Source organism: Homoserinimonas flava (genome assembly GCF_054969005.1).
In genome coordinates, this window is sequence record NZ_JBUEQS010000001.1 from 1 (window position 1) to 56,186 (window position 56,186).

Annotated in this window: 56 protein-coding genes and 1 tRNA gene (1 of these 57 running past the window's edge); 40 read left to right on the top strand and 17 right to left on the bottom strand. The window is 66.2% G+C overall.

Features of this window, described 5'->3' with window-relative positions:
• Positions 1–215: 215 nt before the first annotated feature.
• Complete coding sequence (locus ACY48M_RS00005) at positions 216–2,126, bottom strand: acyltransferase family protein (RefSeq protein WP_462818198.1); 1,911 nt, start codon at positions 2,124–2,126, stop codon at positions 216–218.
• A gap of 10 nt (positions 2,127–2,136) precedes the next feature.
• Between ACY48M_RS00005 and ACY48M_RS00010 the strand changes: the two genes are divergently transcribed.
• The 4 genes from ACY48M_RS00010 to glmM all read left to right on the top strand — a co-directional run bounded on the left by ACY48M_RS00010 (position 2,137) and on the right by glmM (position 5,629).
• The gene (locus ACY48M_RS00010) at positions 2,137–3,078 is read left to right on the top strand and encodes a tRNA pseudouridine synthase A (protein ID WP_462819218.1); all 942 of its coding nucleotides are present in this window, start codon (positions 2,137–2,139) and stop codon (positions 3,076–3,078) included.
• Between the two features lie 193 nt (positions 3,079–3,271).
• On the top strand, positions 3,272–3,718 hold the full coding sequence (gene rplM, locus ACY48M_RS00015; protein WP_462818199.1) for a 50S ribosomal protein L13: 447 nt from the start codon (positions 3,272–3,274) through the stop codon (positions 3,716–3,718).
• A 32-nt stretch (positions 3,719–3,750) separates the two neighbouring features.
• A complete protein-coding gene (gene rpsI, locus ACY48M_RS00020) occupies positions 3,751–4,236 on the top strand; it encodes a 30S ribosomal protein S9 (RefSeq protein WP_462818200.1) in 486 nt (161 codons plus the stop codon).
• Positions 4,237–4,261: 25 nt separating this feature from the next.
• On the top strand, positions 4,262–5,629 hold the full coding sequence (glmM, locus tag ACY48M_RS00025; RefSeq protein WP_462818201.1) for a phosphoglucosamine mutase: 1,368 nt from the start codon (positions 4,262–4,264) through the stop codon (positions 5,627–5,629).
• A gap of 52 nt (positions 5,630–5,681) precedes the next feature.
• Here the strand turns inward: glmM and coaA are convergent, their stop codons facing one another.
• Positions 5,682–6,629: a type I pantothenate kinase gene (gene coaA, locus ACY48M_RS00030; RefSeq protein WP_462818202.1), complete on the bottom strand. Its 948-nt coding sequence runs from the start codon at positions 6,627–6,629 to the stop codon at positions 5,682–5,684.
• Between the two features lie 66 nt (positions 6,630–6,695).
• Between coaA and glmS the strand changes: the two genes are divergently transcribed.
• From glmS to ACY48M_RS00075, 9 genes are all read left to right on the top strand, one after another.
• Positions 6,696–8,552, top strand: coding sequence for a glutamine--fructose-6-phosphate transaminase (isomerizing) (gene glmS / locus ACY48M_RS00035; protein ID WP_462818203.1), 1,857 nt, complete (start codon positions 6,696–6,698; stop codon positions 8,550–8,552).
• Between the two features lie 3 nt (positions 8,553–8,555).
• Positions 8,556–8,930 (top strand): holo-ACP synthase, encoded by a 375-nt coding sequence (locus tag ACY48M_RS00040; protein ID WP_462818204.1) that lies wholly within the window; start codon positions 8,556–8,558, stop codon positions 8,928–8,930.
• Positions 8,927–10,030, top strand: a complete 1,104-nt coding sequence (alr, locus tag ACY48M_RS00045) for an alanine racemase (RefSeq protein ID WP_462818205.1) — start codon at positions 8,927–8,929, stop codon at positions 10,028–10,030. The genes ACY48M_RS00040 and alr overlap by 4 nt, the downstream gene beginning before the upstream one ends.
• Positions 10,027–10,497 (top strand): tRNA (adenosine(37)-N6)-threonylcarbamoyltransferase complex ATPase subunit type 1 TsaE, encoded by a 471-nt coding sequence (gene tsaE / locus ACY48M_RS00050; protein WP_462819219.1) that lies wholly within the window; start codon positions 10,027–10,029, stop codon positions 10,495–10,497. Before alr ends, tsaE begins: the two co-directional genes overlap by 4 nt.
• Positions 10,497–11,132, top strand: a complete 636-nt coding sequence (tsaB, locus tag ACY48M_RS00055) for a tRNA (adenosine(37)-N6)-threonylcarbamoyltransferase complex dimerization subunit type 1 TsaB (protein WP_462818206.1) — start codon at positions 10,497–10,499, stop codon at positions 11,130–11,132. The genes tsaE and tsaB overlap by 1 nt, the downstream gene beginning before the upstream one ends.
• Positions 11,129–11,635, top strand: a complete 507-nt coding sequence (gene rimI / locus ACY48M_RS00060; protein ID WP_462818207.1) for a ribosomal protein S18-alanine N-acetyltransferase — start codon at positions 11,129–11,131, stop codon at positions 11,633–11,635. Before tsaB ends, rimI begins: the two co-directional genes overlap by 4 nt.
• Complete coding sequence (tsaD, locus tag ACY48M_RS00065; protein WP_462818208.1) at positions 11,625–12,680, top strand: tRNA (adenosine(37)-N6)-threonylcarbamoyltransferase complex transferase subunit TsaD; 1,056 nt, start codon at positions 11,625–11,627, stop codon at positions 12,678–12,680. The genes rimI and tsaD overlap by 11 nt, the downstream gene beginning before the upstream one ends.
• Positions 12,681–12,781: 101 nt before the next feature.
• The gene (locus ACY48M_RS00070; protein WP_462818209.1) at positions 12,782–13,147 is read left to right on the top strand and encodes a DUF4190 domain-containing protein; all 366 of its coding nucleotides are present in this window, start codon (positions 12,782–12,784) and stop codon (positions 13,145–13,147) included.
• Between the two features lie 78 nt (positions 13,148–13,225).
• Positions 13,226–13,747, top strand: a complete 522-nt coding sequence (locus tag ACY48M_RS00075) for a DUF4190 domain-containing protein (protein WP_462818210.1) — start codon at positions 13,226–13,228, stop codon at positions 13,745–13,747.
• A gap of 25 nt (positions 13,748–13,772) precedes the next feature.
• Here the strand turns inward: ACY48M_RS00075 and ACY48M_RS00080 are convergent, their stop codons facing one another.
• Positions 13,773–14,960, bottom strand: a complete 1,188-nt coding sequence (locus ACY48M_RS00080; protein ID WP_462818211.1) for a THUMP-like domain-containing protein — start codon at positions 14,958–14,960, stop codon at positions 13,773–13,775.
• A 170-nt stretch (positions 14,961–15,130) separates the two neighbouring features.
• On the opposite strand from ACY48M_RS00080, the gene groES reads away from it, so the two are divergent.
• The 4 genes from groES (at position 15,131) to ACY48M_RS00100 (ending at position 19,212) form a co-directional block, all read left to right on the top strand.
• Positions 15,131–15,427, top strand: coding sequence for a co-chaperone GroES (groES, locus tag ACY48M_RS00085; protein ID WP_108517758.1), 297 nt, complete (start codon positions 15,131–15,133; stop codon positions 15,425–15,427).
• 78 nt (positions 15,428–15,505) lie between these two features.
• On the top strand, positions 15,506–16,444 hold the full coding sequence (rarD, locus tag ACY48M_RS00090; RefSeq protein WP_462818212.1) for an EamA family transporter RarD: 939 nt from the start codon (positions 15,506–15,508) through the stop codon (positions 16,442–16,444).
• 77 nt (positions 16,445–16,521) lie between these two features.
• Positions 16,522–17,766, top strand: a complete 1,245-nt coding sequence (locus tag ACY48M_RS00095) for an ABC transporter substrate-binding protein (protein WP_462818213.1) — start codon at positions 16,522–16,524, stop codon at positions 17,764–17,766.
• Positions 17,767–17,934: 168 nt separating this feature from the next.
• Entirely contained in the window at positions 17,935–19,212 is a 1,278-nt protein-coding gene (locus ACY48M_RS00100) for an ABC transporter substrate-binding protein (protein WP_462818214.1), read from the top strand.
• A 60-nt stretch (positions 19,213–19,272) separates the two neighbouring features.
• On the opposite strand, the gene ACY48M_RS00105 is transcribed toward ACY48M_RS00100, so the two are convergent.
• From ACY48M_RS00105 to ACY48M_RS00120, 4 genes are read right to left on the bottom strand one after another with little or no spacing between them, the layout of a single operon-like run.
• A complete protein-coding gene (locus tag ACY48M_RS00105) occupies positions 19,273–20,043 on the bottom strand; it encodes an ABC transporter ATP-binding protein (protein WP_462818215.1) in 771 nt (256 codons plus the stop codon).
• The gene (locus tag ACY48M_RS00110) at positions 20,040–21,047 is read right to left on the bottom strand and encodes an ABC transporter ATP-binding protein (RefSeq protein ID WP_462818216.1); all 1,008 of its coding nucleotides are present in this window, start codon (positions 21,045–21,047) and stop codon (positions 20,040–20,042) included. The genes ACY48M_RS00105 and ACY48M_RS00110 overlap by 4 nt, the downstream gene beginning before the upstream one ends.
• Entirely contained in the window at positions 21,037–22,017 is a 981-nt protein-coding gene (locus tag ACY48M_RS00115) for a branched-chain amino acid ABC transporter permease (RefSeq protein WP_462818217.1), read from the bottom strand. The genes ACY48M_RS00110 and ACY48M_RS00115 overlap by 11 nt, the downstream gene beginning before the upstream one ends.
• Positions 22,018–22,027: 10 nt before the next feature.
• Positions 22,028–23,344 (bottom strand): branched-chain amino acid ABC transporter permease, encoded by a 1,317-nt coding sequence (locus ACY48M_RS00120; RefSeq protein ID WP_462818218.1) that lies wholly within the window; start codon positions 23,342–23,344, stop codon positions 22,028–22,030.
• A 250-nt stretch (positions 23,345–23,594) separates the two neighbouring features.
• Here ACY48M_RS00120 and guaB point away from each other — a divergent pair, with 250 nt between their 5' ends.
• Positions 23,595–25,097, top strand: coding sequence for an IMP dehydrogenase (gene guaB / locus ACY48M_RS00125; protein ID WP_462818219.1), 1,503 nt, complete (start codon positions 23,595–23,597; stop codon positions 25,095–25,097).
• Positions 25,098–25,105: 8 nt separating this feature from the next.
• Here the strand turns inward: guaB and ACY48M_RS00130 are convergent, their stop codons facing one another.
• Both ACY48M_RS00130 and ACY48M_RS00135 read right to left on the bottom strand, forming a co-directional pair.
• Complete coding sequence (locus tag ACY48M_RS00130) at positions 25,106–25,426, bottom strand: hypothetical protein (protein WP_462818220.1); 321 nt, start codon at positions 25,424–25,426, stop codon at positions 25,106–25,108.
• Positions 25,426–26,910, bottom strand: coding sequence for a PspC domain-containing protein (locus ACY48M_RS00135; RefSeq protein ID WP_462818221.1), 1,485 nt, complete (start codon positions 26,908–26,910; stop codon positions 25,426–25,428). Before ACY48M_RS00135 ends, ACY48M_RS00130 begins: the two co-directional genes overlap by 1 nt.
• A gap of 114 nt (positions 26,911–27,024) precedes the next feature.
• Here ACY48M_RS00135 and ACY48M_RS00140 point away from each other — a divergent pair, with 114 nt between their 5' ends.
• Together ACY48M_RS00140 and ACY48M_RS00145 are read left to right on the top strand one after the other, a co-directional pair.
• Positions 27,025–28,218 carry an ATP-binding protein gene (locus ACY48M_RS00140; protein WP_462818222.1) on the top strand — a complete coding sequence of 398 codons (1,194 nt, stop codon included), beginning with the start codon at positions 27,025–27,027 and terminating at the stop codon, positions 28,216–28,218.
• A gap of 1 nt (position 28,219) precedes the next feature.
• Positions 28,220–28,867, top strand: a complete 648-nt coding sequence (locus ACY48M_RS00145) for a LuxR C-terminal-related transcriptional regulator (RefSeq protein ID WP_462818223.1) — start codon at positions 28,220–28,222, stop codon at positions 28,865–28,867.
• Between the two features lie 24 nt (positions 28,868–28,891).
• Here ACY48M_RS00145 and ACY48M_RS00150 read toward each other — a convergent pair whose 3' ends face one another.
• Positions 28,892–29,656 carry a LysE/ArgO family amino acid transporter gene (locus ACY48M_RS00150; protein WP_462818224.1) on the bottom strand — a complete coding sequence of 255 codons (765 nt, stop codon included), beginning with the start codon at positions 29,654–29,656 and terminating at the stop codon, positions 28,892–28,894.
• Positions 29,657–29,728: 72 nt separating this feature from the next.
• Between ACY48M_RS00150 and ACY48M_RS00155 the strand changes: the two genes are divergently transcribed.
• Positions 29,729–30,610 carry a LysR family transcriptional regulator ArgP gene (locus tag ACY48M_RS00155; RefSeq protein ID WP_462818225.1) on the top strand — a complete coding sequence of 294 codons (882 nt, stop codon included), beginning with the start codon at positions 29,729–29,731 and terminating at the stop codon, positions 30,608–30,610.
• 66 nt (positions 30,611–30,676) lie between these two features.
• Here the strand turns inward: ACY48M_RS00155 and ACY48M_RS00160 are convergent, their stop codons facing one another.
• A complete protein-coding gene (locus ACY48M_RS00160) occupies positions 30,677–31,879 on the bottom strand; it encodes a pyridoxal phosphate-dependent aminotransferase (protein ID WP_462818226.1) in 1,203 nt (400 codons plus the stop codon).
• Positions 31,880–32,084: 205 nt separating this feature from the next.
• Between ACY48M_RS00160 and ACY48M_RS00165 the strand changes: the two genes are divergently transcribed.
• The 5 genes from ACY48M_RS00165 (at position 32,085) to rplA (ending at position 34,857) form a co-directional block, all read left to right on the top strand.
• Positions 32,085–32,157: transfer RNA gene (locus ACY48M_RS00165), tRNA-Trp, on the top strand.
• Positions 32,158–32,244: 87 nt separating this feature from the next.
• Complete coding sequence (secE, locus tag ACY48M_RS00170) at positions 32,245–32,520, top strand: preprotein translocase subunit SecE (protein ID WP_462818227.1); 276 nt, start codon at positions 32,245–32,247, stop codon at positions 32,518–32,520.
• Between the two features lie 100 nt (positions 32,521–32,620).
• Positions 32,621–33,544, top strand: a complete 924-nt coding sequence (gene nusG / locus ACY48M_RS00175; protein WP_462819220.1) for a transcription termination/antitermination protein NusG — start codon at positions 32,621–32,623, stop codon at positions 33,542–33,544.
• A 102-nt stretch (positions 33,545–33,646) separates the two neighbouring features.
• Positions 33,647–34,078, top strand: coding sequence for a 50S ribosomal protein L11 (gene rplK, locus ACY48M_RS00180; RefSeq protein ID WP_462818228.1), 432 nt, complete (start codon positions 33,647–33,649; stop codon positions 34,076–34,078).
• A gap of 89 nt (positions 34,079–34,167) precedes the next feature.
• Positions 34,168–34,857 (top strand): 50S ribosomal protein L1, encoded by a 690-nt coding sequence (rplA, locus tag ACY48M_RS00185; protein ID WP_462818229.1) that lies wholly within the window; start codon positions 34,168–34,170, stop codon positions 34,855–34,857.
• A gap of 61 nt (positions 34,858–34,918) precedes the next feature.
• On the opposite strand, the gene ACY48M_RS00190 is transcribed toward rplA, so the two are convergent.
• Positions 34,919–35,818: a LysR family transcriptional regulator gene (locus ACY48M_RS00190; RefSeq protein ID WP_462818230.1), complete on the bottom strand. Its 900-nt coding sequence runs from the start codon at positions 35,816–35,818 to the stop codon at positions 34,919–34,921.
• A gap of 39 nt (positions 35,819–35,857) precedes the next feature.
• Between ACY48M_RS00190 and ACY48M_RS00195 the strand changes: the two genes are divergently transcribed.
• Positions 35,858–36,802: an EamA family transporter gene (locus ACY48M_RS00195; protein WP_462818231.1), complete on the top strand. Its 945-nt coding sequence runs from the start codon at positions 35,858–35,860 to the stop codon at positions 36,800–36,802.
• On the opposite strand, the gene ACY48M_RS00200 is transcribed toward ACY48M_RS00195, so the two are convergent.
• On the bottom strand, positions 36,750–37,511 hold the full coding sequence (locus tag ACY48M_RS00200) for an alpha/beta fold hydrolase (protein WP_462818232.1): 762 nt from the start codon (positions 37,509–37,511) through the stop codon (positions 36,750–36,752). The genes ACY48M_RS00195 and ACY48M_RS00200 overlap by 53 nt on opposite strands.
• A 3-nt stretch (positions 37,512–37,514) precedes the next feature.
• Positions 37,515–38,126 carry a YqaJ viral recombinase family protein gene (locus ACY48M_RS00205; RefSeq protein WP_462819221.1) on the bottom strand — a complete coding sequence of 204 codons (612 nt, stop codon included), beginning with the start codon at positions 38,124–38,126 and terminating at the stop codon, positions 37,515–37,517.
• A 161-nt stretch (positions 38,127–38,287) separates the two neighbouring features.
• Between ACY48M_RS00205 and ACY48M_RS00210 the strand changes: the two genes are divergently transcribed.
• From ACY48M_RS00210 to rplL, 5 genes are all read left to right on the top strand, one after another.
• Positions 38,288–39,022: a response regulator transcription factor gene (locus ACY48M_RS00210; RefSeq protein WP_462818233.1), complete on the top strand. Its 735-nt coding sequence runs from the start codon at positions 38,288–38,290 to the stop codon at positions 39,020–39,022.
• The gene (locus ACY48M_RS00215; protein ID WP_462818234.1) at positions 39,019–40,467 is read left to right on the top strand and encodes a sensor histidine kinase; all 1,449 of its coding nucleotides are present in this window, start codon (positions 39,019–39,021) and stop codon (positions 40,465–40,467) included. The genes ACY48M_RS00210 and ACY48M_RS00215 overlap by 4 nt, the downstream gene beginning before the upstream one ends.
• A 93-nt stretch (positions 40,468–40,560) precedes the next feature.
• Positions 40,561–41,313 carry a hypothetical protein gene (locus tag ACY48M_RS00220; RefSeq protein ID WP_462818235.1) on the top strand — a complete coding sequence of 251 codons (753 nt, stop codon included), beginning with the start codon at positions 40,561–40,563 and terminating at the stop codon, positions 41,311–41,313.
• Between the two features lie 322 nt (positions 41,314–41,635).
• Entirely contained in the window at positions 41,636–42,151 is a 516-nt protein-coding gene (gene rplJ, locus ACY48M_RS00225) for a 50S ribosomal protein L10 (protein WP_462818236.1), read from the top strand.
• 57 nt (positions 42,152–42,208) lie between these two features.
• Positions 42,209–42,592, top strand: coding sequence for a 50S ribosomal protein L7/L12 (rplL, locus tag ACY48M_RS00230; RefSeq protein WP_462818237.1), 384 nt, complete (start codon positions 42,209–42,211; stop codon positions 42,590–42,592).
• Between the two features lie 86 nt (positions 42,593–42,678).
• Here rplL and ACY48M_RS00235 read toward each other — a convergent pair whose 3' ends face one another.
• The gene (locus ACY48M_RS00235; protein WP_462818238.1) at positions 42,679–44,022 is read right to left on the bottom strand and encodes a hypothetical protein; all 1,344 of its coding nucleotides are present in this window, start codon (positions 44,020–44,022) and stop codon (positions 42,679–42,681) included.
• Between the two features lie 309 nt (positions 44,023–44,331).
• Between ACY48M_RS00235 and ACY48M_RS00240 the strand changes: the two genes are divergently transcribed.
• From ACY48M_RS00240 to ACY48M_RS00255, 4 genes are all read left to right on the top strand, one after another.
• Positions 44,332–45,663 carry an ABC transporter substrate-binding protein gene (locus ACY48M_RS00240; protein WP_462818239.1) on the top strand — a complete coding sequence of 444 codons (1,332 nt, stop codon included), beginning with the start codon at positions 44,332–44,334 and terminating at the stop codon, positions 45,661–45,663.
• Positions 45,664–45,749: 86 nt separating this feature from the next.
• Complete coding sequence (locus ACY48M_RS00245; RefSeq protein WP_462818240.1) at positions 45,750–46,721, top strand: carbohydrate ABC transporter permease; 972 nt, start codon at positions 45,750–45,752, stop codon at positions 46,719–46,721.
• Complete coding sequence (locus ACY48M_RS00250) at positions 46,718–47,677, top strand: carbohydrate ABC transporter permease (RefSeq protein ID WP_462818241.1); 960 nt, start codon at positions 46,718–46,720, stop codon at positions 47,675–47,677. The genes ACY48M_RS00245 and ACY48M_RS00250 overlap by 4 nt, the downstream gene beginning before the upstream one ends.
• A 47-nt stretch (positions 47,678–47,724) precedes the next feature.
• A complete protein-coding gene (locus ACY48M_RS00255; RefSeq protein ID WP_462818242.1) occupies positions 47,725–49,614 on the top strand; it encodes an ABC transporter ATP-binding protein in 1,890 nt (629 codons plus the stop codon).
• A gap of 7 nt (positions 49,615–49,621) precedes the next feature.
• On the opposite strand, the gene ACY48M_RS00260 is transcribed toward ACY48M_RS00255, so the two are convergent.
• On the bottom strand, positions 49,622–50,323 hold the full coding sequence (locus tag ACY48M_RS00260) for a DUF305 domain-containing protein (RefSeq protein ID WP_462818243.1): 702 nt from the start codon (positions 50,321–50,323) through the stop codon (positions 49,622–49,624).
• A complete protein-coding gene (locus tag ACY48M_RS00265) occupies positions 50,301–51,011 on the bottom strand; it encodes a DUF3105 domain-containing protein (protein ID WP_462818244.1) in 711 nt (236 codons plus the stop codon). The genes ACY48M_RS00260 and ACY48M_RS00265 overlap by 23 nt, the downstream gene beginning before the upstream one ends.
• A 138-nt stretch (positions 51,012–51,149) precedes the next feature.
• Between ACY48M_RS00265 and ACY48M_RS00270 the strand changes: the two genes are divergently transcribed.
• From ACY48M_RS00270 to araB, 4 genes are all read left to right on the top strand, one after another.
• Positions 51,150–52,508: a cystathionine beta-synthase gene (locus tag ACY48M_RS00270; RefSeq protein WP_462818245.1), complete on the top strand. Its 1,359-nt coding sequence runs from the start codon at positions 51,150–51,152 to the stop codon at positions 52,506–52,508.
• 27 nt (positions 52,509–52,535) lie between these two features.
• Positions 52,536–53,681: a cystathionine gamma-synthase gene (locus ACY48M_RS00275; protein ID WP_462818246.1), complete on the top strand. Its 1,146-nt coding sequence runs from the start codon at positions 52,536–52,538 to the stop codon at positions 53,679–53,681.
• A 23-nt stretch (positions 53,682–53,704) separates the two neighbouring features.
• Positions 53,705–54,769: a LacI family DNA-binding transcriptional regulator gene (locus tag ACY48M_RS00280; protein WP_462818247.1), complete on the top strand. Its 1,065-nt coding sequence runs from the start codon at positions 53,705–53,707 to the stop codon at positions 54,767–54,769.
• 195 nt (positions 54,770–54,964) lie between these two features.
• On the top strand, positions 54,965–56,186 hold the 5' portion of the coding sequence (gene araB / locus ACY48M_RS00285; RefSeq protein ID WP_462818248.1) for a ribulokinase. 506 nt of this gene lie beyond the right edge of the window; only the first 1,222 of its 1,728 coding nucleotides appear in the window; the start codon lies at positions 54,965–54,967; its stop codon lies off the right edge, out of view.

A 56,186-nucleotide genomic window follows, 5' to 3' on the forward strand; every position in this document is an offset into this window, starting at 1 on the left:
GCGAACGGGGCATTAGCGTGAGTCACGAAGACCTCCGGTTGAAGATGCGAGTGTGGTAACCCACATCCTGCCCGGAGGTCTTCGCTATCTCACCCGATCACAACGTCCCGAGGAACTACAACTAGTCGCGACTGCACACTCCGAAAGCCCCGCTCATGTGAGCGGGGCTTTCGTCGTTCCAGCAGACGGCGCTTCTGCTGCGACGCCGACGTGGTTCAGGTGGGCTGCGGGGCGAGCCCGTAGTCGCGCGGGCCGACGACGGGCGGCAATTCGGCGAGGCGCTGCAGCGCATCCTGCACCGCGGCAGCATAGACGAGGCCGCCGGCGTCGCCGGGGTGGATTTGGTCTCGCGCGAGGAGCGTCAGCTGCGGGCTGATCGAGTCACGCCAGTTGGCGAGTTCGACATCGCGGTACTGCTGAGCGAATGAGGTGAGGGTGCCGTTGACCCCCTCGGTCCAGTGACGGGGCGCGTAGACGTTCACGAGCACAAGCTGGTGCTCCGTGCCGAGCAGCTCGCGCACTTCGCTCAGTGTGGCCTGATCGACTGGCCCGTTGGTGCCGAGCCCGAGGAGCACGATCGGTCGGAGTGTGCCGGCGTCGATGCGGGCCTCGATAAGCTCGGGCGCACTCGAGAACTGCCGCGACACCGCGGCATCGATGTCGATCCCAGGGAACACACTCTGGAGCGACACTGCCGACGCGAGCATGACTGAGTCGCCGATCGCCGTGATCTGATCGCCCCCTGGGATGACGGGCGCTGGCGGCTCAGCGTCAGCGCCAGCGTTGGGGTCAGCGTCGGCGTCCGGCGCTGCCGAGGGGGGAGCCGCGGCATCCTCGATCGCGTCGCTACCCGACTGGATCTGCTGCTGCACGGTCCCCGTGCCGGGGTCAGCCCCGATGGCACCAGCCGTGCCTGCGACGAGTGCAGCAACCGCGAGAACGGATGCTGCAGCCGCAACGATGCGCCGGGCTCGCTGGCGCCCGCCCGCCAGTCGCACACCGTTCCACGCCGCGCTGAGGGCGCCGCGGAACCCGAGCTGTCTGATGGGCTGCTCGACGAGGGCGTACGAACACTGTGCGGCGATGACGGTGATCACGAGCGCCACGCCGGCAACGACCCAGCGGCCGACAGGGTCATACGCGAACCCGGCGGTCGCGGCCACCGTGAGCACGAACACCGGCCAATGCCAGAGGTAGAGCCCGTACGATCGTTCGCCGATCCAGGCCAGGGGCCGGATGTCGAGCGTGCGGGCGAGGCGCGACCCGGGTTGGATGGCGGCGAGAATCGCGACGGCGGTGAGTATGGCGACGAACGGTAGGCCGCCGAGATAGGTGAAGGCGTCACCATCGTGCATGAGCGCCGAGGCGATGAGCAGCCCTGAGACGGAGATCCATCCGAACGCCTGGAGCAGGCGGGTGAGCGCCGTGCGCTTGCTCATGGTGGTCGCACCGAATGCGAGAGCGGCGCCGAGGGCGAGCCCGAAGCTGTGGGTGTCGGTGCCGAAGTACACCCGTGTGGCGTCGCCGGGGGTCACGATCACTGCCATGGCGATGGCCGAGGCGGCCGCGGCGCCGAGGAGCGTGCCGACGCGCATCCACCGTCGCGGCAGCAGCACAATGGCGAGAAGAAGGAGGGGCCACACGACATAAAACTGTTCTTCGACGGCGAGTGACCAGAGGTTGCGGAAGAGCTCCGGAGTCGCGTCGTCGAAGTAGCTCTGGCTTGCGGCGACCGCGATCCAGTTGCTGCTGAAGGTTGCGGCGCCGAGCACCTGGAGGCCGAGTCCGACGAGGACGTCGCCCCCGATCATCCACGCGGCCGTGCTGCACACGATGACGAGAAGGACGATGGCAGGAAGAAGCCTGCGCGCCCGGCGTACCCAGAACTGCCCGAGGTGGATCGAGCCGGTGCGCTCGCGCTCGCGAAGGAGCAGCGCTGTGATGAGGAACCCGCTGATGACGAAGAAAATGTCGACGCCGATAAAGCCACCGGGAAGGATGCCCGAGCCGAGGTGGTAGACGATGACGACGAGCACCGCAATCGCCCGAAGCCCGTCGAGTCCGCCGAAACGGGTTCCCCCGGGCCCGGCGGTGCTCGTCTCGGTCGTGCTCGGCGTGGCGGTCATGGCTCAAACGATGCTAGCCGGGGCTCGTAGAATCGGGGCTGTGGATTCTGGAGACTCGAGCGAGCTGACGCGCCTCCGCCTCGACATCGCGTACGACGGTTCCGGGTTCAGCGGCTGGGCGCGCCAGACCGCTCTGCGCACAGTGCAGGGCGAGATCGAGTCGGCCATCGGTGTGCTCTTGCGCCGGCATCCGCCGGCACCGCGCCTTGTCGTTGCCGGTCGCACGGATGCCGGGGTGCACGCGACCGGGCAGGTGGCCCACATCGACCTGACTCTGGAGCAGCTCGCATGCCTGTCGCTGCAGCGTCGGCCGGGCACGCGCGGATCGGCCGCCGCGCGGACTGGCGATGCGGATGGCCCCGAGTCGCTCGCTCGCCGGATCAACGGCATCGCCGGCCTCGAGAGTGACTTTGTCATCCACAGGAGCGCTGTCGCGCCCGAAGGTTTCGATGCGCGCTTCTCGCCGATCTGGCGACGCTACGAATACCGGGTGGGGGATGCCGCGGTGCAGCGCAACCCGCTGGTGCGCCACAACACGGTCTGGATCCCGGCGCGGCTCGATGAGCGCCGCATGAACGAGGCCGCCGCTGAGCTGCTCGGCCTCCACGACTTTGCCGCATACTGCCGGCCGAGGGAGGGTGCGACGACGATCCGCACGCTGCAGGAGTTCTCGTGGGAACGCAACGCGGAGGGGGTGCTCGTCGCGAAGGTGCAGGCCGACGCCTTCTGTCACAGCATGGTTCGTTCCATCGTCGGGGCCTGCGTCTCGGCGGGCCAGGGCGCACTCGAACCAGGCCGGGTGGGGGGCATCCTCGCCGAGCGTGAGCGGGGGAGCGAGTTCAAGGTCATGCCGGCGAAAGGTCTCACCCTCGTCGAGGTCGGGTATCCGCCCAACGACGAGCTCGCGGCGAGAGCGCAGCAGACGAGGGCGCGTCGCGAAGCGATCGACTGAGCGGTCGGGCGCACGTCGACCGAATTGACCGGATGCTGCGAGCTCGACTACAGTAGACCCTTGGTGTCTGCGTCTCCGTGCGCGGCACCCGATCATGAGCCCTCCACCGGCCCGTTCACGTGTCATCGATGCGCGAACCGACCACCGGAGTGGGATTCACGAACACCTCACTCGATCAGAAAGCAGCACTCCTGTGACTCGCACATTCTCACCCACGCCCAACGATGTCCAGCGCGAATGGATCATCATTGACGCGACTGACGTCGTGCTTGGCCGTCTCGCCAGCCACGCAGCGACCCTGTTGCGCGGCAAGCACAAGCCGACCTTTGCTCCTCACATGGACATGGGCGACTTCGTCATCATCATCAACGCCGACAAGGTGGCGCTGACCGGTTCGAAGCTTCTGCAGAAGAAGGCCTACCGCCACTCGGGCTACCCGGGCGGCCTCAAGGCCACCAGCTACGCAGAGCTCCTCGAAACGCGCCCAGAGCGCGCCGTCGAGAAGGCGATCCGCGGCATGCTGCCGAAGAACTCGATCGGTCGCGCGCAGCTCACCAAGCTCAAGGTCTACTCGGGCCCAGAGCACCCCCACGCTGCGCAGCAGCCCAAGACCTACACCCTCGGCCAGGTCGCGCAGTAGCGCCGGCCGTCAGAAATAAGGATTTCCAGATAATGGCGAAGATCGCAGACTCCATCGACCAGGCTCCCGAGAGCTTCTCGACCGAGACCCCCGCTTCTGAGGCGCCCAAGGCTCCTCGCGCAATCCTCAACGTGCCCGGCGCCGCCGTCGGTCGTCGCAAGCAGGCCATCGCCCGCGTGCGCATCGTCCCGGGCAGCGGCACCTTCGTGGTCAACGGCCGCGAGCTCGCTGACTACTTCCCCAACAAGCTGCACCAGCAGCTCATCAACGACCCCTTCAAGGTGCTCGACCTGCTCGGCAGCTATGACGTGATCGCCAAGGTCACGGGTGGTGGCCCCTCGGGCCAGGCCGGTGCCGTTCGCCTCGCGATCGCGCGCTCGCTCAACGAGATTGACCGTGAGAACAACCGTCCCGCGCTCAAGAAGGCCGGCTTCCTCACGCGTGACGCTCGCGTCATCGAGCGCAAGAAGGCCGGTCTCAAGAAGGCCCGCAAGGCGTCGCAGTTCTCGAAGCGCTAATCCCGCTCCGGAAACGGGCAACGGAATGGCTCGGCTGTTCGGCACTGACGGCGTTCGAGGACTCGCGAACCGCGACCTAACAGTCGAGCTCGCGCTCGGTATCGCGCAGTCGGCTGCCGTCGTGCTTGGCAAGGGCAGGGTGGCCGACGGTCGCCGCGCCTCCGGTCGTCGACCCGCCGCCGTCATCGCGCGCGACCCCCGTATCTCGGGCGAGTTCATTTCAGCCGCTGTGGCTGCCGGGCTCGCGAGTTCGGGAGTCGACGTGCTTGACGCCGGTGTCCTCCCGACGCCCGCCGCCGCCTTTCTCATCGCCGACATCCGCGCGGACTTCGGCGTCATGATTTCGGCATCACATAACCCTGCGGATGACAACGGCATCAAGATTTTCGCCGTCGGTGGCGTCAAGCTACCGGATGTCGTTGAAGATCGGATCGAAAGCGCATTCACGAAGCAGAAAAAGCTGGCACCGACGGGCGTTGAGGTGGGCCGCATCCGTCGCTTCGCCGACGCTGAGGACCGCTATGTGCTGCATCTGCTCTCCACGCTTCCGGCGCGCCTTGAGGGCATCCATGTCGTGCTCGACTGCGCCCATGGTGCGGCATCCGGTGTCTCGCCCCAAGTGTTCACGGATGCGGGTGCTCGCGTCACCGTGATCGGTGCAGACCCAGACGGCTACAACATCAACGATGGTGTGGGGTCGACGCACCTCGAACGTCTCTCGGAGGCTGTCGTCGCCCACGGTGCTCACCTCGGCATCGCGCACGACGGCGATGCCGACCGCTGTCTCGCGATCGACCACACGGGCGCGACCGTCGATGGCGACCAGATCATGGCGATCCTCGCCCTCGCTCTGAAGGAGCGCGGCCTGCTCAAGAAGGACACGCTCGTGGCGACCGTCATGAGCAACCTCGGTCTGCGCCTCGCGATGGAGGAGCACGGCATCGATATGGTGCTCACGGCGGTCGGAGACCGTTACGTGCTCGAAGCACTCGACGAGCATGGCCTCAACCTCGGCGGCGAACAGTCCGGCCACGTCATCATGAGCGATCATGCGACGACCGGCGACGGCATCCTCACCGGTCTGCAACTCGCGGCCGAGATGGCGAGAACGGGCAAATCGCTCGCCGAGCTTGCCGCCGTCATGACGGTGTATCCGCAGGTGATGATCAACGTGCGCGGTGTCGACCGCGCGAAGCTCGCGGGCAATGCGGGCGTGGCCGCGGCCGTAACGGCGTGGGAGGAGCGCCTCGGCGCGACCGGACGTGTGCTGCTGCGCCCCTCTGGCACCGAACCGATGGTGCGCGTTATGGTCGAGGCGGCCGATCAGGAGACCGCACAGCAGGCGGCCGAAGAGCTGGCTGAGACGGTGCGGCAGGAGCTTGCGGACATCTAGCGTTCCGGGTTTCGATACGGCCCTGGCGGGCCTACTCAACCGGCGGCCTTGTTCAGATCTTGCGGAGCAGGATCTTGTGCACGCGGTGCTGGGCGTCTTTGCGCAGCACGAGGGTGGCACGTGATCGTGTCGGCCGGATGTTCTCGGCGAGGTTCGGCAGGTTGATGCGGTTCCAGATGTCGGACGCGGTCGCCCGTGCCTGCTCCTCATCGAGGCTCGCGTAACGATGGAAGTACGATTCGGGGTCGGTGAAGGCCCCGCGCTGCAGCGTGAGGAAGCGCTCCTCGTACCACCGGGTGATGTCGGTGGTGCGGGCATCCACATAGATGCTGAAGTCGAAGAGATCGCTCACGGCAAGTTTGCCGCCGGACTGCGGTGGCTGCAGCACGTTGAGCCCTTCGACGATGAGGATGTCAGGGCGACGCACAACGACTTCAGCGCCCGGAATGATGTCGTAGGTGAGATGCGAATAGACGGGCGCCCTGACCTCATCGACCCCGCTCTTGACCTGCGTGACGAAGCGGAGGAGACCGCGTCGGTCGTATGACTCGGGAAAGCCTTTGCGTTGCATGAGCCCGCGGCGCTCAAGCTCGGCGTTTGGCAGGAGAAAGCCGTCGGTGGTGAGCAGCGCGACCCGCGGGGTGGTATCCCAGCGGGAGAGCAGCACGCGGAGCAAGCGCGCGATCGTCGACTTGCCGACCGCGACCGAGCCCGCGACGCCGATCACGAACGGGGTGCTGGGGGAGCGTTCGCCAAGAAACGCGCTTGTCGCAGAGTGAAGCTGTTGCGCCCCGACGGCGTAGAGGTTGATGAGTCGACTCACCGGCAGGTAGACGTCGGAGACCTCGTCGACCTCGAGCATGTCACCGAGTCCGCGCAGCCCGACGATCTCCTCGGGGGTGAGGGGGAGGGGGGTCGATGGGGCGAGTTCTGCCCACGCGGCCCGCTCGATCTCGACGAAGGGGGAACTGCTGGGCGCGCCCGAATTGGGATCGGACATCGCCTTGAAGCCTACCGGCAGTGTGGGCGGGCCTTCGCGCAGCCCGGCTGGCATAGAATCGGGCCCATGTGTGGAATCGTGGGCTATGTCGGAACCAACAAGAGCATTGAGGTGCTGATGGGCGGTTTGCGCCGCCTCGAGTACCGGGGCTACGACTCCGCGGGCGTGGCCGTGCTTGGCGTCGATGGCACGCTCGACACCCGCAAGAAGGCGGGCAAGCTGCAGATGCTCGCCGATGAGTTGGAGCAGCATCCGCTTGCCAACGGTGCGACCGGCATCGGCCACACGCGCTGGGCGACCCACGGCGGGCCAACCGACAGCAATGCGCACCCGCACCTCGGCGACGAGGGAAAGCTCGCGCTCATTCACAACGGCATCATCGAAAACTTCGCCGAGCTCAAGCAGGAGCTCATCGACGAGGACGCATCGACCGTGTTCCTGAGCGAGACCGATAGTGAGGTCGCGGCCCTGCTCGTCGGCCGCGCCTATGCGCGGACCGGCAACCTCGCCGAGGCGCTGCGCTCGGTTGTCGCGCGCCTCCACGGTGCCTTTACGTTGCTCGTCATGCACGTCGATGAGCCAAACGTCGTCGTCGGTGCCCGTCGCAATTCCCCGCTCGTCATCGGTCTCGGTGACGGCGAGAACTTCTTGGGTTCGGATGTCGCAGCATTCGTCGAGCACACCCATCGCGCCATGGAGATCGGGCAGGATCAGCTCGCGATCATCACGCCCGACAGCGTCACCGTCACCGATTTCGACGGCAACCCGGTCGAGGCAAAGGCCTTCGAGGTTGCCTGGGATGCTTCTGCCGCCGAGAAGGGCGGCTGGTCGAGCTTCATGGCGAAGGAGATCACCGAGCAGCCGGAGGCGGTCGCCAAGACGTTGCTCGGCCGTGCGGTCGACGGTGCCGTGCATCTCAGCGAACTCGATGAGCTCGGCGACGGGGCGCTCCGCGGGATTGACCGCATCGTTATCGTCGGCGCCGGCACGGCGAACTATTCCGGCATGCTTGCCAAGTACGCGATCGAGAAGTGGGCCAGGGTGCCTGTCGATGTCGAGTTGGCGCACGAGTTCCGCTACCGCGACCCGATCCTCACCCCGACGACCCTCGTTGTGTCGATCAGCCAGTCTGGCGAAACCATGGACACCCTCATGGCGGTGAAGTACTCGGGCGAGAATGGCGCGCGCACCGTCTCGGTGTGCAACACGCAGGGGGCCACCATCCCACGCGAGTCGGATGCCGTCATCTACACGCACGCGGGGCCGGAGGTCGCGGTCGCATCGACGAAGGCGTTCGTCGCCCAGGTCGTCGCGCTCTACCTCCTCGGCCTGCACATCGCGACCGCGCGTGGCTCGCTCTCCGCGAGCGAGATTGCCGATGCTGTTGCCGAACTGCAGGCGCTGCCCGAAAAGATGTCGACCGTGCTTGAGGAGCACGAGACGATCAAGCAGCTCGCCGGCTGGATGGCCGACACGCGCTCGGTGCTCTTTCTCGGTCGCCACGTCGGGTTTCCTGTCGCCCTCGAGGGTGCCCTGAAGCTCAAGGAAATTGCCTACATTCACGCTGAGGGGTTCGCCGCCGGTGAGCTGAAGCACGGCCCCATCGCGCTCATCGAGCCTGGCGTGCCGGTGTTCGTCGTGGTGCCGAGTCCGCGCGCGGCAGACTCACTGCACAAGAAGGTCGTCTCGAACATTCAGGAGATTCGTGCGCGCGGTGCGCGCATCCTCGCGATCGCTGAGCAGGGTGACGCAGCGGTGCTGCCCTACGCCGACGTTGTGATCCCGGTGCCGCTCGCTGACACGCTGTTCGAGCCCTTGCTCGCGGTCATCCCGTTGCAGATCTTTGCGCTCGAGCTCGCTTCGGCGAAGGGGCTGGATGTCGACCAGCCGCGCAACCTCGCCAAGTCCGTCACGGTGGAATAGCCGGTGATCCTCGGGGTGGGGGTCGATCTCGTCGACCTGGCCCGCTTCGAGCGGGCGGCGAGCCGCACCCCACGTTTGCTTGACCGCCTGTTCGCCGAGAGCGAACAGTGGGATCGTGACCGCCGGCGACCTCTGCGCTCGCTCGCGGCGCGCTTCGCCGCAAAAGAGGCACTCATCAAAGCCGTCGGCGACTCGACCGGCATGCGGTGGCACGACATGCGCGTTGTCTCCGATGAACACCGAAACCCATCGTTCGAGCTGCACGGCAACATCGCCGCGATTGCGGGTGCCCGCGGCATCACAACCTTCCACCTCTCGATGAGCCACGACGGAGGACTCGCCATCGCCTACGTCATCGCCGAGGGCGGTGCCCGGTGAGCGGGGTGCTGCGTGAGGCATCCGTGTCGCTCTCGGCGATCAGTGCGAACGTCGAGCGGCTCCGTGCCCTCGCGGGCGGCGTCCCAGCCATGGCGGTCGTGAAGGCCGATGGATACGGGCACGGCGCCGTCGCATCGGCGCGGGCGGCGATCGAGGGCGGAGCCGAGCGACTCGGAGTCGCCGACATCAGCGAGGCTCTCGCACTGCGGGAGGCGGGCATCACCCAGCCGATCATGGCCTGGCTGCACGCGCCCGACGAAGACTTCGCTGCCGCGGCCGAAGCGGGCATCGAGCTGGGGCTCAGCCGCCCAGAGCAACTCGAGCGCGTGGCGGCGACGGATGCCACGCCCACTGTGCACCTCAAAGTCGACACGGGTCTCGGCCGCAATGGCGCCGAGCGGGCCCTGTGGCCCGGGCTCTTCAGTCGTGCCGCCACGCTCGAACGCCAGGGCCGCCTCCGTGTCGCCGGGGTGTTCTCGCACCTGGCGAACGCGGGCCGACACGAAGACCTCACGCAGGTCGCCGCATTCGAAGAGGCGGTGGCCGCTGCGCGCGATGCGGGCCTCGCACCCGAATGGCGCCACCTCGCCGCGACGGCTGGCGCAATCGACGTGCCCGAGGCGAGATTCGACCTCGTGCGGCTTGGCATCGGCATCTATGGACTCTCGCCGTTTGATGATCGCGACGCTGCGACCCTCGGGCTCGTGCCCGCCATGCGGCTGTCAGCACCGGTTGCCGCGGTCAAGCGCGTTCCTGCCGGGTCCGGAGTCTCATACGGCTTTGCCTATCGGACGCGCGCTGAGACGACGCTCGCGCTGGTGCCGCTCGGCTATGCCGACGGCATTCCCCGCCAGGCCTCGAATGCTGGGCCAGTGATGATCAACGGAGCACGCTTCACGGTGTCTGGCCGCATCGCGATGGATCAGTTCGTCGTCGATGTTGGCGCAGCGAGGGTCGAGATCGGTGACCGTGTGGTGCTTTTCGGCGATCCTGCCGAGGGGGTTCCGACGGCGGACGCCTGGGCTGCCGCCGCTGGCACCATCAACTATGAGATTGTGACGCGCATCGGCCCGAGAGTCACCCGCACGTGGCAGTCATGATCGAGCGCACCATCGAGACGCCCGAGGCGATGGGCGAACTCGGTGCCCGCATCGCACGCGAACTCCGCGCCGGTGATGTCATCGCCCTCAACGGTGAGCTTGGCGCCGGCAAGACGACCTTCACGCGGGGTCTCGGTGAGGCGCTCGGCGTGCGGGGGGCAGTGACGAGCCCCACCTTTGTGCTTGCCCGCACCCACCCGAGTCTCGTGGGCGGGCCACCGCTCGTGCACGTCGATGCCTATCGCTTGGGCCACCCGGCCGAGCTTGACGATCTCGACATCGACTTTGCGGCATCCATTGTTGTCGTCGAGTGGGCGGCCGGGATGCTCGACGCGGTGGTCGACGAGTGGCTCGAGATCGGCATCCGGCGCCCCATCGGCGGGGTCGAATCGGAGGAGGGTGTCGAGCCACGGGTGGTGCGCATCGAGGGCCGTGGCGCGCGGTGGCGCGACATTAGGCTGGACTGATGCTCCTCTCCATCGACACCTCTGGCGGCACGACGGTCGCCGTTGTCGACCGCGACCTGGGCGTGATTGCCGAGCACACCGAGCCAGACACACGTCGGCATGCTGAGGTCATCGGCGACCTCATCACCCGCGCCCTCACCGACGCTGCTGTCGCCGTAACCGACCTGTCCGGTGTCGCAGTGGGCATGGGTCCTGGCCCGTTCACTGGTCTCCGCGTCGGCATCGCAGCAGCGCAGACGTTCGCGCTCGGCGCTGACCGGCCGGCCGTGCGGGTGAACAGCCACGACGCCATCGCCTACAGCCACTACGCACGCGGTGGCGACGGCCCGCTGCTGGTCGTGACGGATGCGCGCCGCCGAGAGGTTTATTGGTCGGCATATTCCGGCGCCGACCCCGAGGGCATCCCCGTGCGCGCGGCAGGCCCAGGTCTCACCGCCCCCGATGGGCTGCCTGCGGCGGTCGATGCGTTCGGGAGCTACGAGCGCCTCGACGATGCGCCGGTGTCGGCGGGCGACCTCGGCATGCTTGCAGAGCTGCTCCACGCGCACGGTCGCGAACTCGCGGGCAGGGAGCCGCTGTACTTGCGCTCGCCGGATGTCACGCTCGCGAGTGCACCGAAACGTGTGAGCTCATGACCTGGCTGTTGCGGCGGGCGGGCGCCGACGACCTTGCAGCGATCATGCAGCTCGAGACTTCGACCTTTGCGAGGGATGCCTGGTCGGCGTCCGCGATGGCGGCGGAGCTGTCGAGCCCGCACACCCTCTATTTCGTCGCGCTGCGCGATGACGAGACCGGTGACACCATCGACGGCTATGCCGGACTCTTGGCCCCCGTCTCGGCGCAGCAGGCCGACATCCAGACCATCGCGGTGGCGGAGCATGCCCGACGTTCCGGGCTCGGCCGCACCATGATGCAGCACCTCATGACGGAGGCGCGGCAGCGAGGCGCGAGCGAGGTGTTTCTCGAAGTGCGGGCCGACAACCCGGGGGCGCAGGCGCTCTACGCCCTGCTTGGTTTCGAAATCATCGGGGTGCGACCCCGCTACTACCAACCGGACGGCGTCGACGCGATCGTCATGCGCTGCCAGCTCACCGAGCCCAGCGCCGCCTTCACGACGGGAGCGAGCCATGAGCACTAAAACCGCGGGGCCACTCGTGCTCGGCATTGAGACGAGCTGCGACGAGACCGGTGTCGGCATCGTGCGCGGCACGACTCTCCTTGCCAACGTCATTGCATCGTCGATGGATGAGCACGCGCGCTTCGGCGGCGTCGTTCCGGAGATTGCAGCACGAGCCCACCTCGAGGCGATGACCCCGACCATCACCGCTGCGCTCGCCGAGGCGAACGTCACCCTCGCTGAGCTCGACGCGATCGCCGTCACGAGCGGGCCTGGCCTGTCCGGCGCCCTCATGGTCGGTGTCGGCGCGGCGAAGGCACTCGCGATTTCGCTCGATACCCCGCTCTACGCCGTCAATCATCTCGTCGGTCATGTCGGTGCCGACGTGCTCGCGGGCCACGAGGTCGAGTATCCGACCGTCGCGCTGCTCGTGTCTGGTGGCCACACGTCGTTGCTGCTTGTGCGCGACCTCGTGAGCGACGTCGAGCTTCTCGGCGAAACAATCGACGATGCCGCCGGTGAGGCATTCGACAAGGTGGCACGCCTGCTCGGGTTGCCGTATCCCGGGGGCCCAGAAATTGATCGCGCCGCGGCATTCGGTGACCCGAAGGCGATCAGGTTTCCGCGAGGGCTGAGCCTGCCAAAAGATATGGAGCGGCACCGCTACGACTTTTCGTTTTCCGGGCTGAAGACGGCGGTCGCCCGCTGGGTCGAGCAGCGGCGCGACGCGGGTGAGGAGGTGCCGGTGGCGGATGTCGCGGCCAGCTTCCGCGAGGCGGTCGCCGATGTGTTGCTCACGAAGGCGGTCAATGCCTGTCGCGATCTTGGCGTGCCACGGCTCCTGCTCGGCGGTGGCGTCGTCGCGAACGCCCGCGTGAGGGCGCTCGCCGAGGAGCGTTGTGCGGCTGCGGGGATCGCCCTCCGGATTCCGCCGTTCTCGCTCTGCACCGACAACGGTGCGATGATCGCCGCGCTCGGGGCGCAACTCGTCTCGGCCGGACGGCCCCCCTCGGGGATGGGATTCGGCGCGGATTCGACTCTCCCTGTCACGAGCATCCAGGCGTAACGTCGGGAGACGAAGGGGTGTCGCGATTGACACTCGGATGGGCACGATGCCACGATGGCACCGCACTCAATCAGGACTGCCAAATTATCAAGGAGACTCTCGTGTCTGAATCCACCCCGGCCGCACCCCCGGAGCCCACGCCGTACTCCGCAGCCCCAGCCGGTGGCGCAACCGGTCAGAAGGCTCCCGTCCTCAGCATCATCTCCCTCATCACCGGTATTCTCGGCCTTCTCGGCTCGTGGATTGGCTTCCTGTCGCTCGTCGGCCTAATTGGCATCTTCTTGCCGATCGCCGCGATCGTCACCGGCTTCCTCGGCAAGAAGAAGGAGCCGCAGGCGGCCAAGGGTCTCTGGCTCACCGGCCTCATCACCGGATTCATCGGCCTCGCGCTGACGCTGCTGTTCGTCATCATCAGCACGATCGCGGTCGTCGCGCTCGGCGAGTACAGCACGAGCTACTCGTACTGATTGCTTTAGAGCACAGGGTCCGCGCCGCTTGGTGCGGACCCTTTGTTGTTGTTGGGCTCCATCAGACACAATGGCTTCATGACGACCAACGAGCCTGAGAACGTTCCTCCTGTGCCGAACCCGCCAACGGATGCCGGCCACCCGGCGCCCGAGGCCACTCCGGCTGCACCCGCAACATCGACCCCGCCGGCCGCTCCCGCGGTGCCCGCCTACGGGCCGGGCACGCCGCAGCAGCCCTACGGCGCCTCCGAGCAGCCGGCGCAGCCTGCCTACGGCGCTCAGCAGCCATACGGCGGCCAGCAGCCTTATGCCGCCTCCCCATACCAGTCGGGGCCTGTCCTGCCCAAGGGGCTTTCGCTCACCGCGATGATCACGGGCATCATCGGTGTCGTGCTCGGCACCTTCGGCTGGGGTCTGCTTCCGGCCATCGCCGGTGTCATCTTCGGCCACCTCGGCCAGCGCAAGGAGCCGCACGCGAAGCCGCTCTGGCTGACCGGTATCATCACCGGCTACGTCGGCCTCGGCCTCAACCTGTTGTGGTTGCTGTTCTGGGTCGTCATCTTTGTCCTGGCGTTCTCAGACTCGTCATCGAGTTTCTGAGCTTCCGCGCTCTGACGCTGAGCGCTTAGCGCTGAGTGATCTGACGCTCGGCGAGCAGCGCCACGCGGCGACCGGCCACCCTCGTGAGCACGAGGGTGGCTTCGCCATCTCCCCGCGGTGCTAGGCGGCGCCGGAGGGCGGCCGGGTCGATGTCGACCCCGCGCTTCTTGATTTCCACGCGTCCGATGCCGCGCACCTGAAGCTCACGCTTCAGTCGGCGTTCGTCGAGGGGAAACTGCGCGACGATGCGAAAGCGGGCTGCGAACGGTGTGTCGACCGCGAGATCGCTCGAGATGTAGGCGATATCGTCGCTCACCATGCGGCCGTCAAGTTGCCGGGCGAGATCGCCGATCAGCCGGGCTCGAATGACCGCACCATCCGGCTCATAGAGATATTCGCCGAGTGCGCCAACCTCGACATCGGCACTGTCAGCATCGGCCGTCATTTCGGCGGCACCGTGAGCGGCGACGACGAGCGCGGCGCGCCGCACCTCCGGCCGTGCTGCCGCACCGAACCACACACCGAGCTCGACAACGTCACGATCGACCGAGACCCACTGCGCTTCGGCCTCGGCGGGGATCACCTCGCGGTCGACGCCGGGCCCGAGCTTGACCCCCACCGGCATCCGTTCGGCGAGCCCGAACGCGAAGTCGAGTGACGGTGACCAGTCGGCCGGGTCGTGAAGGCGCCCGCGATCGTTGCGCCTCGCCGGGTCGAGCCACGCGGCATCGACATCGTCGAGCGCGGTCGACTCTGCGTCGGCATGCCGTACGGTCACGGATGACCACGGTGCGAGATTGTAGGCGGCGATCGCGGCCGTCGGCTCGTCTCGCTCCACCGCGAGCACCCCGAGGTCGAGGGCGGCCAGCGCAAGCGAGTCGGCGCCGATGCCGCAGCCAAGGTCGGCGACCCGACGCGCGCCCGCGGCGCGGAAACGCTCGGCGTGCCGCGCGGCGACGCTCAACCGGGTCGCCTGCTCGAGACCGGCCTCGGTGAAGAGCATGCGCTCGGCGAACGGCCCGAACTTTGCCTGCGCGCGGCGCCGCAGCTTCGACTGGGTGAGCACGGCGGCGACGAGTCCGGGGGAGTGGCCAGCCCCGCGCAGCTCGCTCACGAGGCGCACGACATCCGTGGAGTTCTCGTATGCGGGGAGCGAATCGAGCAGCCGGAGACCCTCGGGGGTGAGCAATTCGGCGAGCTCCGCAGCATCCATCTGTTCATTATTCAGGACCGCCTGTCGTGAAGGTGACGGGGTGGTCTTCGGGCGGCGGATTGGCACTCGGATTGCAAGAGTGCCAGTGCGACCGGTACAGTTGTTCTGGCACTCTCCCCGTGAGGGTGCTAACCCCAAGTTTCTTCACGTACTTCAGAAAGAGGTCAACCGTGTCGGTGTCCATCAAGCCGCTCGAAGATCGCATTGTCATCAAGCAGGTCGAAGCCGAGCAGACCACTGCTTCTGGTCTCGTCATTCCTGACACTGCCAAGGAGAAGCCCCAGGAGGGCGAGGTTGTGGCGGTCGGCCCCGGTCGCATCGACGACAACGGCAACCGCATCCCGCTCGATGTCGCAGTCGGCGACAAGGTGATCTACTCCAAGTACGGCGGCACCGAGGTCAAGTACGGCGGCGACGACCTGCTCGTGCTCTCGGCCCGCGACGTGCTCGCGGTGGTCGTGCGCTAAAGCGCATTTCTTGCACGAAGGCCCGCTCGGCTCACGCCGGGCGGGCCTTCGTCGTTGTGCGGCGGTTAGCATTCATGAGTGAGCCCAGCACCCGCCCAAGCCGACCCGCGGATGCAACGGCGCTCCGGTCTGCTCTACGCGGCAGGTGCCTACGGGCTCTGGGGCTTCATGCCAGCGTTCTTTCTTCTCCTGGCCCCGTCGAGCCCGTTCGAGATCGTTGCGGGTCGCATCCTGCTCTCGCTCGGTTTCTGTGCCGTGCTGCTCACCGTGACGCGCTCGTGGCCGAGTGTTGTCGCGGTCGTGACCTCGCCGAGACTGCTGCTCATCATGGGGGTCGCCGGGGCGCTCATCGCGGTCAACTGGCTCGTCTTCGTCTTCGCTGCCCTCGATGGGCAGGTGCTCGCGTCGTCGCTCGGCTACTTCATCAATCCGCTCTTCACGGTGCTGCTCGGGGTGCTGCTACTCCACGAGTCGCTGCGGCCGCTCCAGTGGGTGGCGGTGGGCCTCGGCGTCGTCGCGATTGTCGTCCTCGCAGTCGGCTATGGGGAGATCCCCTGGATCTCGCTCGTGCTCGCGGTGACGTTCGGGCTTTACGGGCTCATCAAGAAGCAGGCGGGTCCCCGCATCGGCGCACTCGCCGGCCTCACGGTCGAGACGCTCTGGCTCGCGATTCCCGCCGGCATCGTCATCGGCGTCATCGCAGCCGGCCCGGGCATCGAAGTGGGGAGTAACGGCACCGGGCATGCGCTGCTCTTCGTGCTCTCCGGAGCCGTCACCGCGGTGCCCCTCTTGCTGTTCGCTTCGGGCGCCCGGCGTCTGCCGCTCGTCACCATGGGGCTCGTGCAATACCTTGCCCCCGTGCTCCAGTTCATCCTCGGCGCCTTCATCCTGGGCGAGTCGATGCCGCCGGAGCGCTGGGCGGGCTTCGGCATTGTGTGGCTCGCGATCACCGTCCTGACGGTGGACATGCTCAAGGAGGGCCGGCTATCGCGCCGCGCCTTGCCGGAGCTCGGCTGATCTCTCGGTAGGGTTCGTGGTGCTTGCGGCGCCCACGAGAGCGTCGGCCAGGGCGTAATTCGAGAAGAGGAAGAGCCATGTCACGCGTGCGTGCTGCGGTCTGCACGGTTGCCGCCATCATGGTGCTCTCGTCGTGTTCTGCTGACCCGATCGTCACCCCGACGGCATCGCCGCGGCCAAGCCCACCGGCGGCATCCGGTGACGGTGTTGTGCGCATCGGCACACTCATGCCGACCTCTGGTGAGCTTGCCTTCCTTTCGCCTGCGCAAGTCGCGGGCGTGGAGCTTGCGGTGCGGGAGATCAATGAGGCCGGCGGGGTGCTCGGCGTGCCGGTCGAGGTGTTCCACCGCAACTCCGGCGACGCCGACACCACCACGATCGAGACGTCCTATGCCGAACTTGTCGCGCACGAGGTCGATGTCATTATCGGCCCGGCCTCGTCGGTGCTTTCGGAACGCATCCTTCCCCTTGCGATGGTTGACGGCATCGCACTGATTTCACCCTCCGCGACAGCGCCCGTGCTCTCCACGCTCGACGACAATGGTCTCCTGCTGCGCACGGTGCCGTCGGCGGCCCTGCAGGGTCGTGCGATTGCATCCGTGCTCGCCGAAGAGGGTGTCGAATCCATCGCATCAGTCTCGTTCGACGATGCGAACTCGTCCGCCGTCGGCGCGGCCCTCATCGATGCAGCGGGCGACATTGTGACCGTCGACGAAACCTTCACCGCCGAGACGGATGTCGCGGCGCTCGTCGATCTCATCGCAGAGTCGGCCCCGCAGGCCGTCGTCGTGTCGAGCCCGTTCTCCGTCTCCGAGACGACCGCCGCGCTGCTCGCCGGCCTGGTGGGAGCGGGCATCACCGCCGACGCGCTCTGGCTCACGAGCTCCAACCTTGCTGATTACTCGCAGCTCCTTGCGGCCGGCACTCTGGAGGGTGCCCGCGGGCTGCTCGATGGTCGCGCTGTCGATGAGGGCTTCGCGGCGCGAGTGCGCTCCATGGACCCAGGGCTCGCCGACGTGCGGTACGCCGCTGAAGCATACGACGCGACCGTGCTCGCGGCACTCGCGAGCGTGACGGCCGACGACGATGGCGGTCGTTCGATCGCCTACTCTGCGCTCGACGTCTCTGGCGGAGGCATCAAGTGCCTGAGTTTCGGAGAATGCCTCAGTGTTTTGGAGTCTCGTGACGACATCGACTACGACGGTGTCTCTGGCCCGCTCGACCTCGATTCGAACGGCGATCCGTCAGCAGCGGTGTATCGCCTCCACACCTATGGAGCGGACAACCGCCCAGTAGCGACGGGCGACATCCTGACGGGGTAGAAGGTGCCGGAACGATGTTCGCGCTCCCATAGCGGCGATTACGGGGCTTTTGAGCATGTTACCGCCCCGTAACACGGAGGTATTGTGCGGGAACCTCGCTGGACATACCGTTGCAAGACGGCAGTTTTCTGCCGTGTTTTTCATCACATTCACAACGCAAGGAGCAACATGAGCGTATTCGCGAAGGCAAAGGCCGGTTCGCGCGGGCGCAGAGCCCTCTACGCCGGAGTCGCAGGCCTGGGCGCTATGGCACTCGTGCTGAGCGGCTGTGCCGCCGAGGACGGCGGCACCGGTGGCGGCACCGACGGTGAAGACCTCACCCTCAAGATCGGCACTGCGCTCCCCATCACAGGCAACCTCGCCTTCCTCGGCCCGCCCGAGGTTGCAGGTGTCAAGTACGCCGCGGCACAGATCAACGAGGCAGACCTTGGCATCCAGGTCGAGATCGTCGAGGGTGACTCGGGAGACACCGACAACAAGGCCTACGAGACCGAGATTCCTCGCCTCCTCGGCGAAGACGTGTCGGCCATCATCGGCGCCGCGTCGTCTGGTGTCTCGCTGCAGTTCATCGATCAGGTCGTCGCAGCCGACACGATCCTCTTCTCGCCGGCGAACACCTCTGACGCCTTCACCTCGTACGACGACAACGGCCTGTACTTCCGTACCGCACCGTCTGACGTTCTGCAGGGTGAGGTCCTCGGAAACCTCATCGCAGAGGACGGGCACCAGACGCTCGGCCTCATCGTGCTCAACGACTCGTATGGCACGGGCCTCGAGAAGTACACCACGGAGGCCTTTGAGGCCGCCGGCGGTGAGGTCGTCGCAACGTCGTCGTACAACACTGGCGACACGAGCTTCGACGCGCAGATCAACGAGGTCCTCGCTGCTGACCCGGACGCGATCGCACTGATCACGTTCGAGGAGGTTAAGACGATGCTTCCGAGCATCCTCAGCTCCTTCGATGCAGAGAACCTCTACTTCGTCGATGGCAACCTTGCCAACTTCGGTGAAGAGTTCGAGCCCGGCGCCCTCGCCGGTGCCAAGGGAACCTTCCCCGGCACCAACGTCGATGACCTCGCGGACTTCACGACCGAGCTCAACGACTTCTGGGTTGAGGACGGCAACGACGAGCTCAGCGAGTACACCTACGGCGCCGAGTCCTACGACGCCGTGATGCTCCTTGCGCTCGGTGCTTTGAAGGCGAACTCGACTGAGGCCACCGACATTGCTGCCGCGCTGCAGGAGGTCTCAGGCGGCAACGAGGAGCCGGGCGAGAAGTGCACGACGTTCGTCGACTGTGCCGAGCTGCTCAACTCTGGCGAGACCGCCGACTACGACGGCATCTCCGGCCCGATCACGTTCGACGAGGTCGGCGACCCGACCGAGGCGACGATCGGCATCTACCAGTTCGGTGAAGACAACACCTACTCGGCCTACACCGGCTGAGCACAGTGAACGAAGGGCCCGGGTGCATCCGCACCCGGGCCCTTTGTCATTGACTGGCGTTTAGTCCTGGCCGAGTGTTCCCAGGTAGAGTCCGATGACCTTGGGGTCGTTGAGCAGCTCACGACCGGTCCCCGTGTAGGCGTCGCGGCCCTGATCGAGCACGTATCCGCGGTCGCAGATCTGCAGGCAGCGGCGCGCGTTCTGCTCGACCATGATGGTCGTCACCCCGGCCTTGTTGATCTCGGAGACGCGGATGAACGCCTCATCCTGGCGCACAGGCGAAAGTCCGGCAGAGGGCTCGTCGAGCAGCATGACGTGCGGATCCATCATGAGCGCGCGCGACATCGCCACCATCTGGCGTTCGCCACCGGAGAGCGAACCGGCGCGCTGCTTGAGGCGCTTGCCGAGCTCACCGAAGATGCTCACGACGAACTCGAGGCGCTCCTTATAGATTCCAGGGTTCTGATACAGCCCCATCTTGAGGTTGTCTTCGATCGTCAGGCTCGGGAAGACATTGTTGTTCTGCGGCACGAAGCCGACACCCTTGGCGACAAGCTTGTTGGCTTTGAGCCCCGTGATCTCTTCTCCGTTGAGTGAGATTGATCCGCCACGGATCTTCACCTGGCCGAAGATCGCCTTGAGCAGCGTCGACTTGCCGGCGCCGTTGGGGCCGATGATGCCGATGAGTTCGCCCTGGCGTGCGATGAGGTTCGCGTCATTGAGGATGTTGACACCGGGCAAATACCCGGCCGTGAGGTCCTTGACTTCGACGACGATCGCTCCTGTTGGCGCGGCAGCCGGTGTGCTCTGGTCGGTCGTTGGGAGGCTCATTCGGTGCCCTTCCGCTTGTTATGTGCTGCGGCATCCGCCTCGTGCTCCTGCTTAATCTCGGCAGCGAGCTTCTCGGCGGTCTCGGCGGCGGCGGCGGTCTCCGCCTCGTCGCCCGCGTAGCGACCCGTGACGACGCCGAGGTCGACGTCCTGGTGGGCGCCGAGGTAGGCGTCGATGACGGCGGCGTCTTTCATGACATCTTCTGGCGGACCCTCGGCGACGACCTTGCCCTCGGCCATGACGACGACCCAGTCGGCGATGTGCCGCACCATGTGCATGTCGTGCTCAACGAAGAGCACGGTCATGCCCTGATCTTTGAGGTCGAGGATGTGCTCGAGGAGCGACTGCGTGAGGGCCGGGTTCACACCGGCCATCGGCTCGTCGAGCATGACGAGGGTGGGGTCGCTCATGAGAGCACGAGCCATCTCGAGCAGTTTGCGCTGGCCACCGGAGAGGCTTGCCGCGAAGTCATCCTTCTTCGTGTCGAGCTTGAAGCGCTTGAGTAGTTCGAGGGCCTTGACCTCGAACTCCTCCTCCTGCTTGCGCCAAATCCACGGGAAGAGCCCCGCGAAGAACGACTCACCACGCTGGCCCTTGGCTCCGAGCTTCATGTTCTCGAGCACCGTGAGCAGGCCGAGCGACTTGGTGAGCTGGAAGGTGCGCACCTGGCCCCGCTGCGACACTTTGAACGCTGGGACGCCCGAGAGGGACTTGCCCTCGAACGTCCACGTTCCGGCATCCGGCTTGTCGAAGCCCGTGAGGAGGTTGAAGAGGGTCGTCTTGCCAGCCCCGTTCGGGCCGATAAGGGCCGTGATGGCGTTGCGGGGGATCTCGAGGTGCTCGACGTCGACCGCGGTCAGGCCGCCGAAGGTGCGCTTGACGCCGTCGGCGACCACGATGGGATCGACCTTGGCGACACCGGGCCGGATCTCGCCCGAGTGGAGCCCGGTTGATTTCACTCGAGCCGTTGGCGTGGTTTCTGGAACAATCGCGTCACTTGACAAAGGTCAGCTCCTTCTTGTTGCCGAGGATGCCCTGCGGTCTGAATATCACCAGCAACATGAGGGCAATACCCACGAGGATGAAGCGGAGCGTCTGCGACTGGCTCGTCGTCATGAAGGGCAGGAGCCCCGCCGTCACGAGCGCCGGAAGGATGTTGCTGAGCAGGGTCTGCACGACCCAATACAGCACGGCGCCGAGCACCGGTCCGAAGATCGTCGCAGCGCCACCGAGCAGGAGCGCGGTCCACACGAAGAAGGTCAGCGAGGTCACGTAGACGCCAGGGTTCACCGATGACGGGAGTGCGTAGACGATCCCGCCGAGCGAGCCGAAAATGCCACCGAGGATGAGCGCCTGCATCTTGTATGAGAAGACGTTCTTGCCGAGCGAGCGCACGGCGTCTTCGTCTTCGCGGATGCCGCGGAGCACGCGGCCCCAGGGGCTCCGCATGATGGCCCAGACGATGAGCACGGCGATGAGCACGAGCGCGATGCCGATGATGCGCACCCACCAGCCGTTGGCGTTGTACTCCCACGGGCCGAACCCGTACATCCCCTCCGGGATGGGGTTCGATTCTCTGAAGCTCGTGTGGTAGCCGCTGAGGCCATCGGCCGAACCCGTGTACTCGTCGAACGTCGTCGAGAGGAACAAGAGGCGCACGATCTCGGCCGCGGCGATCGTCACGATCGCGAGATAGTCGCCGCGAAGGCGAAGCGTTGGGATGCCGAGGATGAGCGAGAAGAGCACCGAGCAGACCATCGCGATAAGCACACCTGCCCACCACGGGAGCCCGAAGGTGAGGATCGAGATCGCGTAACCGTAGGCGCCGATGGCCATATAGGCCGCGATACCCATGTTGAGGAGTCCGGCGAAGCCGAAGTGCACTGCGAGGCCGATCGCCGCGAGGGCGTAGCCGAGCGTTGCGGGCCCGATGAGGGAGGAAGCGGTGTTTCCGAAGATTGTCAGCCAGTCCATGATGGGCCCCTTAACCTATTCTCTCTCTGCGACCGAGGATGCCCTGCGGTCGGAAGAGCAGCACCAGGATGAGCACACCGAGCGCGCCGACGTACTTGAGGTCTGACGGAATCCAGAGGCCGATGATCTCGACCATGACGCCGACGATGATCGCGCCGATGAGGGCTCCGAATGCGGTGCCGAGCCCGCCGAGGGTGACGGCGGCGAAGACGAGGAGCAGAATCTGTGCCCCCATGTCCCACTTGATGCCGGGCCGGAAGTAGGCGTAGAGCACGCCGGAGAGGCCGGCCATGGCCGCGGCGACAATCCAGACGATCCGCACCACCCGGTCGACGTCGATGCCGGATGCCGCGGCGAGCGAGGCATTGTCGGAGACCGCCCGTGTCGCCTTGCCGATGCGGCTCAGCATGAGCCATGCCGCGAAGGCGATGATGACGGCGACGCTCACCCCCATGCTGGCCATGTCGATCCACGAGAGTTGCACCGTGCCGAAAAGGGTGATCTTCGCCGTGTTTGAGCCTGGCAGCTGGAGCGTGCCGCCACCGATGTAGTACTGGAAGATATAGCGCAGCGCGAGCGAGAGCCCGATGCTCACGATCATGAGCTGCACGATGCCGAGCCCTCGCGTTCGCAAGGGTTTCCATAGGCCAGCATCGAGCGCCCACCCGAAGGCGGCGCTCACGATCACGGCGATGGGGATCGCGGCCCACATCGGCAGCGACATGGTCACGCCGAAGAGGAGCGCCATGACGGCGCCGAAGGTCACCATTTCGGCGTGGGCGAAGTTCGAGAGGCCAGTCGTGCCGAAGACAAGGGAGATGCCGACCGCGGCAAGCCCGAGCATCAGGCCGAAGTTGAGGCCGTTGATCGTGCGGGAGATGAGCTGGTCGGCGAAGCTCGTGACGTTGCGCTCGCCCTCACCGATGAAGAAGTTCATCGTGACGCGGCCGCCTGGCCCGATCTCGACCTCCTTCTCGTTCGGAGTCTCATCGGCCCCCGTGTCGTCAACGACGGCGATGCCGTCGGGCAGGGTCGACTCGTCGAGCGTCACGGTGTAGGTATCGCGCTCGGGAACGCCCGCGCGCCACTGCCCTTCGGCATCCGTGTCGACCTCGAGGTCAACGCCGTCGCCCGTGATGGTGAGGCGAACATCCTCAAGCGGCTCGCCGTCGAGTTGCACGTTGCCGCTGATTTTGTAGGGGTCGTCTTCACCGACCTCGTCGGCCATGGCTGGTGTGCCCAGCAGCATGAATGCCCCGACGAACGTGGCGAGCGTTACGACTCTCCATCGTGCGCGGCGCGGACGGGGCCTGCGGGTGAAGCTCATTGATCCTCCAAGGCAGTGGCATCTCGGGACGGGTTATCCCTAGGTCACGCACCGTCGACGCTGACGTTACCTGGCGATTGTGACGCGGGTGTTTCTGGACCCGGCACATCGCTGTTGGGTAATTATGGCCGCGGAATACCGGCAGCGCGAACCCGTTAAGATGAATCACCGGGAATCGTTGCTGCTTCACCGGCACCCCTCGCCCGCAATTCCGGGCGTTTTTCGCCGACTCTCAAACAAAAGGGGAACCATGGACCAGCCGGACCCGTTCGGTTTCATCGGACTCACCTACGACGACGTCATGCTGCTGCCAGGGCACACGGATGTGATCCCTAGCGAAGTCGACACCTCCTCGCGGCTCACGCGAAACATCCGGGTCAACACGCCCCTCATCTCGGCCGCCATGGATACCGTCACTGAAGCGCGTATGGCAATCGCAATGGCGCGCCAGGGCGGACTCGGCGTGCTGCACCGCAACCTCTCGATCGCCGACCAGGCTGCATACGTCGACAAGGTCAAGCGCTCAGAGTCGGGCATGATCACGAACCCCGTCACGACGACACCGGATGCCACCGTCGCCGAGGTCGACGCGCTGTGCGGGCAGTTCCGTGTCTCTGGCCTCCCCGTCGTCGAGGGTGACGGACGCCTCGTCGGCATAATCACCAATCGCGACATGCGGTTCGTCTCGCCGTTCGAGAAGGCGAGCACCCTCGTCCGCGACGTCATGACGAAGATGCCGCTCATCACGGCGCCCACCGGAATCGACCCGGACGGCGCCATCGCGATCTTTGCGCAGCACAAGCTCGAGAAGCTGCCGCTGATCGACGAGAGCGGACGCCTCACGGGTCTCATCACCGTGAAGGACTTCGACAAGACCGAGCAGTATCCCTACGCGACCAAGGATGAACAGGGTCGCCTGCGGGTCGGAGCCGCCATCGGCTTCTTCGGCGATGCCTGGCAGCGGGCCGGTGCGCTCGCTGAAGCGGGAGTTGACGTCATCGTCGTCGACACCGCCAACGGCGACTCCAAAGGTGAGATCGACATCATCCGCAAGCTCAAGGGTGACTCGGCCTTCAATGGCATCGACATCATCGGCGGAAATGTCGCGACCCGCTCTGGCGCCCAGGCGCTCGTCGATGCGGGGGCTGACGCGATCAAGGTTGGTGTCGGGCCTGGCTCGATCTGCACGACCCGCGTCGTCGCCGGCGTCGGTGTGCCCCAGGTCACCGCGGTCTACGAGGCATCGCTCGCCGCACGTGAGGCTGGGGTCCCCGTGATCGCCGATGGCGGCCTGCAGTACTCGGGTGACATCGCGAAGGCGCTCGTCGCGGGTGCCGAGACCGTCATGCTCGGCTCGCTCCTCGCCGGCACCGACGAGAGCCCAGGCGACATGATCTTCGTCAACGGCAAGCAGTTCAAGAGCTACCGCGGCATGGGGTCGCTCGGGGCCATGCAGACCCGCGGCAAGAAGACGTCATACTCACGCGACCGCTACTTTCAGGCGGACGTTCCGAGCGACGACCAGCTCATCGCGGAGGGCATTGAGGGCAAGGTCGCCTACCGCGGCCCCGTCGCCACGGTCACCTACCAGCTGCTCGGCGGCCTCCGCCAGTCGATGTTCTACGTCGGTGCCCGCACGATCGACGAGCTGCGCCACAAGGGCAAGTTCGTGCGCATCACCGCCGCGGGGCTCAAGGAGTCGCACCCCCACGACATCCAGATGGTCGTGGAGGCACCGAACTACCGGAGCTAGGTTCGCGCTCAGCTGCGACTGCGAGTCGCCGCTGCGATGAGCCCGACGATCACGACGACAACGCCGAGCCCGGTGACGCCCCACGCGACGGTCTGCACGGGATCGACGAGGTCGAAGTCGACGAGCAGCCCCGCGGTGTATAGCGCGGCGATGACGAGCAGAAGCATGCCCCACGTGATCGTCGACCCGCGGGCCGGCCGGGTCGCCGGTGCGGCCGCCTCTGCGGACAGGTGTGCGGTGGAGGTGGTGGTGTCGTCCATGATTGGCTTCGATTCTGTCTGGGCCGCGTCGGCCTCGGGCTGTTCGCTGGGGTGTTGTTCGGTGGTCATCAGTCGGCCTGATTCACGGTGACGTTGCCAGAGACGACGTAGACATCGACCGTGAGCCGACGGTTGTCGCCACCGGTGCGCGACTCGTAGTCGACGACGGTGCCGGCGAAGGCGCCAGCGTCGTCGCGATCGTCATCGACGCTGATGGCACCACTCGTGACGTCGACCTCAACGCGGCCATCGGCATCCGCCGGCATCACGATGTCGACATTGCCGCTCACGACGAACAGGTCGATCGAGCCGCGCTGCACCGTGCCGTCGGCGAAGTAGTCGCTGAGATCGAGATCGACGTCACCGCTCACGACCGTGCGCGAGGCCGATTGACCGTCGTCGGCGACGGGAGACCACGCGATCGTGCGGTCGGAGACGATCGGACCCCGGATCCAGCCGCCCGCCCCAGTGAGGAGCAGGGAGATCACGATGATGATCGCGGCGGCACTCGAACCGCCGCTGCGACGACCGCGAACGCCGTTGACGATGATGGCGAGCGCGAACACCGCCAACGCCGCAGCAAGCGCAGCCATGATGCGTGACGTGCTCGAAATGTCGGCATCGAGCAGCGCGAGCACCGTGGCGCCGGCGGCGAGGAGGGCAACGCCGAACGCGATCAGCGTGAACGCCGAGCTGGGGCGCGTCCGCTCCTCCTTCTCGCGATAGATGCGATTGCGCTCGGCAGCCTCCTCCTGGCGGCGGCGGCGATCCTCCGCCAGTTTCTGCTGCTGCACCGCCCGCGTATCCGCAGCCTGCTGGGCCCGCCACGCGTCATGCTCGCGGCGCCACTGCGCCTGCTGCTCGCGCCACGACGCCAGCTCGGCATCATCCGCGCTCGACGGTGGTGCCGGTGGGGCCGCAGGTTCGGCGCTGCCAGCGGGCTGGGCGGCCGTGGTTGCGCCGTACGCGGCACCCGCGGGGGCGGATGCTGCGGCGAAGGGTGACGCGGTGGCGGGAGCCGCGGCATCCGACGATGCCTGCTCGCTCGACGCCGCCGGCGCAGCGCTGGTCGATGGCCGGTTCGCGAGCCACACGATGAGCCAGATCCCGGCGCCGACGAGCACGATGGTCCAGGTGACGGTGCCGATCACCGTGCCGACCGACCACGGTCCGTCATCGAAACCCCACCACGGCGAGCCGCTACCGAACGGCAGCGCCGACAGGATCACGAGCACGGCGATGCCAGCGATAGCCCGGTCGAAGGTGCCGCGCAGCACCTCTTGGAGATGGATGCGGCCGACAGAGTCTGGCAGCAGGAGCCACGCGACAGCGTAGAGAAAGAGCACGGGCCCGCCCAGCACGCCGAGCACGACGATGACGCCGCGCACGATGATGGGGTCAATGCCGATGCGTGCGGCGAGTCCGGCCGCGACGCCGCCGAGCCAGCCAGGCTCACGCACGATGCCGAGGCCGCGAAGCCAGCCAAAGAAGCCGGCGTCGGGGGCCGGGGCTGCCGAAGGAGTCGGCGGGGTGGGAGGGGTGTCGTTCGTCATGCCCCCATCGTGGCGACCCAGGCCAAGGTCGTGCCATGGGGGACCACCCTGACCGCACCCTGAATTCGGGCCCGACGTGGGCCGGGGGTTGCCACCGTCTGATTGGATGCAACTGTGGACGACGAGACGAACGACGTGAACGCGGTGCGACCTGCGCTCACCCGACCGCGCCGCAGTGTTGTCGCCGGGGTCGCCTCTGGTCTCGCCAGGCACTTGCGCTGGCGCATCGGCCTGGTGCGGTTTGCGTTCGTGCTCGCGGCGATCGCCGGTGGGTCCGGCCTGCTCTTCTACGTGTGGCTCTGGGTGCTCGTGCCCCTCGACCCCAAAGCGGGCGACGCAGACGCGGAGGCTGCTGGTGGGCCGCGCCGCGAGGCCCCCGTCGCCGCCCTCCTCCTCGCGGGCGGCATGATCGCCGGCATCGTCGCAGTCGCGCTGGCCAACATTGATGGCGGCGCGAACATTGCCATCACCCTCACGTTGCTCCTCGCCGGCGGTGCCGTTGCGTGGAGCCTCGCCTTCGATGAGCTCGACCCGCTGCGCTCACGGCGCTACGGCATCGTCGTGCGGGCACTCGGTTCTGCCACCCTCCTCATCGTTGGGCTCCTCCTGCTCGCGTCGGGCGGCGGCCGCCCAGAGGCCGCGACGGCGGTGCTCGCGATCGGGATGCTTGTGCTCGGTGTCGGTGTCGCGGCAGCCCCCTTCATCCTGAAGCTCTGGACCGAACTCATGCGCGAACGCTCCGGCCGCATTCGCGAAGAGCAGCGCGCCGAGATCGCCGCCCACCTGCACGATTCCGTGCTGCAAACTCTGGCGCTCATCCAGAACCGGGCGGGCGCCTCGACCGACATTGCCCGGCTCGCCCGTGCGCAGGAGCGCGAACTGCGCGAATGGCTTTTCGCCGGCAGCGACGCCCCCACCGCCGACCTTGCGCAGGAACTCAACGACATCGCCAGCGTCATCGAGCTCGAATACCCCGCGCGCATCGACGTCGTCACGGTGGGGGAGTCGATCCCGGCCGGCTCCGCCATCGTCGCCGCGGCGCGTGAAGCCATGCTCAACGCCGCACGGCACGGTGGTGGTGAGGTGTCGGTGTATGTCGAGGCCGCGGCATCCTCAGTCGATGTCTTTGTGCGTGACCGCGGCCCCGGTGTCGACCTCGATGCCCTGCCGCCAGACCGGCTTGGCGTGAGAGAGTCGATCATCGGGCGGATGCAGCGTGCCGGCGGCAGCGCGACCGTGCGGCCGGGCGCCGGCGGTGTCGGCACCGAGGTGCACCTGCAGCTCGACCGGCGAAGCAACGGAGGATGACATGACCAGTGTCGTGATCGTGGATGACCATTCGATCTTCAGGTCGGGGCTGCGGGCGTCGCTCGACCCCTCCGTCGAGCTGCTCGGTGAGGCGCCCGGCGTCGATGAGGCGGTCGCCATCATCACCGACCTGCGGCCGCAGGTGGTGCTGCTCGACGTGCACCTGCCGGGTGGTGCCGGCGGTGGCGGCGCCGAGGTCATCAAGCGGTGCAGCGGCCTCCTCGACACGACGAAGTTCCTCGCCCTCAGCGTGAGTGACTCGGCGGAGGATGTCGTCGGCGTGATCCGCGCCGGGGCCCGCGGGTACATCACGAAGGGCAGTTCGGCCGACGATGTGAATGCGGCGATCGCCTCGGTGGCGGGCGGCGACGCCGTCTTCTCACCGCGCCTCGCCGGCTTCGTGCTCGACGCCTTCGGTGCGGCCGCAGGTGAGCAGGCCGTCGCCGACGACGAACTCGACCGCCTCTCCGCCCGCGAGCGCGAGGTCATGCGGCTCATCGCCCGCGGCTATGCCTACAAGGAGGTGGCCACAGACCTCTTCATCTCCATCAAGACGGTCGAAACCCACGTCTCGGCGGTGCTCCGCAAACTGCAGCTCTCGAGCCGGCACGAGCTCACGGCGTGGGCGCTCGAGCGCAAACTGCTGTAGCGGGCGATCGCCGCTTCGGCTGGGTCAGTGGGCGAAGGCGAGGGATGCCGCGAGGGTGAGCATGATCACGGCGATCACACCGTCGAGGACGCGCCAGGCGCGCGGTGAAGAAAGTTGCTTCGAGAGCAGCTTCGCCCCGAAGCCGATGAGCGTGAACCACGCGAAGCTCGCGACAATCGCCCCGATGCCGAACACCCAGCGATCCGGGTCGCCGTGCGAGTTTGCCACCGAGCCGAGCACCACGACGGCGTCGAGGTAGGCGTGCGGGTTGAGCCACGTGAACGCGAGAGCGGTGAGGATCGCGGTCGCGAGAGTGCCACGCGCCGCACGCGGCTGCTCACCCGGCGGTGCCACCTCCAGCGTGAGTGTTGTGCCGTGAGCGGGAGCGTGCTGGGTCGGGGTCGCGGGAGGCATCGCGGCCGGGGCATCCGCATGGCGAGCGGGGCCTTCGGCATCGTCGACCGTGAGCCCACGACCGGCAGGTCGCCAGGCGCGCTTCGCTGCGAGCAGCCCGTAGCCGGTGAGAAACGCGACGCCCAGCCACCGGATGAAGGTCACCACGAGGGGCGCGTGCTCGAGCACAGCGCCGATGCCGAGGATGCCGCCGAAGATGAGTGCGAGATCGGAGATGGCACACACGAGCACGACGGCGAGCAGGTGCTGCCCGCGCACCCCCTGGCGCAGAATGAACGCGTTCTGGGCGCCGATGGCGGCGATGAGCCCGAAGCCCAGCACGAAGCCGGAGAGCGCGGTCGGAAAGCTGAGCTGGAGGGCGTTGAAGTCGATCATCACCCTCCGACGGTACGAGCCTTGGCGGAGACAGTCCAGCTAATGATTCTTAGGGTGCATTAGCCTAGCTTTATGCAAATCCCACTCGATCTCGCCCGCACTGTCGCCGCTGTTGTCGACGCTGGCAGCCTGGAGGGCGCGGCGCGCACCCTCCACATCACCCCCTCGGCGGTGAGCCAGCGTGTGAAAGCGCTCGAACAGCGGCTCGGCCGCGTGCTGCTCGTCCGTGCCAAACCCGTCCACGCGACAGAAGCGGGCGAGGCAATCGTGCGACTCGCGCGGCAGATGGCATTGCTCGAACACGACGCGCTCGCCGACGCCGGACTCGACGACGATGGGGCGCGCCTCACCCCCGTCGGGATCGCCGTCAACGCCGACTCGCTCGCGACCTGGTTGCTGCCGGCGCTCGCCGAGGTTGCTCGTGAGCATCCGGTCGTCTTCGAGCTTCACCGCGAAGACGAAGAGTTCACCACCCGCCTGCTCGAGTCGGGGCAGGTGATGGCGGCGGTCACCTCCCAGTCGGCGAGCGTGCCCGGCTGCGTGGTGACGCCACTGTGCACCGTTCGCTACCGGGCCGTCGCGAGCGCGGCGTTCGTCGAGCGCTGGATGCCCGACGGGGTGAGTGGGTCGGCCCTCGGCCGGGTGCCGCGCATCGACTTCGACCGTCGCGACGACATGCAGGCAGCGTTCTTGCGCTCGATCCGTGTGCGCACCGTGCCGCCAGTGCACTATGTGCCGGCCTCGACGGAGTTCGCGTCTGCCGTGCACCTCGGGCTCGGCTGGGGGATGCTTCCGGCCGAGCAGGCGAGCGGCGCAGGGCTTATCGACCTCATGCCGGGCCACCCGTTCGACGTGCCCCTGTACTGGCAGCAGTGGAATCTCTCATCGCCGCTGCTGCAGGCGGTTTCGGATGCGGTGTCCCGAGCGGCACGAACGGTAGGGCAGCCCCGCTGAACCCCACGCTGCTGGGTTCAGTCGCGCCCGATGGCCCTCTCTGGTGGGGCGTGAGGGCGTGGCGAGTTACGCGAAGAGGCGCTGCAGACGTCGCACGCCCTCGAGCAGTGGCTCGTCGCCGAGCGCGTAGGAGAGCCGGATGTATCCGCTCGGCCCGAAAGCTTCGCCCGGCACGACCGCGACATCGGCCTGCTCGAGGATGAGGTCGGCGAGCTCGAGCGACGTGGTGGGGGTGACCCCGTTCCATTCGCGATTGAGCAGCCCCGTGACATCCGGGTAGACGTAGAAGGCACCCTGCGGCGTCGGTGTGATGACGCCGGGGATCGTGTTGAGCTCGGCGACGATGAGCTTGCGGCGTCGATCGAAGGCGTCACGCATTGCGAGCACGTCGTCTTGCGGGCCGGTAAGGGCGGCGATCGCGGCGTGCTGCGAGATGTTGGAGACGTTCGACGACAGGTGCGACTGCAGGTTGCCGGCAGCTTTGATCGCGCGGACGGGGCCGACCATCCAGCCGAGACGCCAGCCCGTCATGGCGTAGCTCTTGGCAACGCCATTGACGAGGATGGTCTGCTCGGCGAGCTCCGGCACGACCTCGACGATTGAGGGGGCGTGGGCCGAACCGTCGTATACGAGGTTCTGATAGATCTCGTCGGTGATGACCCACAGGCCGTGCTCGAGCGCCCACTCGCCGATGGCCTTCGTCTCTTCGACCGTGTAGACGGCGCCGGTCGGGTTTGAGGGGGAGACGAAGAGCAGCACCTTGGTGCGGGGGGTGCGGGCCGCCTCGAGCTGCGCAACCGTGACCTTGTACTCCTGGTCGGAGCCGGCGAACACCTCGACGGGCACGCCGCCGGCGAGCTTCGTGACCTCGGGGTAGGTGGTCCAGTACGGGGCGGGGAGGATGACTTCGTCGCCCTCGCTGACGACGGTTGCAAAGGCCTGATAGACGCCCTGCTTGCCGCCGTTGGTCACGATGACCTGACTTGGCGCAACCTTGAGGCCGCTATCGCGGAGCGTCTTCTCGGCGATCGCTTCACGCAGCGGTGCGAGCCCGGCCGCGGGCGTGTAGCGGTGGTTCTTGGGGTCGAAGGTGGCGGCGGATGCTGCCTCAACAACATGCTGCGGCGTGCTGAAGTCAGGCTCGCCAGCGGCGTAACTGATGATGGGCCGGCCTTCGGCTTTGAGTGCCTTGGCCTTGGAGTCGACCTTGAGGGTCGCTGATTCGGCGATGGCGGCGATACGGCGTGAGATTGCGGGAAGTTCGGTCACGCTCTCAGGCTAGTGGAAGGTGATTCCGGCAGGCTGGTGCTCTCAGCATTTCACCACCGCCCGCAGCGAGGGTCGCCAGCTTTACAGCCCCCGGAGCGTGACCTACACTGGTGCGAGGTGGTTGAAATCCGCCAAGCTTTTCTATGCCCATTTCGAGGCGTGAATCCTTCAAATCTGCTGGAGAAGCTGGCGCGTTCGGCCCCGAAGGGCGGTGGCTCAATTGGTAGAGCAGCGGTCTCCAAAACCGCAGGTTGCAGGTTCGAGTCCTGTCCGCCCTGCAGCGTGACCAACGCGATTTGCGCGTTGGCAGGCGAATAGCCGAGGGCCTTGTGGTTCCTCGGTCCATGTCCGGAAGGTAAGTAACTGTGGCGAGAAATGTGACCGACGAGCCGAGTGAGGATGTCGTCGCCAACGCCAAATCGGAGCGCGCGACGCGTCGCGGCCCGTTTGGGCGTCTCGCGTTGTTCCTGCGCCAGGTGGTCGCCGAGCTGAAGAAGGTCGTCACCCCGACGCGCAAAGAGCTCATCAGCTACACCGCGGTTGTGCTGGTCTTCGTGGTCATCATGATGGCGATCGTCTCCGGGCTCGACCTCGTGTTCGGCTTCGCCGTCTCGTACGTCTTCGGCGACGGCTCGCTCTAACCGGCGCCAACGCCACCACCGCCCTTTTTGCCGGCCATGCTGCCGGATCGTCTTGAGAACAATGGAATGAGAATCAGTGCCTGACACAGAACGCGACGAAATCGAGCGCTCCTCCGAGGAGGAGATCGACCTGTCCGCGGCCGCAGAGCAGTCGTCCGAAGAGGATGAGGCGCTCGGTGGCCCTGTGCTGGCCGACGAGATCGACTCCGTGATCCCGGCTGAGGCTGCGGCAGTGCACGTCATCGAAGAGCCCGACGCGGAGAGCGCCCTTGCGGCTGCCCTCGACGCGCAGTCCGCTGTTGACCCTGAGGCTGACGCCGTCACTGAGGATGCGCTCGACGAGCTCGCCGAAGAAGGCGCGCCGGTTACCGGCGAGGCGAGCGATGAAGAGCCGGCCGAAGAGGTCGAGGTAGACCCGTATGAGGAGTTCCGCACTGAACTGCGGTCGCTCCCCGGCAAGTGGTACGTCGTGCACTCCTATGCGGGCTTCGAAAAGCGCGTCAAGCAGAACATCGAGAACCGTCGTGTGTCGATGACCATGGAGGACTACATCTTCCAAGTCGAGGTGCCGATGGAAGATGTCGTCGAGATCAAGAACGGCCAGCGCAAGCTCGTCACCCGTGTTCGTATTCCGAGCTATGTGCTCGTGCGCATGGATCTCAACGAAGACAGCTGGTCTGTTGTGCGCCACACTCCCGGCGTGACGGGCTTCGTGGGCAACGCCCACAACCCAACGCCGCTGCGCTTTGAAGAGGCCTTCAGCATGCTGAAGAGCCTCGTGCAGATCGTGGAGGCCCCCGCGAAGGCTGGTGCGAAGGGCGGCAAGGCCGTGCAGCGCAGCATCCCTCAGGAGGTCGACTTCGAGGTGGGCGAGACCATCACGATCAAGGAGGGCTCGTTCGCTGGTCTTCCTGGTTCGATCAGCGAGATCAAGCCGGAGAGCGGCAAGCTCACCGTGCTCGTGTCGCTCTTCGAGCGCGAGACCCCGGTCGAGCTCAGCTTCGACCAGGTCACCAAGATGTAGTTGCAGTTCGCTGCACACCCTATAAAACCACCGCGGCTCGGATAGGCCGAGCAGGCGGAAGAACATCTGGCAACGGATGCTCGAACACGAAAGAAGGAAACAATGGCACCGAAGAAGAAGGTTACGGGTCTGATCAAGCTTCAGATCCAGGCCGGCGCCGCCAACCCCGCGCCGCCAATCGGCCCCGCGCTGGGTCAGCACGGCGTGAACATCATGGAGTTCTGCAAGGCGTACAACGCCGCGACCGAGTCGCAGCGCGGCAACGTCATCCCGGTTGAGATCACCGTCTACGAGGACCGCTCGTTCACGTTCATTCTCAAGACCCCGCCCGCCGCTGAGCTCATCAAGAAGGCTGCTGGCGTGAAGAAGGGTTCGGGAACGCCGCACACGGTAAAGGTTGCGAAGCTCACCAAGGAGCAGGTCCGCGACATCGCCGAGCAGAAGATGGCCGATCTCAACGCGAACGACATCGAAGCCGCATCCAAGATCATCGCGGGCACCGCTCGCTCGATGGGAATCACGGTCGACGCGTAGTCACCCCCAGTCGTATTGGCGACCTCGGTCGCCGCAGTGGAAGAGCCCGCCTGGCTCGCTACCCACGAACTCATCTTTAGGAGAACATCATGGCAACCAAGTCCAAGGCCTACCGGGCCGCTGTAGAGAAGATCGAAGAGGGCAAGTTCTACGCCCCCTCCGACGCCGTCGAGCTCGCTCGTGAGACCGGCTCGAAGAAGTTCGACTCGACCGTCGAGGTCGCGCTCAAGCTCAACGTCGACCCCCGCAAGGCCGACCAGATGGTGCGTGGCACCGTCAACCTGCCGCACGGCACGGGCAAGACCGCACGCGTGATCGTGTTCGCAACGGGCCCAGCGGCCGAGGCAGCTATCGCCGCCGGCGCCGACGAGGTCGGTGGCGACGAGCTCATTGAGAAGGTCGCCGCTGGTTGGACGAACTTCGACTCGGCCGTCTCGACCCCCGAGTTCATGGGCAAGGTCGGTCGTCTCGGAAAGGTGCTCGGCCCGCGTGGCCTCATGCCGAACCCGAAGACCGGCACGGTCACCCCCGACACGGCGAAGGCTGTGACGGAGATCAAGGGTGGCAAGATCGAGTTCCGCGTCGACAAGCACGCCAACGTGCACTTCATCGTCGGCAAGGCGTCGTTCGACACCGACAAGCTCCAGGAGAACATGCGCTCGGCGCTCGACGAGGTCGTGCGTCTCAAGCCAAGCTCGGCGAAGGGTCGCTACATCACCAAGGCGACCGTGTCGACCACGTTCGGCCCCGGCATCCCCGTGGACGTCAACGCGATCTAGGTTTCACTTTGAGAAGGGGGTCCGCTTCGGCGGGCCCCTTTTTTCCATGGCCGCGGATGCTTCAGTCTGCGACGGCCGCGCGCAGGGCCGCGATGACTACGGCGACGGTGGGCGAGGCCTCCATGCTTTCTCGATGCAGGGCTGTGATCTCGCGGGTCGAAACGGGCGCGCGGGTTGGCACCGCGGCGAGGTCGTCTGGCAGCGCCGAGCGGCCGAGTCGCGGCACGAGCGCGATGCCGAGACCGGCGCGCACGAGGGCGATCTGCGACTCGAACTCCATCGATTCGTGCGCGACGCGTGGCAGCTGGCCCGTGCCATCGTGCATCCGCCGCAACCACTGCCGACAGATGGTGCCCTCCGGTGTCGCGATCCAGTGGTCGTCGAGCAGTTCGGATGGTGCGATCGCAGTGCGGCTCGCCAGAGGATGTTCTCGCGGCATGATCACATCGGCGACATCGAGCGTGAGGTGTGTGCGAACGAGGTGGCCCGGAATCGCGAGCGGAACATCGCCCCAACTGTGAACGACCGCGAGGTCTGCGCCGCCCGTCGCGACAAGGTCGATCGAATCCCATGGCTCGCGTTCGACGATGGCGAGGGCAAGGTCGGGGTGGGTGGCGGCGAGGCTGCGGACGGCGGGGGCGAGGAGACCGCGCGTTGAGGTCGAGAAGGCGGCAATTCTCACTGTGCCGAACACGCGGCCCGCCGCGCCGTGAAGGGCCGACTCGACCTCTTCGAGATGGCTGAGAAGCACGCCACCAGCCTCGACGAGGTGTCGGCCAGGCGCAGTCAGCACTACGCCGCGCCCCACACGCTCCAGCAGCGGCAGACCGACCTGGCGCTCCAGACGCTTGACCTGTTGCGAGATGGCACTCGGTGAGTACCCGAGCGCGGCCCCGGCGGCGACCACAGAGCCGGTGGCGTTCACGGCGCGAAGCGCAGTGAGGGCATCAAGATCGATCATGAAGAGAAACTACATGGTATTGGGCAAAACCCTGCGCTGGTGCTGCATGATCGACTCGGCGAGGATGGTGCAGTGCACCCTCGTCACCGTCTCCTTGCCGCGCTCGTCGCCCTCATCTGGGGCTGCAACTTCATTGTCATCGACTGGGGGATGGAGGGTATCCCGCCCCTACTTTTTCTCGCAATCCGCTTCATTTTTGTGATCGTGCCCGCCATCTTCTTTGTGCGGCGACCGGATGCCCCGTGGCGTTTCATCCTCGGCGTTGGCGCGTTCATGTCGCTCGGTCAGTTCGGTCTGCTCTACACCTCGCTGCACCTTGGAATGCCGCCCGGGCTCGCCGCGCTCGTGCTGCAGGCGCAGGTGATCTTCACGATGCTGATCGCGGCCGGTGTGCTGCGAGAAATTCCGGCACCAGCGCAACTCGCCGGCGGCATCGTCGGCTCAATCGGGCTCGCGATCGTCGCGCTTGGGCGGGAGGGATCCGTCACCCTTCTTGCGCTCGTGCTGTGTCTGGGCGCGGCGCTGTCGTGGGGTATCGGCAATGTGATTTCGCGAGCATCCGGCGTGAAGGGCGGCCTCGCCCTCACCGTGTGGTCGGCTCTGATCGTGCCGGTGCCCCTCGTGGTGCTCGCCCTCGTCATCGACGGACCCACCGCGGTGGTCACGGCGCTCGGCGCCTTCGGCGTTGAGGCGGTCATCTCCACGTTGTACACGACGGTGCTCGCAAGCCTCGTGGCCTACGGCATCTTCAATTCGCTGCTCTCCCGATATCCCGCAGCAGCCGTGGTGCCGTGGATCTTGCTCGTGCCCGTCGTCGGCATCGCGGCCGCATGGCTCGTCGTCGCCGAGGTGCCGAATACCGCCGAGCTCGCCGGCGGTGCACTCATGTTGCTCGGGCTCATCGTGGCGCAGGGCGTGCCGGTGCGCGGCGTCAGCCGGGTGCGGGCTGCAGCGCAGCGCGCACCGTCGAGTGAAGCGCCGTGAGGTACCGCTGCAGTCCCTCGTCGCGTGCCGGCAGCATCTCGAGCCGAGAGCCGCGGATGCCGCGCTGCCAGAGTTCCGCGACCGCCACCGGATGCACGGGGTCGCGTGGGGCGGCGACGATCGTCGTTGGGGTGTCGATCACGGCGAGCTCGTCGAGCGTGTGGAACGCGCGGTTGCGGGGGACCTCGACGAGCCGTACGGCGCGCGCCGCAGCATCCGGAGCCCTGAACTGCTCAAGCGACAGGGCGGCCATGCGCTGTGAAATGAGCGAGATGGCGTAGTAGAGGTTTGAGCCCTTGAAGCGGTGTTCTGCCTCGATGGGCCCATGGCGCTGGAGCAGCTCGCCCATGACGGGGAACGCGCGGAGGTGTGCGGGGAGGGGCGTGTCGGTGAACGCTGGGCGCACGAACACGAGCCGATCGATCTCGAACTCCTGTGAGAGGGCAATGCGCAGGCCGAGCGCTGCACCCATCGAGGTGCCGACGATCGCGAGGGGAGCGCGGCCGAGACCCCCCGAGCGCGCGGCCGCCACGACCTCAGCGCTCAGCGCGTCGAAGGTGAAGTCGGCCGGAGCGCCGACCATGGTTGACGCGCCGTGCGCCCGCACATCGGGGGCAACGATTCGCGAACCCTCCGGCAGTGCTGGCCGCAGTTGCTCCAGCGTCTGCGCCGCCGAACCGCCAAGACCGTGCAGCAGGAGGACATCCATCGCTCAGCTGCGGCGGCGCGAAGCCAGAGCGTCGAGAACCCGATCGGCGAGCTGCACGAGCATGTGGATCTCGTTGTCGTCGCGATCGATCCAGCGGTACTGCGGTTCAGCATCGACGGGCACAAAGTCACGGTGCTGCTCCCAGACGAGGAGGGTTCGCTCCGCCCCGAGCACATACTGCTGCCACCACACCTGACGCAGATACCCGCGGGGGATCGAGCGCCAGGGTGAGCTGGTCGTCTTGATCTCGGCGAGCTCCACCGTGTCAGGTCGCGCGACGACACCGTCGGGGGTCGCAAGGTGCTCGCGGCTGCCATGGGAATGGAACAGCGCATCACTCGGGGCGATGCCAAAATGCTGCTGCACCCAGCGCGCAATCTCGGGCTCGCGTTGCCGACCATGATCGGTGAAGGCGTTGCCCGAGAACCTGCCACCGTGCCACTTGTCATCGACGACGGCTCGCACCGATCGTTCGCTCGCGAGCTTCGCAACATCCGTCGCGGTGATGCCACGGCTGCGGGCACGGAGCCAGGCGACCCGGTCGGAGGACCTGGCGAGGATGCGGGTCGTGTGATCTGGCTGCGGTGGAGTCGGGTCGTCCCAGAGCGAGAGCATGGGCTGGGCGACGGTCACCTGATCATTCTCTCGGATGCCAACGGCATTCGGCGCCCTCGGGTGGGCGGGTCGTCACCATGGCGCTTGGTTCGACTGGCGCCGAGGTTTACCCACAGTCGACGCATAGGAAGCACCAAGCTACGGTAAGCATGATGTCTCCTATGACCGACACGCCCGCCCAGCCGACCATGCAGCACCTCGACGGCTCGCCAGTTCGCGCGCTCGTCGTCGACGACGAGGACACCCTGTCTGAGCTCATCGGCATGGCGCTGCGGTATGAGGGCTGGGAGGTGCGCACGGCGGCCGACGGCCAGTCCGCCCTCAAAGCCATCCGCGAGTTCAACCCCGACGTGGTCGTCCTCGACATCATGCTGCCCGACATCGACGGTCTCCAGGTGCTCTCGCGGGCACGGGCCGACGGTCGCGACGTGCCCATCCTCTTTCTCACGGCCAAGGATTCGCTCGATGACCGGATCGCGGGCCTCACCGCTGGCGGCGACGACTATGTGACGAAGCCGTTCAGCCTCGAAGAGGTCATCGCGCGGCTCCGCGGGCTCATCAGAAGGTCGGCCGCGCTCGTGCCAAGCACCGCCGACCCCGTCGTCCGCGTCGGCGACCTCGAGCTCGACGAAATGAGCTACGAGGTGCGACGCGATGGCCGCGAAATCGAGCTCACCGCAACCGAATTCGAGCTGCTCCGCTTTCTCATGCGCAACCCCCGACGCGTGATGAGCAAGGCGCAGATCCTCGACCGCGTCTGGAGCTACGACTTCGGCGGCAGGTCCAGCATCGTCGAGATCTACATCTCGTACCTTCGCAAGAAGATCGACGCCGGTGAAGAGCCCATGATCCACACGGTGCGCGGCGTCGGCTACATGATCAAGGCACCCGGGTGACCTCGTGGACCCTCCGGCGGCGCCTCGTCGTCGGCATCGTCGCCCTCCTCGCGGCGGCGAGCATCATTGTGGGGCTGGTGAGTGTGCTGGCCCTCCGCAGCGTGCTCATGGAGCAACTCGACGACGATCTCGACTCGGCCATCACGCGAACGCAGAGCGCGTCAACCGGCGAGTGGGGTGATGCACCGACCCCGAGCCCGCCCGATGAAGGGTTCGCGACGCTGAGGTTCGGGGTGCAAGGCCCCCTCACCATCACCGGTGTCGTCGTCGACGATTCGGCGCGCGCCGGCGTCGTGACCGAGAACGGGCAGATCGCCCTGCTCGACGACACGCAGACCTCGGTGCTGCTCGACGTTCCCGATTCGGGTGAGGCCGTCACCGTCGACTTCGGCGGCGACCTCGGCAGGTATCGTGCCGCCGGCGAATACATCACCGACGGCGTCTTCATCGTCACGGCGCTGCCACTCACGAGCATCGACGAGACCGTCGGGCAGCTCATCGTCGTGGTCGTCGCCATCGGCCTGGTCGTCATCATCGTGGCCGCCCTCGTCGGGCGTGCCGTGGTGCGGCTCGCGCTCCGGCCGCTCGACCGTGTCGCCGCGACGGCGTCAGCCGTCACCGATCTCCGACTCGACCGCGGCGATGTCGACCTCGAGGCACGGGTCGACACGGTTGACGCAGACCCCACAACCGAGGTCGGCCGGGTTGGTGCTGCCATCAACCGGATGCTTGACCACGTCGCATCCGCACTGGCCGCGAGGCAGCAGAGCGAGAATCGCGTGCGTCGCTTCGTCGCTGACGCGAGTCACGAGCTGCGCACACCCCTCGCCTCGATCCGCGGCTATGCGGAGCTCACTCGACGCTCCGGCCACAGTCTTCCCGACGATGTCGTGCACTCGATCGGCAGGGTCGAGTCGGAGGCGGTGCGCATGACCTCGCTTGTCGAAGACCTCTTGCTGCTCGCACGCCTCGATGAGGGCCGCGATCTTGAGCGACGCGAGGTCGACCTATCGCGCATGCTCATCGAGGCGGTCGGCGATGCGAGCGTCACCTCACCAGATCACACGTGGGAGCTCGACCTGCCGGAGGAACCGGTCACGGTGATCGGTGATGACGGGCGGCTTCGTCAGGTCTTCGTCAACCTGCTTGCCAATGCGAGAGTCCACACCCCGCCCGGGACGACCGTGCAGACCGCGCTCGTCGTTGCGGGCGACGAGGTCCTCGTGACGGTGCGGGATGACGGGCCTGGCATTCCTGAGGAGTTCGTCGGGCAGTTGTTCGAACGCTTCGCCCGCGGTGATGGTTCGCGGTCGCGCACAGCCGGGAGCACGGGGCTCGGGCTTGCCATCGTGCGGGCGGTCGTGGATGGGCATGGCGGGCAGGTGACGGCCGACGGCACCACGGGGGCGACAACGTTCACGGTGCGGCTCCCCGCCTTCAACTGAGCGGGCGGCGTCGTTGCCGCCTCGACGGGGCGGTGCTAGAGCACTGCGCGCGTGCGAGAATAGTTCGATTCCCGAACGAGCGAAGGACCCGACGTGCCCAGTGCCTGGAGGCGCGCTCGCGCTCCACTCGTGCTGACGCTTCTTCTCCTGTGCGGGTTCGCTTCGGCAGCGCTGTCGGCAGCGCCCACGGTCGCCGCTGACGAGCGAACGCCAGACCAGGTTGCCGACTACTTCGAACGCCAGCTCGTGCCCCGCTTGGCAGCGCTGTACGCGCCTGGCGCTGACGGCGCATCCGGCATCGACTTCGATGACTCGACGACGGTGGGCGAGGTGGTGCGCGTGCGGGAGTGGCGGGCGAGCTTCATCGAGGGCACACGTGAGGGCTCGGACACGGGGCCCGTCACGAGAGACACCGCGGTCGCGCTCACGAACCGCTGGGTCGCTCCCGTCTCAGTTGCCGAACGCCTCATCGGCGTTGCCACGGTGTGGGTGAATACCGGCAGCGGCGCGGTCGAGTTGGCGGAGTTCGACCTGCGACCGGGGCTCGCGGCCGCTATCGCAACATTGTCTGCCGATGAAGTGCTGGTGTGTGATGAGTCGACAGCATCGTGGTTCGCGGTGACGGATGCCGAGGCCACGCCGATCGACGCCGGCACGACGGGGGTCACCGGCCCCCTCGCGCTCGAAGATCTCGCGTCGGCGTTGGAACGCGGCCAGGAACCGCAGGAAAGTCACGCCGGCCCCGCGCTCCTGCCGATGATCGTGTTGCTCGTCGCCCTTCTCGGGGTGATCGGGCTCGTGGTCTCGTGGAGGGGGCACAAGCACCGGGCGTCGCCGATCGGATAGGAGCAGACGCCATTGCCTGCGGCGTCAGCACGAGCGTGCATTTGCCACTTCGTCTCGCATGCCATACCCTTATCGAAGCCAAAGACCGCTGGTTATCGTCACGCACGCAAGTGAGTGAAGATCGAAGGCTTGCTCTCGAGCAGGGGCCCGCGCAGGTGTGTGAAGTCTGATTCCGGTTCAACCGGGTTTTCCAGCTCCGTGCGCTTGCGCCGGAGCTTTTTTCGTGAGTGGGATTGGGGCGACTCGCCCCGAGGCTGAGCCCGGCACCTGCCGGGCTGCCCGCCGGTCTGGCGCAATGCACAAACGAAATTTGAGGAGCCACATGGCGAACAAGGAAGCTTCGGTCGCCGAGCTTACGGAACTCTTCCGTAACTCGAGTGCCGTACTGCTCACCGAGTACCGCGGGCTCACGGTCGCACAGCTTAAGCAGCTGCGCACGAACATCCGTGAGAACGCGTCTTACGCCGTGGTGAAGAACACGCTGACCAAGATTGCGGCCAACGAGGCGGGCATTTCGTCGTTCGACGATGAGCTTGTCGGTCCGTCTGCGATCGCATTCGTGCACGGTGACCCTGTCGCCGTCGCGAAGGGCCTGCGCGACTTCGCCAAGGCAAACCCTCAGCTGGTCATCAAGGGGGGTTACTTCGACGGTAACCCGCTGACCGCTGCCGAGGTCACCAAGCTGGCCGAACTCGAGTCGCGGGAGGTGCTGCTTGGCAAGCTTGCCGGCGCCTTCAAGGCTTCGCTGTTCGGCGCCGCCTACATGTTCAACGCGCCGCTCGCGCAGGCGGTTCGCACCGTCGACGCGCTGCGCGACAAGCAGGAGTCCGCGAGCTAGTCACCCTCGCAGGTGCCTGCACAGCGGTTCATAGAAGTTCAAACAAGGAGAAAAACAATGGCAAAGCTTTCAAGCGACGAACTGATCGAGGCGTTCAAGGAGCTCACGCTCATCGAGCTCAGCGACTTCGTCAAGAAGTTCGAAGAGGTCTTCGAGGTCACCGCTGCCGCTCCCGTCGCGGTTGCCGCGGCCGGTGGCGCTGCTGCTGCCGCCGAAGAGGTCGAGGAGAAGGACTCGTTCGACGTCGTCCTTACCGCGGCTGGCGACAAGAAGATCCAGGTCATCAAGGAGGTCCGCGCGCTCACGAGCCTCGGCCTCGGCGAGGCGAAGGCCGTCGTCGATGGCGTCCCCTCCAACGTCCTCGAGGGCGTCAACAAGGAGACCGCCGAGAAGGCGAAGGCTCAGCTCGAAGAGGCCGGCGCCAGCGTCGAACTCAAGTAGTCGATTGGGGCTGCGCCCACCGGCGCAGCCCCAATAACCACAAGAACGCCCCCGGTCATCGACCGGGGGCGTTCTTTGCGTTGACCCTACTGCGTGATGGTGACGCTCCCGCGCCTCCGCAGGGTCATGAGCACACCGCCTGCTGCGAGGAGCAGCGCGGCGAAGGCGGCAAGCCGCTCGGCGTCGCCCGCGCCGGTGAGGGCGAGCGTTGGCAGCTGTGTTGTTGTCGCTGCCGGGGTGACGCTGGTGGGCTCGAGATCGACGGTGGGCGTGACTCCGGGGTCTGGCAGCGTCGGCAGGATGCCGCCACCCTCGACACAGGGCACGACGTTGGCGAGATCGACGGAAGTCGCCTCGGTCGTGCCACCCGGCTCGACCTGCAGGATCGCGGCGTAGCTCGCCGGCGCGGCGAGGTTCTCGAAGATCACGCTGTCGTTGACGACACCGGTGATGGGCTGGCTTGCGACGGATGTTCCGCCGGCGTCAAGCAAGACGACCTGGTACGACAGCGTGGCGTCGAGCCCGCTCACGCCGACCGAGACGGTTGGCGTGGTGACGTCGCTCGAACAGTCGACTGGTGTGATGACGAGACGCGGGGTCGACACTGGCGGATCAACTGGATCAATTGGTTCAACCGGCTCGACCGGGTCGGTGGGGGTGCAGTCGGCGATCGTGACCGTCTGTGAAAGGACGGGATCGCTGCCGTACACGGTCACCTCAGCCTGGTAGTCGCCCGGTGCGAGATCGGGGAACGAGGTCGACACGGCATCGCCAGTGCCGATGTCGTTGATGTAGGCCACCGACGTCTGGCCCGAGTACAGCTCGACCGTATATGGCGTGCCGGAGGCGATGCCAGAGATCGTCGTCGAGACACTCCCCAGTGCTGCGTCACCGCTGTAGACGCAGGGTGCGGCCGTGATCACGACCGTTGGCGTGATCGGCTCACCCGGCTCTTCAGGATACGAAGGCTGCTCGGGATAGGAGGGCTCGGTCGGCTCCTCTGGCTCCGTCGGCTCTTCTGGAGTGGCCGGGGCACACTCGCCCGCAAACGCGTACGGGGTGACCTGGCCGCTCGACTCTGCCGTCACATTGCTGGAGGGCCAGCTGCCCGTGACGGTGAGCGTGCGTTCGGTGGGGGCAGCGACGGTTTCGGTCGCGACGAACGTGCCACCAGCCGCGATCTCGGTGCCGACCGGCACGACCGCCGGGTTGCTGGAGCTGGTGATCGTCTCAGCCTTGTCGGCCTCGGAGTTCTGGATGGTCCAGGTGATGGTCCACGCGGACTCAACGCAGGACACCGTAGCGGTCACAGTGTTGTGGTGAGCGAGCGCGGCGCCAGCGGGTGAGAGCACTGTGATGCCGGCGGCAGCGAGGAGGGTTGCGAGCGCGAGCGTGAGGGCACGCCGAACTCGCATGAATTCGGGTTTCATGGTCGTTCCTATTCGGGTAAGCGCGAGCCACCGTGTCGGCACGGGGGATGCAGACGGTTTCGGGGAGAGTGGGTCGCTCACAAATAAAACCACCCAAACGGGGGGTATGTAAACCCATGGAGCAAAGATTCATCACAGAATTCACCCTCGACCACCTGTGGAGGAGTCGTCATCTACTCGCTTGCGCAAACGCTTGCATGAGTGGTTCTGCTTGCCGTACCTTCAAGATCGAGAGTGTCCCCCGACCAGGGGCCACCCATGCCCGCGGGTGCCAGCACGTGGCCCGCGGCCTCAACGAGGAGGAAGCACATGAGATCACACCTGCACCGGAGAGTCACAGCTCCCATCGCCTTCGCCGCCGTCGCGGGACTCGCCTTGGCTGGCTGCACCGGCGACATCGCCGCTGAGGGCCCCGACGATTGTTCTGACTACGAGCTGTACGGCACCTTCGAGGGCAGCGAAGTCAGCATCTACGGCACCATCGTCGAAGCCGAGGCCGAGCGCTTGGAGGAATCGTGGGCCGATTTCTCTGCCTGCACCGGCATCGAGATTGTGTACCAGGGCACCCAGGAGTTCGAAGCCCAGGTTCGGGTGCTCGTCGAAGGCAACAACGCCCCCGACCTCGGCATCTTCCCGCAGCCGGGGCTCTTCGCCGGTTTCGCCGACAGCCTTGTCGCCCCCTCCGCCGAGGTGGAGGCCAACGTCGACGAATACTGGTCGGAAGACTGGAAGGCCTACGGCACAGTCGACGGCACCTTCCTCGGCGCTCCGCTCATGGCGAGCGTCAAGGGCCTCATCTGGTACTCACCGAGTGTGTGGGAAGAAAACGGGTGGGAGGTTCCCGAGACCCTCGACGACCTCACCAGCCTCACGGAGGACATCGCGGCCGACGGCACAATGAAGCCGTGGTGTGCCGGGTTCTCGTCCGACGCCGCAACAGGCTGGCCCGGCACCGACTGGATTGAGGACTACGTGCTTCGCTTGAGCGGTCCAGAGGTCTACGACCAGTGGGTAGAGCACGAGATCCCCTTCAATGACCCAGCCATCGTCGAGGCATTCGACGCGGCCGGTGAGATCCTCAAGAACGAGGACTACGTCAACGGCGGCTACGGCGACGTGCGGTCGATCCTCGACATCACGTTCCACGAGGGCGGTTGGCCCGTGCTCGAAGACCAGTGCGCCATGCACCACCAGGCCTCGTTCTATGAGGGCATCTGGCCAGAAGGCACGACCGTCGCAGAAGATGGCGACGTGTGGGCGTTCGTGATGCCGGGCACTGAGGCGGATGCCGCAGCGGTCACCGGCGGCGGCGAGATCGTCGGCGCGTTCCGCGAGGCAGAAGAGGTCGACGCCGTGCAGCGGTTCCTGTCGAGTGCCGAGTGGGCGAACATCCGCGTCTCCCTCGGTGGCACCGTGAGTGCCAACACTGGCGTGGACCCTGAGAACGCGTCGAGCGATCTGCTCGTCTCGGTCATCGAAACGCTGCAGGACCCGAACACGACCTACCGCTTCGACGCCTCGGACCTCATGCCAGGGGCTGTCGGGTCGGACTCGTTCTTTAAGGGCATTGTCGCGTGGATCGGTGGCCAGGACTCGCAGACCACGGTCGACAACATCGAAGCCAGCTGGCCCTCCAGCTGAGCGAGTGAACGCACTGAGGGGCCGTCCGTCTGACGGGCGGCCTCTCAGCCTCCTGAGATTCGACTCGAATAGAACGGGGTCCGTCGATGACGACAGCTGACCTTATCGGCAAGATCGTGCAGGTGATTCTCGCACTCTCGCTCTTTGCGGTGGTGGTGGGGCTCATCCTCTTTCTCATCGATCGCGCGCCACGCCGCGGTCGCGACTATTGGCAGCTGGTGTTGTTTCTCGCCCCAGCGATCCTGCTGCTCGCAGTCGGGCTCGTGTACCCGGCGGTGCGGACGACAATCCTGGCGTTTGCGAACAACGCCGGTGACATCATCGGCTTCGACAACTTCGTCTGGGCGTTCACCCAGCCGGCCGGACTCATCTCGCTGCGGAACACCTTCATCTGGGTGTTCCTCGTGCCGCTCGTCTCGACGGCTGTCGGTCTCGCCTATGCCGTGTTCATCGACAAGTCGCGCGGGGAGCGGGTCTTCAAGGCCCTCGTGTTTATGCCCATGGCGATCTCGTTCGTGGGTGCCGGCATCATCTGGCGCTTCATCTATGAGTATCGGGGCCCGGGCAATGAGCAGATCGGTCTGCTCAATGCCGTCGTGACCTGGTTCGGGGCCGAACCAGTGCGATGGCTGCAAGAACCACCGTGGAACACCCTCTTTCTTATCCTCGTCATGATCTGGATCCAGACCGGATTTGCGATGGTCGTGCTCTCGGCCTCGATCAAGGGCGTGCCGACCGAGCAGATCGAAGCGGCCCAACTCGACGGCACCAGCCCCTGGCAGCGATTCGTTAATGTCACCATCCCGGGCATCCGGGGTTCGCTCGTCGTCGTGGTGACAACGATTTCGATCGCGACGCTCAAAGTCTTCGACATCGTCAGGACGATGACCGCGGGCAACTACGAGACCAGCGTCGTCGCCAACGAGATGTATACGCAGGCGTTCCGTGCGGGCGAAGCGGGCCGGGGTGCGGCGCTCGCCGTCGTGCTCTTCATCATGGTGCTGCCCATCGTCATCTACAACGTGCGCGTCCTGCGCCAGCAGAGGGAGATCCGATGACTTCGACCACCCCTCCGATGCCAGTGGGTGTCGCGCCAACCGAAGAGCCAAAGACGAAGCGCGTCAAGCGCCGGCTCACCTCCCGCACCGCGACGATCGCGGCGCTCGTCATCGCCGTGCTGTGGACGATGCCGACCTTCGGTCTGTTTGTCTCGTCGTTCCGTCCGGAGGAGGAGATCAAGACCACCGGATGGTGGACGATCTTCGAGAACACGGGATTCACCCTCGATAACTACGCCGAGGTGCTGCTTTCGCCCTCGTCGTCGTCGCCGCAGCTCGGGCAGTACTTCGTCAACTCTTTGGCGATCACAATCCCCGCGACCATCTTCCCGCTCGTGCTCGCGACCATGGCCGCCTACGCATTCGCGTGGATCAAGTTCAAGGGCAGCAGCGCCCTGTTCGTGCTCATCTTCGCCCTCCAGGTCGTGCCGCTGCAGATGGCACTCATCCCGCTCCTGCAGCTGTTCTCGGCGTTTCTCCTGCCGGCGCAGCGACAGCTGCACGACATCATCCCCCTCATTCCCGACACGACGTATGCGCCGGTCTGGATCGCCCACACGATCTTCGCCCTGCCGCTCGCGATCTTCTTGCTCCACAACTTCATCTCCGAGATTCCGCGCGAACTCATCGAAGCGGCGAGGGTCGACGGCGCGACGCACGGGCAGATCTTCTACCGCATCGTGATCCCGCTCGCGATGCCCGCGATCGCATCATTCGCGATCTTCCAGTTCTTGTGGGTGTGGAACGACCTGCTCGTCGCCCTGATCTTCTCCGGCGGCACAGCGGATGTCGCACCGCTGACCCAGCGCCTCGCCGAACTCACCGGCAGCCGAGGTCAGGAGTGGCAACGACTCACGGCGGCAGCGTTCGTGTCGCTGATCGTGCCGCTCATCGTGTTCTTCAGCCTGCAGCGCTACTTCGTGCGCGGGCTGCTTGCCGGATCGACGAAGGGGTAGCCGGGCATCCGGAATATGGGCGCCCCACCCGTCGTTAGGGTGAGGTGATGAGCGCGAGCGGGCACGGGCACGGGCAAACCGGCAGATACGGAAAGCAGCGCACCCGTATTTCGAGTGCCGATGCTGAGGCGCAGCGGCGCGCAAACGCTGAAGCACCCCAGGTGCCAGATCTCCTGCGGCGCATCGGCGGGCTCTTCGCCCCCCACCGCCGCACCCTCACGCTCACCATCACCCTCGTGCTCATCGGCGCTGGCATCAGCGTCATCCCGCCGTTGCTCACCCAGCAGGCGTTCGACCGGGGTCTCTTTCCCGAGAGCGGCACGCCGGATGTGCCGGTGCTCGTCGAGCTCGTGCTCATCATGATCGCCCTGTGGGTGGCCTCTGCGGCGCTCGGAGTGTGGCAGACGTGGCTCACAGCATCCGTCGGCAACAGGGTGATGGGGGAGCTGCGCATTCGCCTCTTCGACCACCTGCAGCGCATGGAACTCGCGTTCTTCACCCGCACCAAGACGGGCGTCATCCAGTCCCGTCTGCAGAATGATGTCGGCGGCGTTGCCGGAGTGCTCAGCAATACCGTCTCGAGTGTCATCGGCAATACGGTCACCGTGATCGCCGCCTTCGTCGCCATGCTCCTCCTGAGCTGGCAGATGACGATTGTCGCCGTCATCCTCATGCCGCTCCTCGTCGTCGCTCAGCGCCGCATCGGGGTCGTGCGCGCTCGCATTGCTGGCGAGACCCAGGAGTCGTTGAGCAATCTGACCGCGATCACGCAGGAGTCGCTCAGCGTCAGCGGCATCCTGCTCGCGAAGAGCTTCACCCAGCAGGGGGGCGAGGTCGGTCGGTATACGGCCGAGAATCACCGGCAGGTCGACCTCCAGGTGCGGCAGACCATGAGTGGGCAGTGGTTCTTCGCCACCGTGCAGGTGTTTCTCTCGATCATCCCCGCGATCATCTATCTCGTGGCAGCGTGGCTCATCATCGGCGATGTCGGTGACGTCACCGCCGGCACGATCGTCGCGTTCACGACGGTGCAGGCTCGGCTCATCTGGCCGCTCATGGGCCTCATGCGTGTCGCGCTCGACCTGCAAACCTCCTCGGCCCTGTTCGCGCGCATTTTCGAGTACCTCGACCTCACGCCGGCCATCACCGATCGCCCCGACGCCCGGCCCGTCTCGGGGGAGGAGCTCGGTCGCATCGAGTTCGACGATGTGGTCTTCCGCTACCCCGACGCCCCCGACACCTCACCGGCGACGCTCAAAGACGTCTCGTTCTCGATAGCGCCCGGCCAGTACGCGGCATTCGTCGGGCCCTCCGGCGCGGGCAAGACGACCGTGTCGTACCTCATCCCGCGGCTGCATGAGGCCACGTCAGGCACCGTGCGCTTCGCGGGTGCCGACGTGCGCGAGCTCGATCACGAAGACCTCATGCGCAATATCGGCATCGTGAGCCAAGAGACATATCTCTTTCACGCGACGATCGCCGAGAACCTGCGCTACGCGCGACCGGATGCCTCCGACGACGAGCTCGAAGCGGCCGCCCGCAAGGCGAACATCCACGACACGATCGTGTCGTTTCCCGACGGCTACTCCACCGTCGTCGGCGAACGCGGCTATCGGCTCAGCGGTGGCGAGAAGCAGCGGGTCGCCATAGCGCGGGTGCTGCTGAAAGACCCCGCCGTGCTCATCCTCGACGAGGCGACGAGCGCGCTCGACAGCGTGTCGGAGGCCATTGTGCAGTCCGCCCTTGACGAGGCGGCCAGGGGCCGCACGACGGTAGCGATTGCCCACCGCCTCTCGACCGTCGTCGGGGCCGACGTCATCTTTGTGCTTGACGGCGGCCGCGTGGTTGAGCAGGGGCGGCACGACGAGCTCATCGCCCTCGACGGGGTGTACGCGAGCCTGTTCCAGCGCCAGGTCGCGGCGCCGGAGCATCCGTAATCGCTCGCTAGCTGCGCTCCTCGAGCATCTCGGTCATGAGATCAATCTCTTTCTCCTGCACCGTGACCATGCCGCCAGCGAGCTTCGTGACCACGCCGTTTTCGCTGCGGTCGAGGATGGCCTCGGCCATTTCGACGCCGCCAATGTGGTGGGCGATCATGAGCTCGAGAAAGTAGGCCTCGCCCTCAACGCCCTCGAGGGACTTGAGCGTGGTGAGCTGCTCGCTCGTCGCGAGCCCCGGCATGGGGTCGCCAGGAACGTGGGACGATTCACCGTCACCCTCGTCGTGCTCGTGACTGGCCCCGTCGAGGGTTGGCCGGGTCATCCAGGTCATCGACGGCTCTGCCGCGGCCTGCGGCAGGCCCCACACCTCAAGCCAGGCGAACATCTGGCCGGCCTGCTGCTGCTGTGCGGTGGCGATGTCGTAGGCGAGCAGGCGAACCTCCTCATCGTCGGTGAGATCGCGGATGATGAGCGACATCTCGACGGCCTGCAGGTGGTGAGTCTGCATGTCGCGGGCGAACCCCGCCTCGGCGCTCGTCGTCGACGGCGTGCTCTCTGCCGTCGGCACGGTCACGCGGCCGATGCCGAATGCCACCGCGACCAGCAGAGCCCCGCCGAGGATGAGCGCGACGATGAGTCGCGTCGAAAGGTGCGAGCGCCGAGTCTCAGTCGGCGCGACGGAATCAGGATAGCTTGCCTGGGCCATCCAGCGCTCCACTGCAGCTCGCGCCAGCCTCGGGCACATCGCTCGACTGCCAGTACTTCTCGATGAAGTCGCCGAGGCGCTCGTCGTCGACGCCATCGAGCTTCACCTGGGTGCCCCAGCCGGAGGCGACGACGGGAGCGTCGAGGTCAGCGATCGGGGAGAGGATGATGTAGCTGCTCGGCATCGCGTCGCGGAGCGTGTCGAGATCGTCGCCAGTCACGATTGCCGGGTCGTAGGTGATCCAGAGCGCGCCGTGCTCGAGCGAGTGCACCGCGTGCTCGGCAACCTGCTCCTCCTCGTAGATGCCGCAGTTCAGCCAGGTCTGATTGTGGCTGCCGCCGGCGGGAGGATTCATGCCGTAGGTGCCCTCGTAGTCGACCGTGGTCTCGACGTGGGAGTAGTCGATGTCCGACCAGGTCTCGACGTCCGCGATGTCGATATCGTCGGGGTCACGCTGCGGCTGAGCGCTCGTCACGACGATCGCCACAATGACAGCGACAACGGCGAGGGCTGCGACCGAGCTCAGCGTGATCGCAATGATGCGATTGCGCTTTGCTTTGGCCTGCTGCTTCTTGAAGGCTTCGACTTTGGCGAGCCGACGCTGCTCACGCTCCTGCTTGACGGTGAGCTTCTTCGCGCCCGGGGGCACAATAGGTTCGTCGGGAGTGTTCTGGTCGCGTGGTGGCACGGGCTGTTGGTCCTGTCGGTTCGTCGGCAAGGGTGCGCAGGGTCGAGCCTACTGAGGCCTCCCTAAGGAAAACATGAATGCGCATCCATTATTCCGCGCCGGTAACACGGAGACGGCCGCTGGTAGATTGGCCCGACCATGAAGTACGCAAACACCGTCCTCGATCTGGTCGGAAACACGCCCCTCGTCAAACTCAACTCGGTCACGGAGGGAATCTCGGCGACCGTGCTCGTCAAGGTCGAATACCTCAACCCCGGCGGCTCGTCGAAAGACCGCATCGCGGCGAAGATCGTCGATGCGGCAGAACGCTCCGGTGACCTGAAGCCCGGCGGCACCATCGTCGAGCCGACCTCGGGCAACACGGGGGTGGGGCTCGCGCTCGTCGCCCAGCAGCGTGGGTATCGCTGCGTGTTCGTCTGCCCAGACAAGGTGAGCGAAGACAAGCGCAACGTGCTGCGGGCCTATGGCGCCGAAGTCGTCGTCACACCCACCAGTGTTGCGCCAGACAGCCCAGAGTCGTACTACTCGGTGTCTGACCGGCTCGCTCGCGAGATTCCCGGTGCCTTCAAGCCAAACCAGTACGCGAACCCCAATGGTCCGCTGAGCCACTACGAGTCGACCGGGCCAGAGATTTGGCGCGACACCGACGGCCGCCTCACAGTCTTCGTCGCGGGTGTCGGCACCGGCGGCACCATCAGCGGCACCGGCAAGTACCTCAAAGAGGTCTCTGACGGCGCCGTGCGCATCATCGGCTCCGACCCCGAAGGCTCCGTGTACTCGGGTGGCACCGGTCGCCCCTACCTCATCGAGGGCGTGGGCGAAGACTTTTGGCCAAGCGCGTATGACCCCACCGTGGTCGACGACATCATCATGGTGACGGATGCTGAAGCCTTCGACATGACGCGACGCCTCGCGCTCGAAGAGGGACTGCTCGTCGGTGGCTCAAGCGGCATGGCCGTCGTGTCGGCGCTCGCCGCGGCCCGCGAACTCGGACCAGACGATGTCGTCGTCGTGCTCCTGCCCGACGGCGGGCGCGGCTACCTCGGCAAGACGTTCTCCGACAGCTGGATGCGCAGCCACGGCTTCATGGCATCGGCCACGCCGGGCACCACGTTCGGCGAGGTCGTCGCGACAGCGCCAGAAGCGCTGCCGCACGTGCGCACCGACCACGCCGTGCGCGACGCGGTGCGACTGCTCGCCGAAAGCGGACTTGCCGCGGTGCCAGTGCTCGCCGCCGCCCCACCCGTCGTGCTCGGTGAGGTCGCAGGCCGCGTGTCTGCTGCCGCGCTCGCCGAGGCCGTCGCGAACGGACACACCTCACTCGATGCGCCAGTGACCGAGGTCATGGGCGAGCCATTCGGCCTCGTCGGAGCATCCGAAACCATCGACGACGTCAGCCAGCGCTTGGCGATGTCCGACACGCTGCTCGTGCTCGACGCGGGCAAGCCCGTCGGCCTCGTGAGCCCGCGCGACGTGCTCGCGCACCTCGCCAAGTAGCGCACCCCAGCAAGTAAGGAACCACCAATGAGCGACTTCAGCACCAGGGCAATCCACGCCGGCCAGGAGTTCGACCCCACGACGGGCGCCGTCGTGCAGCCCATCTACCTGTCATCGACGTTTGTGCAAGACGGCATCGGCGGATTCCGCAATGGCTACGAATACGCCCGTGGCGGCAATCCGACGCGCGACTCGCTGCAGACCCTCCTCGCCTCGCTCGAAGGCGGTGCGCACGCCTACAGTTTTGCGTCTGGACTCGCAGCAGAGGATTCGCTCCTCCGCGCCATCCTGAAGCCCGGCGACCACGTGCTCATGGGCAACGACGTCTACGGCGGCACCCATCGGCTCGTCAACCGCCTGCACGTGCCGTGGGGTGTCGGGCTGTCCACCGTCGAAATGAGCGATGTCGACGCTGTGCGCGCGGCCATCCGGCCCGGCGAGACCCGCGTGCTGTGGCTCGAAACCCCGAGCAACCCGCTCATGAAGATCACCGACATCGCCGCGCTCGCCGAGATCGGGCACGAGGCCGGGGCGGTCGTCGTCGTCGATAACACCTTTGCCACCCCGTACCTGCAGCAGCCGCTCGCGCTCGGCGCCGATGTCGTCGTGCACTCGACGACGAAATATCTCGGCGGGCACTCCGATGTGCTTGGTGGCGCCGTCATCCTCAACGACGACGAACTCGCCGAGCAGGTCGCCTTTCTCCAGTTCGGCGTCGGCGCCGTGTCGTCGCCCATGGAGGCATGGCTCACGGTGCGCGGCATCAAGACGCTCGCGGTGCGCATGGACCGGCACTCGTCGAACGCGCACACGATCGCCGCGACGCTCGAGCACCACCCCGCCCTTGAGCGCGTCTACTACCCGGGTCTCGCGTCGCACCAGGGTCACGAGATCGCGAAGCGACAGATGACCGACTTTGGCGGGATGCTCTCGATTGCGCTTCGGGGTGGCGAGGCGGCGGCGAGAACGGTTGCCGAGAGCACGAGCGTCTTTCAGCTCGCAGAATCGCTCGGTGGCATCGAGTCGCTCATCTGCTACCCGACCGAGATGACGCACGCTTCCGTGAAGGGCACCGAGCTTGCTGTGCCAGAGAATGTGCTGCGGCTGTCGGTCGGCATCGAAGGCATCGACGACCTGCTCGCCGACATCACTGAGGCGCTCGACCGCCTGTAGGAGCCGCTCCGGACGCGTGCATAATGGAGGGCGTCACGCAGAATGTGAACGTACACATCACGACAGGCCCGGAGACCATGGAACCAGAGAAGGTTCGCGCGCCGAACATCCGAGATGTCGCGCGGCTCGCCGGGGTGTCGTACCAAACCGTGTCTCGCGTGCTCAACGATTCTCCCAACATCCGCCAGAGCACCAAGGAGCGCGTGCTCGAGGTCATCGAGCAGTTGGGTTATCAGCCGAATCAGGCGGCGAGGGCACTCGTCACCAACCGCAGTCGCACCATCGGCGTGCTGTCGGGAGAGACCGCGCACTATGGGCCAACGACGAGCGTGCACGCGATCGAGGTCGCCGCTCGGCAGTCCGGCTACCGCGTCATGATCACGAACACGGCCGCCGACTACGAGTCGATCCGTGACGGACTCTATTTTTTGCGCCAACAGGCCGTCGAGGCGATCGTCATCGTCGCGCCCCACGTGAGCGTGTTTGATGCCATCGCCGACATGAGCCTCACGATCCCCTTCGTGACACTCGATTCCACGCAGCGCGACTCGAGTCACAGCATGTCGGTCGACCAGGTTGCCGGTGCGCGCCTCGCGACGCGACACCTCATCGATCTTGGGCACCGTGAGATCGAGCACCTCGCGGGGCCGCAGGACTGGATCGAGGCGGATGCCCGCATGCGCGGGTTTTTGCAGGAGATCAACGAGGCCGACCTGTCAACGAGGCCGCCGATCCTCGGCGACTGGACGGCAGACTTTGGGTTTCATGCGGGGAGGGAGTTGCTGCGGCATCCGGATTTCACCGCCGTATTCTGCGCGAACGACCAAATGGCGCTCGGCCTGGTGCACGCACTGCACGGCGCTGGCGTGCGGGTGCCGCTCGATGTGAGCATCGTGGGGTTTGACGATATTCCGGATGCGGCACATTTTTGGCCGCCGCTCACGACCGTGCGGCAGGACTTTCCTGAGATCGGTCGGCGGTCGCTCGCAATCTTGCTTGATGAGATCACGGGCTCGTCTGACGCGAATCATGAGCAGGTGGCGCCGCAACTCGTGTTGCGGTCATCGACAGCCGACCCGAGGGTTTGATGCTTCGCGGTTGTCACGATTTGCTCAAGGCTTGACACAGATTCCCCGAATAGGGTTAGCATTGCCTCTAAATTGTGAACGGTCACACGAGCGGTCACATTTCTGTCACACAGCGCCGTGATCGCGAGGTCGCGGAGTGGCAATCTGCACCATCCCTGAACCGACCGAGCAAGAGCTGACGAAGGAGTCGCCGCGGTGAGTGTGCCCGAGCCAACCGTCGATCGCCACGTCATCGGCGTCGACTTCGGCACCCTGAGCGGCCGAGCGGTCGTCGTGCGGGTCTCCGACGGCGCCGAGCTCGCCTCAGCTACGCTCGACTACCCGCACGCGGTAATGGACACGACCCTTGCGGCCACGGGTGCCACGCTGCCGCCCGAGTGGGCGCTCCAGGTGCCAGCCGACTATGTCGCCGTGCTCTCGACCGCCATCCCCGAGGCCGTCGCGACGGCGGGCATTGACCCGGCATCCGTCATTGGCATCGGCACCGACTTCACGGCATCGACTCCCATGCCGGTGCTCGCCGACGGAACCCCGCTCAACGAGGTTGCCGGGTTCGAGGGCCGCCCGCACGCCTACGTGAAACTGTGGAAGCATCATGCGGCGCAGGGCCAAGCCGACCGCATCAACGCCCTCGCCGCCGACCGGAACGAGTCATGGCTGCCGCGCTACGGCGGGTTCATCTCGAGCGAGTGGGAGTTTGCCAAGGGGCTCCAGTTGCTCGAAGAAGACGCCGAGCTCTATGAGCGGATGGACCACTGGGTTGAGGCCGCTGACTGGATTGTCTGGCAGCTCACCGGGCGCTATGTGCGCAACGCCTGCACGGCCGGCTACAAGGGCATCCTGCAGGATGGCGCTTACCCGAGCCGCGAGTTCCTTGCCGCGCTCAACCCCGGCTTCGCCGGCTTCGCCGACGAGAAGGTCGCGCACGAGATCGGCCAGCTCGGCGACGCCGCTGGAACGCTCTCGCCCGAGGCAGCCGCCTGGACGGGCCTTCCAGAGGGCATCGCGGTCGCGGTCGGCAATGTCGACGCGCACGTGACGGCCCCCGCAGCACAGGCGGTCGAGCCGGGCCAGATGGTCGCCATCATGGGCACGAGCACCTGCCACGTCATGAACTCGGATGTCCTCGCCGAGGTTCCAGGCATGTGCGGCGTCGTCGACGGCGGCATCGTCTCGGGTCTCTACGGCTACGAGGCCGGACAGTCGGGCGTCGGCGACATTTTCGCCTGGTACGTGAAGAACCAGGTGCCCGCACGCTACACGGAGGCGGCGGCGCGGGCCGGCCAGAGCATCCACGAGTACCTCACGGATCTCGTGAAGGACCAGCCGGTCGGCGGTCATGGGCTCATCGCGCTCGACTGGCACAACGGCAACCGCTCGGTGCTCGTCGACACGAATCTCTCCGGCACCGTGCTCG

Coding starts and splice junctions, on each gene's coding strand:
- ACY48M_RS00235 (WP_462818238.1), bottom strand. CDS start 44,022: ATGAAACCCGAATTCATGCGAGTTCGGCGTGCCCTCACGCTCGCGCTC.
- rplA (WP_462818229.1), top strand. CDS start 34,168: ATGGCAACCAAGTCCAAGGCCTACCGGGCCGCTGTAGAGAAGATCGAA.
- ACY48M_RS00205 (WP_462819221.1), bottom strand. CDS start 38,126: ATGCTCTCGCTCTGGGACGACCCGACTCCACCGCAGCCAGATCACACG.
- rplL (WP_462818237.1), top strand. CDS start 42,209: ATGGCAAAGCTTTCAAGCGACGAACTGATCGAGGCGTTCAAGGAGCTC.
- rplK (WP_462818228.1), top strand. CDS start 33,647: ATGGCACCGAAGAAGAAGGTTACGGGTCTGATCAAGCTTCAGATCCAG.
- ACY48M_RS00005 (WP_462818198.1), bottom strand. CDS start 2,126: ATGACCGCCACGCCGAGCACGACCGAGACGAGCACCGCCGGGCCCGGG.
- ACY48M_RS00155 (WP_462818225.1), top strand. CDS start 29,729: ATGCAAATCCCACTCGATCTCGCCCGCACTGTCGCCGCTGTTGTCGAC.
- rpsI (WP_462818200.1), top strand. CDS start 3,751: ATGGCGAAGATCGCAGACTCCATCGACCAGGCTCCCGAGAGCTTCTCG.
- tsaE (WP_462819219.1), top strand. CDS start 10,027: ATGATCGAGCGCACCATCGAGACGCCCGAGGCGATGGGCGAACTCGGT.
- glmM (WP_462818201.1), top strand. CDS start 4,262: ATGGCTCGGCTGTTCGGCACTGACGGCGTTCGAGGACTCGCGAACCGC.
- ACY48M_RS00240 (WP_462818239.1), top strand. CDS start 44,332: ATGAGATCACACCTGCACCGGAGAGTCACAGCTCCCATCGCCTTCGCC.
- tsaD (WP_462818208.1), top strand. CDS start 11,625: ATGAGCACTAAAACCGCGGGGCCACTCGTGCTCGGCATTGAGACGAGC.
- ACY48M_RS00270 (WP_462818245.1), top strand. CDS start 51,150: ATGAAGTACGCAAACACCGTCCTCGATCTGGTCGGAAACACGCCCCTC.
- ACY48M_RS00260 (WP_462818243.1), bottom strand. CDS start 50,323: ATGGCCCAGGCAAGCTATCCTGATTCCGTCGCGCCGACTGAGACTCGG.
- ACY48M_RS00100 (WP_462818214.1), top strand. CDS start 17,935: ATGAGCGTATTCGCGAAGGCAAAGGCCGGTTCGCGCGGGCGCAGAGCC.
- ACY48M_RS00190 (WP_462818230.1), bottom strand. CDS start 35,818: ATGATCGATCTTGATGCCCTCACTGCGCTTCGCGCCGTGAACGCCACC.
- glmS (WP_462818203.1), top strand. CDS start 6,696: ATGTGTGGAATCGTGGGCTATGTCGGAACCAACAAGAGCATTGAGGTG.
- rimI (WP_462818207.1), top strand. CDS start 11,129: ATGACCTGGCTGTTGCGGCGGGCGGGCGCCGACGACCTTGCAGCGATC.
- ACY48M_RS00255 (WP_462818242.1), top strand. CDS start 47,725: ATGAGCGCGAGCGGGCACGGGCACGGGCAAACCGGCAGATACGGAAAG.
- ACY48M_RS00280 (WP_462818247.1), top strand. CDS start 53,705: ATGGAGGGCGTCACGCAGAATGTGAACGTACACATCACGACAGGCCCG.
- ACY48M_RS00075 (WP_462818210.1), top strand. CDS start 13,226: ATGACGACCAACGAGCCTGAGAACGTTCCTCCTGTGCCGAACCCGCCA.
- rplJ (WP_462818236.1), top strand. CDS start 41,636: ATGGCGAACAAGGAAGCTTCGGTCGCCGAGCTTACGGAACTCTTCCGT.
- ACY48M_RS00200 (WP_462818232.1), bottom strand. CDS start 37,511: ATGGATGTCCTCCTGCTGCACGGTCTTGGCGGTTCGGCGGCGCAGACG.
- ACY48M_RS00245 (WP_462818240.1), top strand. CDS start 45,750: ATGACGACAGCTGACCTTATCGGCAAGATCGTGCAGGTGATTCTCGCA.
- tsaB (WP_462818206.1), top strand. CDS start 10,497: ATGCTCCTCTCCATCGACACCTCTGGCGGCACGACGGTCGCCGTTGTC.
- ACY48M_RS00080 (WP_462818211.1), bottom strand. CDS start 14,960: ATGGATGCTGCGGAGCTCGCCGAATTGCTCACCCCCGAGGGTCTCCGG.
- coaA (WP_462818202.1), bottom strand. CDS start 6,629: ATGTCCGATCCCAATTCGGGCGCGCCCAGCAGTTCCCCCTTCGTCGAG.
- ACY48M_RS00275 (WP_462818246.1), top strand. CDS start 52,536: ATGAGCGACTTCAGCACCAGGGCAATCCACGCCGGCCAGGAGTTCGAC.
- ACY48M_RS00210 (WP_462818233.1), top strand. CDS start 38,288: ATGACCGACACGCCCGCCCAGCCGACCATGCAGCACCTCGACGGCTCG.
- ACY48M_RS00135 (WP_462818221.1), bottom strand. CDS start 26,910: ATGACGAACGACACCCCTCCCACCCCGCCGACTCCTTCGGCAGCCCCG.
- ACY48M_RS00105 (WP_462818215.1), bottom strand. CDS start 20,043: ATGAGCCTCCCAACGACCGACCAGAGCACACCGGCTGCCGCGCCAACA.
- ACY48M_RS00150 (WP_462818224.1), bottom strand. CDS start 29,656: ATGATCGACTTCAACGCCCTCCAGCTCAGCTTTCCGACCGCGCTCTCC.
- guaB (WP_462818219.1), top strand. CDS start 23,595: ATGGACCAGCCGGACCCGTTCGGTTTCATCGGACTCACCTACGACGAC.
- ACY48M_RS00095 (WP_462818213.1), top strand. CDS start 16,522: ATGTCACGCGTGCGTGCTGCGGTCTGCACGGTTGCCGCCATCATGGTG.
- ACY48M_RS00010 (WP_462819218.1), top strand. CDS start 2,137: ATGCTAGCCGGGGCTCGTAGAATCGGGGCTGTGGATTCTGGAGACTCG.
- ACY48M_RS00130 (WP_462818220.1), bottom strand. CDS start 25,426: ATGACCACCGAACAACACCCCAGCGAACAGCCCGAGGCCGACGCGGCC.
- ACY48M_RS00145 (WP_462818223.1), top strand. CDS start 28,220: ATGACCAGTGTCGTGATCGTGGATGACCATTCGATCTTCAGGTCGGGG.
- ACY48M_RS00115 (WP_462818217.1), bottom strand. CDS start 22,017: ATGGACTGGCTGACAATCTTCGGAAACACCGCTTCCTCCCTCATCGGG.
- ACY48M_RS00250 (WP_462818241.1), top strand. CDS start 46,718: ATGACTTCGACCACCCCTCCGATGCCAGTGGGTGTCGCGCCAACCGAA.
- ACY48M_RS00120 (WP_462818218.1), bottom strand. CDS start 23,344: ATGAGCTTCACCCGCAGGCCCCGTCCGCGCCGCGCACGATGGAGAGTC.